This window comes from Agrobacterium sp. 20P9.1.2, from assembly GCF_057799395.1.
Map to the genome: position 1 here is coordinate 288,358 of NZ_JBYOKI010000006.1, position 57,671 is coordinate 346,028.

The window sequence follows — 57,671 nt, forward strand, 5'->3', positions numbered from 1 at the left end:
AGCGCATCACTAACATAGTTTAGCGTCTCTTCAAGCCGTTTCTTGTGACGAGCTCGAACGGGAGCCAATGTTAGAGACGATCCAACCCGCTTTTCTATTTCCGTTTTGATGCGTTCACGCAGCTGTTGAAGCCCTGCGCCAGTTTTCGCGGAGATAGCAAGGTCACGCAGATGGGATGGTTTGCTGGACAAATCAGATTTCGTTGCGACTGTAAAAGCCGTGACACTTAAATCATGAATTTGTTGCGGGTCCGAATCGAAATCAGTTAATAACAAAACTAGATCAGCAGATTTCGCGGTTTGACGCGCGCGGCGTACGCCTTCCTGTTCGACGATATCAGCCGTCTCTCGCAGGCCCGCGGTATCAAAGACCCTCACCAGATAACCATCGATGTTAAGATCAACGCTGATCACATCTCGCGTTGTGCCTGCGATATCGGTCACTATTGCAATGTCGCGACCGCTCAGCGCGTTCAACAAACTCGATTTGCCAACATTCGGCGCACCAACCAATGCGACTTTAAAGCCATCACGGATGATCTCAGAGGACGCGCCAGCGTAAAGATGTTGCTCGATTTCCGCCTTGAGAGTCAAAACATCTCGCCAAACCTGATCGGCAACGGAATCCGGAACGTCGTCTTCATCCGAAAAATCGAGTTCTGCTTCAATCAATGCACGGCAGCGGGTCAGGCGATACGCCCAGCCATCATATAATCCCGAAAGGCGGCCACTGGTCTGTTCAACGGCCAGCCGCCGCTGCATCTCGGTTTCTGCCTTCAGCAGGTCCGCCAGACCTTCGACTTCCAGCAAATCCATTTTGCCGTTGTCATAAGCGCGCTTGGAAAATTCACCAGCCTCAGCAGTGCGGACGCCAGAGATTGTATCGAGTTCAGCAAAAATGGCGTCAACAACGGCGCGACTGCCGTGAATCTGGATTTCTACGCAGTCTTCGCCCGTGAAGGAATGGGGTGCTGGAAACTGAAAGACGAGCCCTTGGTCGATCGCGTCATTGTTTCGGTTTCGAATCGTTCTGAGACCGGCCATGCGAGGAGCTGGGATATTCTCTCCGACGAGTTTCGATAGAGCAGAAACAGCTTGCGATCCACTCAGCCTCAAGACCGCTACGCCAGCGGGCAGGGAGCCGCTTGAGAGAGCGTAGATCGTATCTTTGGAAGGAGACATGGCGACAACTCCTGGAGCGCTCAGCGATTACCGTCTTATGAAATATCGGCAACGACATCTCTATCGGATGTGAATGCATATGCTTTCAAACAATTGGCCGCGTCCTGTTAAGACGCGGCCTGAAACTTTCAAAGATGAATCCGGCTAATTACGTGTTCATCGAATCGAAGAAATCGCCGTTGTTCTTCGTCTGCTTCAGCTTGTCGATCAGGAACTCGATAGCGTCGGTGGTGCCCATTGGCGCGAGAATGCGACGCAGGACGAAGATCTTCTGCAGATCCTGACGCGGAACAAGAAGGTCTTCCTTACGCGTACCAGACTTGAGAATATCCATGGATGGGAAGATGCGCTTGTCGGCGACCTTACGATCCAGAACGATTTCAGAGTTACCCGTGCCCTTGAATTCTTCGAAGATGACTTCGTCCATACGGCTGCCGGTATCGATCAGGGCTGTGGCGATGATGGTTAGCGAGCCGCCTTCTTCGATGTTACGGGCGGCACCGAAGAAACGCTTTGGACGCTGCAGGGCGTTGGCGTCCACACCACCGGTCAATACCTTACCGGAGGAAGGAACAACGGTGTTATAAGCGCGGCCAAGACGGGTGATCGAATCGAGCAGGATGACGACGTCACGACCATGCTCGACCAGGCGCTTTGCCTTTTCGATGACCATTTCGGCGACCTGAACGTGGCGCACGGCTGGCTCGTCGAAGGTAGACGAAACGACTTCGCCCTTCACCGAGCGCTGCATGTCCGTCACTTCTTCCGGGCGTTCATCGATCAAGAGAACGATGAGATAGCATTCCGGATGATTGGCGGTGATCGAATGCGCGATGTTCTGGAGCAGAACGGTTTTACCGGTACGCGGCGGAGCGACGATGAGGCCGCGCTGGCCTTTGCCGAGCGGTGCCACGAGGTCGATAACGCGTGCGGAGAGGTCCTTGGATGTCGGGACATCCAGTTCCATCTTGAAGCGATCATTCGGATAAAGCGGCGTCAGATTGTCGAAATGGACCTTGTGACGAATCTTTTCCGGATCATCGAAATTGATCGTGTTGACCTTGAGCAGCGCGAAATAACGTTCGCCTTCCTTAGGCCCACGGATAGGGCCTTCGACGGTATCGCCGGTTTTCAGCGAGAAACGGCGGATCTGCGATGGCGAGATGTAAATATCATCCGGGCCGGGCAGATAGTTTGCGTTGGCAGAGCGCAGGAAGCCAAATCCATCCTGAAGAACTTCGACGACACCTTCGCCGATGATCTCGATGTCCTGACTTGCCAGAACCTTGAGGATTGCAAACATGAGCTCCTGCTTACGCATCGTGCTCGCATTTTCGACTTCCAGGGATTCGGCAAAAGTCAGCAAATCGGTAGGGGATTTGCTCTTAAGTTCCTGAAGCTTCATTTCAGCCATGAAGAGAAAGACCGTCTTTAAAATATGTGTGGGGAAAGGCGTGATCGCGAATCAGGTACTGGGGAAGGCCCCGCAGACGTCTGAATAATTCACATGCCATTGAGATGAGTAACCGGAAAATAGCGATTCAACCGGAAAGCCGCAAGAGGAAAGCACCAATTCCGAGAAATTTATCGTGATCGCCCGTCAAGCATATGGTTTCACAACCACAAGTAAGACTATCAGGATCATCAGGACGGTCGGAACCTCGTTCATCAACCGCCAGTGACGGGCAGAACGTGTGTTTTCATCCCGTGCAAAACGCCTGACGCTTCTGCTGAAATAGACATGCGTCGCCGTCATGAGAATGACCAGAGCAATTTTCGCATGCAGCCAGCCGCCGGAAAAACCATAAACCGACCAGGCGAGATAAAGGCCCAAAACCCAGGATATCATCATGGCCGGGTTCATGATGACCTTGAGCAGACGCTGTTCCATGATTTTGAAGGTCTCGGACTTGTCTGAACCGGGGACTGCATCCGTGTGGTAGATGAACAGCCGCGGCAGATAAAACAGCCCGGCCATCCAGGATATGACGGCGATGATGTGCAGCGCCTTAATCCAGAGATAGGCATCGGCCGCATCGACATGCAGCACGACCGCGATCAGGGCCACGAAGGCGCTCAGCGCAACCGCCGCCCGAAGACGGGCTTTGCGCCCGGCAGTGGCCGATGTTTGCTTCTCCTCGCTCATAGGCGTGCACCGTGGGAGCGAACGCGCGACACCAGTCTGGTGACATTTTCCGGGTCCGCCTGCGGTGTGATGCCGTGGCCGAGATTGAAGATCAGCGGGCCGTTGCCAAGACAGTCAAGAATGGCATCAATGCCGTCATCCAGGGATTTTCCGCCAGCAACCATGCGCATCGGATCGAGATTGCCCTGGACCGGGCCATCTTTCTGGAGATCGCGGGCGAAAGACAGCGGCACGCTCCAATCGAGACCGATCGCATCTGCCTTGGTTTTTTGGCGATAATCCTTCAGCAGAATGCCGGCACCTTTCGCAAAGGCGATGATCTTGGCATCAGGGCGACGCGCGCGAACAGATTGGATGATACGAGCGACCGGCTTGACCGCGTATTCCTCAAATTCCTTCTCGCCCAAAACACCCGCCCAGGAATCGAATATCTGAACGGCGTCGGCACCAGCGTCTAATTGCTCAACGAGATAATCGGCAGAGGCTTCGGCGAGGAAGGCCAGCAATTGTTCCATCGCCTGCGGTTCCTGATAGCCGAAGAGGCGGGCAGGGGCCTGATCGGGCGTGCCGTGACCAGCAATCATGTAGGTCGCAACCGTCCAAGGCGCACCACAAAAGCCAAGCAATGTAGTCTTGGATGGCAGTTCCTGTCTAAGCTTCGAGACCGCTTCGAAAACCGGCTTGAGGTGAGGCAGAACATTATCCTGCTTCAAAGCAGCAATCCCGGCCACATCGATCGGGTCCATTGCAGGGCCCTTGCCTTCGGTGAAGGAGACATTTCGATCTAGGGCGTCAGGGATGACCAGAATATCCGAGAAGAGAATGGCAGCATCCAGATCGAAACGTCGAATGGGCTGTAGCGTCACTTCCGTTGCAAGCTGCGGATTATAGCAAAGATCGAGGAAACTTCCTGCCGTCTTCCGCGTTTCTCGATATTCCGGAAGGTAACGACCGGCCTGTCTCATAAGCCAGATCGGAGGAGGGGTAAGTGCCTCTCCATTCAGAACCTTCATAACACGGCGTTCGGACATGATGCTCATCTTTTCTAAAAAATAAAATCTAAGAGATTTAAAAGATTTTCTATTTCTTAGAGTCTGTGAGTAGCAAGGATTAAAATCTGTTCGGCGGAAATGCCGCATGAGCGATGATTCATATGTCACACTCGCTTGTTTGGACAGGTTTGGGAAAACAGACGGGATATTTTGAAATAAACGAAATATTTCCGTGGCTTAAAGAAACATCGAATACTATGACGCTTGTGGATAACCCTTGGACGGTTTTTTAACGTCCGCTTTTCTCCTCACAATTCACAGGCAGGCTTTTGCTTGCTACACCGGTTTGCCGATTGTGGACAAAACACAGGTTTTGCGCCGCGCGACCGGGTACCGGGCCAGATGGCGGATGTTATCCGACATTATCAACAGGGGGACGAAAACAGCGTGGAGAACCAAAAAAGCTTCTTCCATCTTCATCTGATTTCTGACTCCACGGGCGAGACTCTGATGTCTGCGGGCAGAGCGGTGTCGGCGCAGTTTCACGCGGCCATGCCGCTGGAACATGTGTATCCGATGATCCGGAACCAGAAACAGCTGCAAAAGGTGATCGACAGCATCGATCAGGAGCCGGGAATTGTTCTCTACACCATTGTGGATGAGCAGCTGGCCGAGTTTCTCGATCTGCAATGTCACGCCATCGGCGTGCCCTGTGTGAATGTGCTGGAACCCGTCATTGGTATTTTCCAGACCTATCTCGGCACAACGTCGCGCCGGCGGGTGGGGGCGCAGCATGCGTTGAATGCGGACTATTTCGCCCGTATCGAAGCCCTGAACTTTGCCATGGATCATGATGACGGCCAGATGCCGGAAAATTATGATGATGCCGATGTCGTCATTATCGGCATTAGCCGCACCTCGAAAACACCCACCAGCATTTATCTGGCCAATCGCGGCATCAAGACCGCCAATATTCCCGTGGTGCCGGATGTGCCATTGCCCGAGAGCCTCTATAAGGCAACGAAACCGCTGATAGTGGGGCTCGTCGCGACGTCTGACCGCATTTCGCAGGTTCGTGAAAACCGCGAGCTGGGCGCGACGGGCGGTTTTGACCGGGGTCAATACATTGATCGCGCAACGATCATGGAAGAGCTGAAATATGCGCGCGCACTCTGCGCCCGCAACAATTGGCCGCTGATCGATGTGACGCGGCGTTCCATCGAAGAGACCGCCGCAGCCATTCTTGCCCTTCGCCAGCGGACGCGCTAATCCCTTCGCACCCCCCTGTTCGGAGACCATGGTTGATGAGACCAAACCTGATCCTTGCTTCTTCCAGCGCATCCCGGCAAATGCTGATGCGCAATGCTGGACTGAGCTTTACCGCTAAACCCGCCGAAATCGATGAGCGTGCCATCGATGCGAAGCTCGAGAGAGATGGTGCGTCGCCGGACAGGATCGCTGTCGAACTTGCCAAGGCAAAAGCGCTGGCCGTCAGTGCGATTTATCCAGATGCTGTCGTTCTGGGCTGCGACCAGACCATGTCGCTTGGCGATAGGATTTATCACAAACCAAAAGATATGGTCGAGGCCCACGCCAACCTCATGTCACTGTCGGGCAAGACTCATCGTTTGAACTGCGGTGCTGTGTTGGCCCAAAACGGCGACATTATCTGGGACGTCGTCACCGTAGCCGATCTCACCGTGCGGGAGTTGGACGCGGAATTTCTCGACAGGCATCTTGAGCGGGTTGGACCGAAAGTGCTGTCCAGCGTCGGCGCCTATCAGCTGGAAGGGGAGGGCATTCAGCTTTTCACCGATATTGAAGGGGATTATTTCACCATTCTGGGACTGCCGCTGCTGCCACTCTTAACGAAACTTCGCGACTTGGGCCTGATCGATGGTTGATTCACGTGAAACATTAACCATCAAAGCCTTCGTCACAGGCTACCCCATCAAGCATTCCCGTTCTCCTTTGATCCATGGTTATTGGCTAAAGACCTTCGGCATTGAAGGCTCCTATCAGGCCGTCGCGGTATCGCCGGACAATTTCGCGCATTTCGTTGCAACGCTGAAATCCGGCGAAAGCGGTTTCGTCGGCGGTAACGTAACAATCCCGCACAAGGAATCCGCCTACCGATTGGCAGACAGGCCTGACGAAATCGTGCAGGAACTGGGAGCCGCGAACACTCTGTGGCTGGAAGATGGCCAGATTTGCGCGACTAATACCGATGGCTACGGGTTCGTGTCCAATCTCGATGCGCGGCATCCTGGTTGGGACAAGACAGACAAGGCAGTGGTTCTGGGCGCTGGTGGTGCGAGCCGGGCCGTCATTCAGGCGCTGCGCAATCGCGGCATTTCTGAAATTCACGTGGTCAACAGAACCGTCGCCCGTGCAAAAGAATTGCGGGACCGCTTTGGAGATCATGTCTTTGCGCATTCCATGGGAGCGCTAGATGAGGTTTCGACAAATGCTGGGCTTTTCGTCAACACGACATCTCTTGGTATGGATGGCACCGAAACGCCGCATATCGATTTCTCCAAGCTGAGCCGCGATGCGGTGGTGACGGATATCGTCTACGTTCCGCTCAAAACACCCATTCTCAAAATGGCAGAGCAACAGGGCTTTCCTGTTGTTGATGGCCTAGGCATGCTCTTGCATCAGGCCAAACCCGGTTTTGAAAAATGGTTTGGCAAATCGCCTGAAGTGGATGAAGAGCTGAGAAACCTCATTATCGCCGATATGGAAAAGCACGGATGATTACCATCGGGCTCACCGGATCTATCGGCATGGGGAAATCCACGACGGCGAAGCTTTTTGAGGACGAAGGCGTTGCCGTTTGTGATTCCGATGCCGTCGTTCATCAGCTTTATGCAGGCGAGGCGGTGGCCCTGATCGAAGAGGCTTTTACCGGTACGACCGAAAACGGCAAGGTCAACCGTCAGAAGCTGGGTGAGGCCTTACGTCAGAATCCGGATAATTTCGAAAAGCTGGAGCACATCGTTCATCCTCTGGTGCGGAAAAAGCAGCAAGCGTTTTTAGATCATGAACGGCAGGCAGGCGCAGAATTCGCCTTGCTGGATATCCCGCTTCTGTTCGAGACCGGCACGGAAAGCCGCGTCGATAAGATCGTGGTTGTCAGCTGTGATGCGGACATCCAGAGGCAAAGGGTTATGTCTCGGCCCGGGATGACGGAAGAAAAATTTCACATGATCCTTGCGCGGCAGATGCCAGACGAGGAAAAGAGACGCAGGGCCGATTTCATCATCGATACGGGCCGGGGAATTGAAGAGGCGCGGATGCAGGTGAAAGCCGTTCTCGCTGCCTTGAGATTCGAGCGAAAAGAAAAGGTTTAACGATGCGCGAAATCATATTCGATACGGAAACCACCGGCCTGGAATCGAAGTTCGACCGCATCATCGAAATTGGCGGCATCGAACTCTTCAATCACTTCCCGACTGGCCGGACCATCCATATTTACATTAATCCTGCCGACCGCAAGGTTCATCCGGATGCGCTGGCCGTGCATGGCATCACGGATGAATTCCTACTGGACAAGCCAAAATTCGAGGAGGTCGTTCAGGAAATCCGCGACTTTTTTGAAGGTGCGCGCTGGGTCGCGCATAATGCGACCTTCGATATGGGTTTCATCAATGCGGAATTTGGGCGTCTTGGCATCGAACCGGTCTCGCCGGAAATGGTGACAGATACGCTGTCCATGGCCCGTCGCAAACATCCGATGGGCCCAAATTCGCTCGATGCGCTCTGCCGCAGATACGGCATAGACAACTCACACCGTACAAAGCACGGCGCGTTGCTCGACTCCGAACTTCTGGCGGAAGTTTATATCGAGATGATCGGCGGTCGCCAGACTGCGCTCGGGTTCGGCTCTGCCGTAAAATCGCAGGTCAATGAGACCGTCGATGATGTTCCCCTGGAAGCTCTGGTGAGATCCCGACCATTGCCACAGCGGCTGGACGCAGAAACAGCAGCAGCCCATGGTAAACTGGTTCTGGCGATGGGCGATAAGGCGATCTGGAATAAATACCAGCACTAGGGCGACAATAACGGAGTTAGGCCGCGCGGATTTTTCTTCGAATAGTGCGGTTGGCATTGCTGAGATAAAATGCTCAACAAATTCCGCCCATAAAAAAACCCGGGCTTTTGACCCGGGTTCTTCATCAAAAAATTTCGGCAGATCAGTTCGGAACGGCCTGAACCTTGGCGCGGGCCTGTTCTTCGGCAACGCGCTGCGCAAACATCTGCGAGAAATCGATCGGGTCGATCATCAATGGCGGGAAGCCGCCGTTGCGGGTGACGTCTGCGATGATTTGGCGTGCGAAGGGGAACAGGAGGCGAGGGCACTCGATGAAGAGAACCGGCAGCATATGTTCCTGCGGGAAACCAGTGATGCGGAAAACGCCGCCATAAACCAGTTCGGCAACGAACAGAACCTTGTCGCCATCCTTGGCTTCTGCATTCAGCGTCAGAACGACGTCGAAGTCGGAACCGGAAATCGGGTTCGCATTGACGTTGACATTGATGTTGATTGCAGGTGCGCCATCGCGTGCCTGCAACGACCGTGGAGCGCCCGGATTTTCAAACGACAAATCCTTGGTGTACTGGGTCAGAATATTGAGGGAGGGGTTTGCACCTTCCTGCGCACCGTTTTCAGTGGTCATAATATGTCCTCGCGGATTGAATTCTTGGAAGCCCGTCTATCATCTCGACAATAGGCTTACAACCCTTTGATATAGAGGGGCAGGTCAGGGTTTTGGCAGGTCGCGGTCATCCCGGTTCTGCGACCAGGGCGAATGTCCCGACCCTTCCCGATGAAAGTCGTCCTCATCCAGATCGACCACCTTGGAAGACGCATCACGCTGCGGGCCTGGACGAAAACCCTTTCCCCTGAAGGAGCTTGCAACCACGATACGTGGGCCTATGGCTGTCCAGATGAGCTTTCTGAAACCCGGGATCAGCAACAGAAGGCCAATCGCATCGGTAATGAAGCCGGGAATGAACAGAAGAATACCGGCGATAACCCGCATGCCGCCATTGATCATCGCTTCCGCAGGCTCTGCACCCGTCCGGCTGGCATTTTGAAGATTGCGCACCATGCCAAGGCCGCCGGATCTCAAAATGACGAGGCCGAGGAAGGATGTGAGCAGGATCAGCGCCAACGTCAGCCACAGTCCAAGAGCCTTGCCAACGACGATGAAGCCGGCAATTTCCAGGATCGGCATCAAAAGAACGATGACGGGTAAGAGTGAGAAACGCATAAGTCCTGCCTTGTGTTGTTGAAGCCCGCTTGCATTCATCCAGATGCTGGCGAGATGCTGAGGGTGACGTTCCAAGCTGTCGAAAATCTGTTCACCGAAGCGGAAATGCAGAAGCGTTTTCCGTGTCATCCGGTGCCTGAATACCCATCATATCGCCAAGCTGGCCATGTTTGGAGACCGGCGATTGAATCTGCCTGTTTGAATGATGAGCAGATGCAGACTATATGATGTGTAGAAAATTGGATTTAAATGGCGGTTTCGGTAAAAGATGGGCTCAAGCGACTTTATAACATTGTTTTTTCTTGTGGCTGCAGTGCTGATTTTTCTTCAGCTGCGCAGTGTCCTTGGCCGTCGTACCGGCAATGAAAAGCCCCCAATCGACCCCTACAGCCCCCGCGATGTCGCCAAATCCGGCGCAGGTGACGATAACAAGGTCGTTACCTTACCGCGTCGTGGTGAGGGCGAAGAAGAAAACCGTTTTGCGGAAATTGATGCCATTTCTCCTGTCGGCTCCGCGCTGAATGATTCGCTGCGTGAACTGACCAAAACCGATCCTTCGTTCCGCCCGAAGGAGTTTTTGAACGGCGCGCGGATGGCTTATGAGATGATTGTCATGGCTTTTGCCGATGGCGACCGCAAGACGCTCAAAAATCTTCTGTCCAAGGAAGTCTATGACGGCTTCAATGCGGCGATCACAGAGCGTGAAAGCCGTGGCGAGGTGGTTAAATCCACATTCGTCGGCACGGAAAAAATCGATATCACCCATGCCAGCATTCGCGATTCCGAAGAGCAGATCACCCTTCGCATCATCAGCCAGCTGATTTCGGCGACCTACGACAAGGAAGGCAAGCTGATCGACGGCGATGCCGAAAATGTCTCCGAGGTCGATGACATCTGGACTTTCTCGCGCGATATCCGTTCTCGCGATCCGAACTGGAAGCTGATTGCGACCGAATCCGAGCAATGACCAGCGCTGGCCGGAATTTCGAACTCAAGGACGTGTCGTTTGCTGAGCTGCCGGGTTGGCAGAAGGACGACCCTTCCGCGTTGCTTCCGGCCATGCAATCCATTCTGGCGCATATGCGCAAAGGCAAGCCTTACCGCACCGGCTCCCTGGGTCTGACCGCCGAAGAACTTGTCGCCTTTTTCGAAAAGGCTGAACAGGCAAATTTCTCCGATGCGGCGACGGCTCGCCGGTTCTTCGAAGACCACTGTCTGCCTTTCAAAATATCTCCTTCATCTGGGAAAACCGGTTTCGTCACCGCGTTTTACGAGCCTGAGTTGGAGGTATCCGCTTCGCCGGATGCCGTCTGGAAATATCCGATCTATCGCCGCCCGGATGATTTGATCGATCTCGATGACGCCAATCGGCCGGAAGAGATCGATCCCTATTATGCCTTCGGTTTGCTGCGGGACGGGAAGATTTCGCATTACCCCGATAGAGGCGAAATCGACCGCGGCTATCTCGAAGGGCGGGGGTTTGAAATCGCCTGGGCCAAATCGAAGGTCGATCTGTTCTTCGTCCATGTGCAGGGTGCTGCACGTCTTCGCTACGCCGATGGCACGATCAAGCGGATTACTTATGCGGCAAAAGCGGGCCATGTGTTTTCGCCTGTGGGACGCCTCTTGCTGGATCGGGGTGAACTCGACCCGGCCACCATCTCCATGCAGACCATCCGCCAGTGGCTGAGGGACCATCCCGAACAGGTGGATGAGGTTCTCTGGCATAACCGGTCTTACATTTTCTTCCGCGAGGCCGATGTGGAAGGCCTTGAACTCGGGCCGATTGCGGCTGCCAAGGTACCGTTGATTGCGGGCAGGTCGCTTGCGGTGGATCGGCTGATCCACACATTTGGCTTCCCTTTCTACATCGCTTCGCAAAGCCTGACCCATCTGGATGATGGTCAACCCTTCGGGCGGCTGTTGCTGGCGCTCGACACGGGATCGGCGATTGTCGGGCCGGCGCGCGGCGATATCTTCACCGGATCGGGTGACGATGCAGGAGAGCTTGCGGGCACCGTGCGCAATGATGCAGATTTTTATATACTGATTCCGCGTGGGGCGGCGGAAAGGTATCGGTAATGAAGGGCGGCCGCAAACTCGGCAAGGACGAGCGTATCTTATGGGGCAAGGTCGCCAGAACGACCCGGCTGATTTCCGGTCGTGTCGAAGACTTGCTTGCCTTCGAAGCATTGGAAGCGGAAGTCGAGCCGGAGCCCGCACCGAAAGCAGCCAAGATCATTCCGCCTTTCCCGCAGATGATCGTTGAGACGGTGTCCCAGCCTCTGGCCACGGATGCGGAAAAGAAGCGCATTCACAGCCCGATGGAAAAGCCGGTCAAACGCAAACTGACCCGTGGGCGACTGCCGCTTGAAGCACGCATCGATCTGCACGGCATGTTCCAGAGTGAGGCCCACGCGGTTTTGCTCGATTTTCTGATTCGTGCCCATGAACGGGGTCTGCGCCACGTTCTCGTCATCACCGGCAAGGGTCGGTCCATGGGCAGTGACGGCGCTCTGAAAAGAGCGGTGCCAATGTGGTTCTCCAAGCCGGAATATCGATATCTCATCTCCTCCTATGAAGATGCATCGATGAACCATGGTGGAGATGGCGCGCTTTACGTGCGCCTGGCGCGAAGACGGGGAGATACGTCATGACGCCCTTTGCGGACGCCGTTCGTGGTCTTCGCGAAAAAAAGGGCGTGTCGCAAAAACAGATGGCGCTCGCCATCGGCGTATCGCCTGCCTATCTTTCGGCGCTGGAACACGGCAAACGCGGCAAGCCCAGCTTTAATCTTCTTCAGCGCATTGCCGGATATTTCAACATCATCTGGGACGAGGCGGATGAATTGTTCTCTCTGGCGGGCGCATCCGACCCGCGCGTGGTGATCGATACGGCGGGTTTGCCGAAGGAATATACGGCTCTGGCAAACGGATTGGCGCGGGATATTCGCAAGCTGGCGCCAAGTGTGATAGATGAATTGGCAGCCGTGCTGCAAAAAAGCCGTTCTTGCGATTGAAACCCTCGCTATCCCCTGCTTTATGCAGGGTTTTGGCGCTTGCGGACTTTGGATATCGAAGCGGAATTTCTATAGTCACACGTCAGATTAAAAGTGATTCGCTGCCGCGCCGTCTCATTTGGACGCGCTGCGACAGATACATTTGGAAAGAGTGCTTATGACTGAAACATCGTCGAGCGAAAACGCCGCCAGTGCAGCCTATGGAGCCGATTCCATCAAGGTCTTGAAAGGCCTCGATGCTGTGCGCAAGCGCCCCGGCATGTATATCGGCGATACCGACGATGGTTCCGGTCTGCACCACATGGTCTACGAAGTCGTGGACAACGCCATCGATGAAGCGCTGGCCGGTCACGCCGATCTGGTAACGGTCACGCTCAATGCCGATGGGTCCGTCACGGTAACCGACAACGGTCGTGGTATCCCGACGGATATCCACACGGGCGAGGGCGTCTCGGCTGCCGAAGTCATCATGACGCAGCTGCATGCGGGCGGTAAGTTCGACCAGAATTCCTACAAGGTGTCCGGTGGTCTGCACGGCGTGGGCGTGTCAGTGGTCAACGCGCTGTCTGTCTGGCTAAAGCTGCGCATTCGCCGCAACGGCAAGGTTCACGAAATCACTTTCACCCACGGCGTGGCCGATGGCCCGTTGAAGATCGTTGGTGATTACGAAGGACGTTCCGGCACGGAAGTGACCTTCCTGGCCAGCTCCGATACTTTCACCATGACCGAATATAATTACGCGACGCTGGAACACCGGCTTCGCGAACTCGCCTTCCTGAACTCCGGCGTGCGCATTCTTCTCACAGACAAGCGCCATTCGGATATCAAGCAGGAAGAGATGACCTATGATGGTGGTCTGGAAGCCTTCGTGCGTTATCTGGACCGCGCCAAGAAGCCGCTGGTCGATAAGCCTGTCGCGATCAGAGGCGAGAAGGACGGGATTACCGTCGAAGTCGCCATGTGGTGGAACGACAGCTACCACGAGAATGTGCTCTGCTTCACCAACAACATTCCGCAGCGCGATGGCGGCACGCATATGGCCGGTTTCCGTGGCGCGCTGACACGTCAGGTGACGTCCTATGCGGATAGTTCCGGTATCACCAAGAAGGAAAAGGTTTCCCTTCAGGGTGAAGACTGCCGTGAAGGCCTGACCGCTGTTTTGTCGGTCAAGGTGCCAGACCCGAAGTTCTCCTCGCAGACCAAGGACAAGCTGGTTTCCTCGGAAGTGCGGCCTGCTGTTGAAAACCTCGTCAACGAAGCGCTCAGCACCTGGTTCGAAGAGCATCCGAGCGAAGCCAAAATCCTCGTCGGCAAAGTCGTGGAAGCTGCGATTGCCCGCGAAGCCGCCAGAAAAGCGCGTGAACTGACCCGCCGTAAGGGCGCACTCGATATTGCCTCTCTGCCCGGCAAGCTGGCTGACTGCTCCGAGCGTGATCCGGCCAAGTCCGAAGTCTTCCTCGTCGAGGGTGACTCCGCTGGTGGTTCTGCCAAGCAGGGACGTTCGCGTGAAACGCAGGCCATTCTGCCGCTGCGCGGTAAAATCCTGAACGTGGAACGCGCCCGTTTCGACAAGATGCTGTCCAGCCAGGAAATCGGCACGCTGATTACCGCACTCGGCACATCCATCGGCAAGGACGAATTTAACGCCGACAAGCTGCGCTACCATAAGATCATCATCATGACTGATGCTGACGTTGACGGTGCACATATTCGCACGCTGCTGCTGACCTTCTTCTTCCGCCAGATGCCTGAGTTGATCGAGCGTGGTCACCTCTACATCGCCCAGCCACCGCTCTATAAGGTTACGCGCGGCAAGTCCGTGCAGTATCTGAAGGACGAGAAGGCGCTGGAAGAATATCTGATTTCCATGGGTATCGAGGAAGCATCGCTGACCCTCGGTTCCGGCGAAGTCCGTGTCGGTGAAGATTTGCGCGAAGTCATTCTCGACGCGGTGCGCATGCGCACGCTGATCGACAGCCTTCATTCCCGCTACAGCCGTTCCATCGTCGAGCAGGCGGCCATTGCTGGCGCGCTGAACCCTGAACTTTCCGCCGATTCCAGCAAGGCTGAATCGACCGTTGCCGAAGTGGCACGTCGTCTTGACATGATTGCCGAGGAAACCGAGCGCGGCTGGGCGGGTGAAGTCCTAAACGATGGCGGCCTGCGTTTCTGGCGCATGGTGCGCGGCGTCAAGGAAGTCTCGACGCTGGATATGGGCCTCATGGGCTCCGCAGACGCACGCCATATCGACCAGCTGGCGACCCGCATGGGTGACGTTTACAAGACGCCGCCGGTGCTGCAGCGCAAGGATGGAACGCTGACGATTTCGGGCCCGCGCTCGCTTCTCGACGCGATCTTTGCAGCAGGCCGCAAGGGCCTGTCGATGCAGCGCTATAAGGGTCTTGGTGAGATGAATGCCGAGCAGCTGTGGGAAACCACGCTCGACGCCAATGTGCGCTCGTTGCTTCAGGTCAAGATTCCAGACGCGACCGACGCCGACAGTCTGTTTGCCCGCCTGATGGGCGATGAGGTGGAGCCACGCCGTGACTTCATTCAGGAAAACGCATTGAGCGTTGCCAACCTCGATATCTAATGTTCGCCTGTGGATCGTCGCAAATGACGATTCACGTGAAACAGACTATTAATAAAAGGCCCGGTGGACAGTCCACCGGGCCTTTTGTCTGTCCTAGACTAGGCGAGTGGCTTTTAGTCGGCCTTGCCTGTAAAGCTGCCCTCGAAGGCAACATCGGCCAGCGGCAGCCGGTTGCTCGGCACTTCACGTTCCGCGAGATTGTCCGGCAAGGTGCTCTTGTCCGTCATCGTGCCAATCGCGACAGCTGCCTCGACCACATAGCCTTCTGGCACATTCAAAGTCTCAACGATTTTTTCCTTGAAAATACCGGCCATGCCGTGAGCGTGATAGCCGAGCATATGGGCCTGCACGGCGAGCGAGAACCACGCCGCACCAGCATCGAAGGAATGGGTTGGTGCTGGCTTCTTCTCACCCTCGCGGGAAAGGCTGTAGCTTCGCGAAATGATGAAGAGCAGAACGGACGCGTTTTTCGCCCAGACCTGATTGCCCTCCATCAACAAGCCAACGAACTTCTCCCAGTCCGCGCTGCCCTTATGGGCGTAAACAAAGCGCCATGGCTGCAGGTTGGACGCAGAAGGTGCCCAATGCGCTGCATCGAGGATTGTCAGCAAATGCTCTTTCGGCATCGACTTGCCATCGAATGCGCGTGGCGACCAGCGATCCAGAAACAGAGGTTCGACAGGATATTCGGACTGGCGGTTGTTGCTGTGGGTCATTTCATCTCCTCGACAGTTTTCAATTCCATATGGATTGGCTCAAAGCGGACTGTGCCACAGTTTTGCATCAACAACGCGCCAAATAGATGTCGCGGGCTCGAACGACACAAAGAAACCTTCCGCCTGTAAAAGCTAGAAGGGGTGACAAGGATAAATAGTTCGTTCATATATGCATAATCTTGTATGATAACCGGGAGAGAGTTCCATGAAATTGATGCGCGTTGGCCAGCCGGGCCAGGAAAAGCCAGCCATTCTGGATGCAGATGGCAATGCTCGTGATCTTTCAGCGCATGTGACGGATATTGGCGGCGAGGCGATTTCGCCTGAAGGCTTGAAGAAGATCGCAGCCATCGATCTCTCAACGCTACCGGTTCTTTCGGATGGCCGCATCGGCGCCTGCGTTGCTGGCACCGGCAAGTTCATCTGCATTGGCCTCAACTATTCGGACCACGCGGCAGAAACCGGCGCGAAAGTGCCGCCTGAGCCGGTCATTTTCATGAAGGCGACATCCGCCATCGTCGGTCCTGACGACAATGTCGTCATTCCACGCGGTTCGGAAAAGACCGACTGGGAAGTCGAACTCGGCGTAGTGATCTGCAAGACCGCGAAATACGTCTCCGAAGCGGACGCTCTGGATTACGTTGCCGGCTATTGTGTTTCCCATGACGTTTCGGAACGCGCCTTCCAGTCGGAGAGGCAAGGCCAGTGGACCAAGGGCAAATCTTGCGACACCTTCGGCCCGATCGGCCCATGGCTCGTGACCAAGGATGAAGTCACCGACCCGCAAAATCTCGGCATGTGGCTGAAGGTCAATGGCGAAACCATGCAGAACGGTTCCAGCAAGACCATGGTCTACGGCGTTGCCAATGTGGTGTCCTATCTCAGCCAGTTCATGTCCCTGCATCCGGGCGATGTCATTTCCACCGGCACCCCGCCCGGCGTCGGCCTTGGCATGAAGCCACCACGCTTCCTGAAAGCGGGTGACGTCGTGGAACTGGGGATCGAGGGTCTCGGCAGCCAGAAGCAGACCTTTGTTGCTGATGTCTAAGTGAATGGGTCAGTGAGAGGTTTTTGACCTCTTCTTTCGATATCAAGCGCCATCGGGAAACCGCTGGCGCTTTCTGCATTTTGTGCAACTGCGAAAAGATGCTATCCTACAAAAAAGACTGCGATCAACGACGGGAGGCGTTCATTCGTGTTTTATCAGCTTTATGAAATGAACCATGCGGCCATGGCACCGCTGCGTGCCAGTGCAGATCTCATGCGTCAGGCCTGTAATAATCCCATGAACCCGCTGTCCAACACCGCCTTCGGGCGCAGTCTGGATGCGAGTTTCGAAGTGTTCGAGCGCCTGACCCGGCGCTATGGAAAGCCGGCCTTCGGGCTGTCCTCCACCATGATCGATGATCAGCTGGTCGCCGTTCAGGAAGAAACAGTCTGGGCGAAACCCTTTTGCAATCTCGTCCATTTCAAGCGGGACTTGCCGTTGGGCCGCAAGGCGGACCCCAAGATCCTGCTGGTCGCCCCCATGTCCGGCCATTACGCGACCTTGCTGCGTGGAACTGTAGAAGCACTGCTGCCGTCTGCCGAAATCTACATCACCGACTGGCTGGATGCGCGCACTGTTCCGATGACGGAAGGTGGCTTTGATCTTGATGATTACATTTCCTACGTCATCGATATGCTGCATCACATGGGCGAGGGCGTGCATATCGTTGCCGTCTGTCAGCCATCTGTTCCGGTTCTGGCCGCGGTGTCTGTCATGGAGGCAGACGGAGATGCGTTTGCACCGGCATCCATGACGCTGATGGGTGGTCCGATCGATACGCGCATCAAACCCACCGCCGTCAACGAACTGGCCAAGGGAAAATCCATCGACTGGTTTCGCGACAATGTAGTGATGCAGGTGCCATGGCCCCAGCCGGGCTTCGGCCGCACGGTGTATCCCGGCTTCCTGCAACTTTCCGGCTTCATGTCGATGAACCTCGACCGGCATATGACCGCGCATAAGGATTTTTACCTGAACCTCGTCAAGAATGACGGCGATTCCGCAGAAAAGCATCGCGAGTTCTATGACGAATATCTGGCCGTGATGGATTTGACCGCCGAATTTTATCTCCAGACTGTGGAGACGGTGTTCATCGAACACGCCCTTCCCAAAGGCGAAATGCTGCATCGGGGCAGGGCGGTCAATCCGGCTGCCATCAAACGGGTCGCGCTGTTTACCGTGGAAGGGGAGAATGACGATATCTCCGGCGTGGGCCAGACCAAGGCCGCCCATGATATCTGCGCGAATATTCCTGCTGACAAACGGGAACATTACATGCAGCCGGATGTCGGACATTACGGTGTTTTCAACGGCTCGCGGTTCCGCCGCGAGATCGTGCCGCGTATGCTGGAGTTCTTCCATAAGCATGAGCGGACCGCCTAGCAGCAGGCAGATAGCTTTTTCCGGCGCGAATCGCTATGAAAGGCGATGTTTTCGCTTCTTCGAAAGTCCCCGAAATCTCCGGCATCCGGCAAAGCCACGCCTTCCCAGCGTATGGTGGACGTCGGTGGGCGCAGCCTGCCCATCACCATCAAGGAAAATCAGCGCGCCACCCGCATCACGCTTCGCATCGAACCGGGTGGCAAAGCGCTGAAGATGACCATTCCCTATGGGCTTCACCACCGCGAAGTGGATGATTTTCTGGAGCGGCACAATGGCTGGCTGAAAGCCAGGCTCTCCAAGTTCTCAGAAGAAGGCAGCATCAAAGATGGCGGTATCATCTCCATCCGGGGCGTGGCGCATCGCATCGAACATACCGGCACATTGCGCGGCGTGACGCAGTTGGCGAAGAATACCGAAGGGGAGGCGGTTCTTCGGGTCAGCGGAGCGCCGGAACATATGGGCCGCCGTATCGCAACTTTTCTCAAGAAGGAAGCGCGTTCCGATCTGGAACGGCTAGTGGCCTTTCATGCCAAGGCAGTCGGCAAGCCGGTACGCTCCATTTCCATGAAAGACACCCGCAGCCGCTGGGGCTCCTGCTCGCATGAGGGCAATCTCAGCTTCTCGTGGCGCATCGTCATGGCGCCGGAAGCTGTCATCGATTATCTGGCGGCGCATGAAGTCGCGCATCTGCGGGAAATGAACCACGGGCCGAAATTCTGGGCGCTGTGCGAGAAACTCTGCCCGCATACCGAAACCTCGAAGGCCTGGTTGAAGCGCAACGGATCACAACTCCACGCAATTGATTTCGAGTAAATCCTTTCAAAATGGTTTGGATTCACGTGAAACATTCGCTCCGTCCCCATGGCTGTTTCGATTTGGCTCGACTCGACGCCTGTTTCATGGCACCTCGCAATTCATGAGGAAGGCCATGACACCGGATATCAAGATTTGCGGATTGAGATCTGCGGACGCTATCGAGCGGGCCGTGAGACGTGGCGCGAGCCATATCGGCTTCATCTTCTTCGAAAAAAGCCCGCGCAATATCGAGCCTGACATTGCAGGCAAGCTGGCCGATGCCGTGCGCGGCAGCGTCAAGATCGTAGCCGTGACCGTCGATGCCGACAATGACGAACTGGACGAGATCATCGATCTCTTGAAGCCGGACATTTTGCAGCTGCATGGCAGCGAAACCCCTGAGCGGGTGCTGAACGTCAAGGCCGTATACGGTTTGCCGGTCATGAAGGCGTTTTCCATACGCGACGCCGATGATCTTGCCAAAATCGATCACTATATAGGGATAGCCGACAAGTTTCTGTTTGATGCCAAACCGCCCGCGGGTTCCGATCTGCCTGGCGGCAATGGCGTATCCTTCGACTGGACCGTGTTGCGCTCTCTTGACGAAGGCGTGGATTACATGCTTTCCGGGGGATTGAACAAAGACAATATCGCTGAAGCCTTGGAAGAAACCGGGGCGAGGGGAATAGATGCATCTTCCGGCGTCGAAAGCGCGCCGGGTGTCAAGAATCTGGCCATGATCGACGCATTTTTCGATGCGGTTCGATCGGCAAGGCCGCAGGGAGTTTGAGAGTGAACGAAACGCTGAAACCCAACTCGTTCCGCGCCGGTCCCGATGAGGACGGACGCTTCGGTATTTACGGAGGCCGCTTTGTTGCCGAGACGTTGATGCCGCTGATTCTCGAGCTGCAGGCGGAATGGGACAAGGCGAAGACCGATCCCGAATTCCAGGCCGAGCTGAAACATCTGGGTGCCCATTATACCGGCCGCCCAAGCCCGTTGTATTTCGCCGAACGGCTGACCGCTGAACTGGGTGGCGCGAAGATTTACTTCAAGCGCGAAGAGCTCAACCACACCGGCTCACACAAGATCAACAACTGCCTCGGCCAGATCCTGCTGGCCAAGCGCATGGGCAAGACCCGCATCATTGCGGAAACCGGTGCCGGTCAGCATGGCGTTGCCTCGGCAACGGTTGCTGCCCGCTTCGGTCTGCCATGCGTGGTCTATATGGGCGCGACCGATGTGGAGCGTCAGGCTCCGAACGTGTTTCGCATGAAGCTTCTGGGCGCGGAAGTCGTGCCTGTCACGGCTGGCCACGGTACGCTGAAGGACGCCATGAACGAGGCGTTGCGCGACTGGGTCACCAATGTCGATGACACCTATTACCTGATCGGCACCGCTGCCGGTCCGCATCCATATCCAGAAATGGTTCGTGATTTCCAGTCCGTCATCGGCGATGAAGCCAAGGTCCAGATGCTGGAGGCCGAAGGCCGCCTGCCGGATCTCGTTATTGCAGCCGTGGGCGGCGGCTCGAATGCCATCGGCATTTTCCATCCCTTCCTGGATGATGAAAGCGTCAAGATCGTCGGCGTCGAAGCGGGCGGCAAGGGCCTGTCCGGCGAAGAACATTGTGCGTCGATCACCGCCGGTTCGCCCGGTGTCCTGCACGGTAACCGCACTTATCTGCTTCAGGATCCGGATGGCCAGATCAAGGAAGGTCACTCCGTGTCTGCCGGTCTCGACTATCCCGGCATCGGCCCTGAACATTCTTGGCTTTCCGATATCGGTCGCGTGGAATATGTGCCGATTATGGACCACGAAGCTTTGGACGCCTTCCAGATGCTGACACGCCTCGAAGGTATTATTCCGGCACTCGAGCCGAGCCATGCTCTGGCCGAAGTTATCAAGCGGGCCCCAACCATGGGTAAGGATGAAATCATCCTGATGAACCTGTCAGGCCGCGGCGACAAGGATATTTTCACCGTCGCTAAGCTTCTGGAAATGGGGGCGTAATCATGACTGCACGTATGGACAAGCGCTTTGCCGATCTGCGCGCTGAAAACCGCCCGGCTCTGATCACTTACTTTATGGGTGGCGATCCGGATTTCGAAACGTCGCTCGGCATTATGAAAGCATTGCCGGAAGCCGGTGCCGATGTCATCGAACTCGGCATGCCGTTTTCCGATCCGATGGCCGATGGCCCCGCCATTCAGATGGCCGGTCAGCGCGCGCTGAAAGCCGGACAGACGCTGAAAACGACGATTGATCTGGCGCGTCAATTCCGCAAGGGCGATGACGCTACCCCAATCGTTTTGATGGGATATTACAATCCGATCTATATTTATGGCGTCGAAAAGTTTCTGGATGAAGCTTTGGCCGCTGGCATCGATGGCCTGATCGTGGTCGATCTTCCGCCTGAGATGGATGACGAGCTTTGCGTTCCGGCGCTTGAGCGCAACATCAATTTCATTCGTCTGGCAACGCCGACGACGGATGACAAACGCTTGCCTGCTGTCCTTAAAAATACCTCAGGTTTCGTGTACTACGTCTCGATGAACGGCATAACCGGTTCGGCCTTGCCCGATCCATCGTTGATCTCCGGTGCTGTCGGGCGTATCAAATCGCATACCGGCCTTCCCGTTTGCGTGGGCTTCGGCGTCAAGACGGCGGATCATGCCCGCGCGATCGGTGCTGTTGCCGATGGTGTGGTGGTGGGTTCCGCCATCGTCAACCAGATCGCCGGAAGCCTGACCAAGGATGGTAAGGCCACCAATGACACTGTTCCCTCCGTGACAACACTGGTAAAGGGACTTTCAACGGGCGTACGTGCATCGCGCCTTGCCGCTGCCGAGTAATTGGTTCAGCGCAGATAGTCAGGAGTATTAAACGTGAACTGGATCACCAACTACGTACGGCCTCGGATCAACTCCATGCTTGGCCGCCGGGATACACCGGAAAACCTCTGGATCAAGTGCCCGGAAACGGGCGAGATGGTTTTTCACAAGGATCTGGAAGAAAACAAGTGGGTCATCCCCGCTTCCGGTTTCCATATGAAGATGCCTGCCAAGGCACGCCTTGAAGACCTTTTCGACGGTGGCGAATACGAAGCCCTGCCGCAGCCGAAGGTGGCTCAGGATCCGCTGAAGTTCCGCGATTCCAAGAAATACACCGACCGTCTGCGTGACAGCCGTACCAAGACCGAGCAGGAAGACACGATCCTTGCCGGCGTCGGCAAGCTCAAGGGCTTAAAGATCGTCGCCATCGTGCACGAGTTCCAGTTCATGGGCGGCTCACTCGGCATCGCCGCAGGTGAGGCCATCGTCAAGGCATTCGAGCGCGCCATTTCGGAGCGTTGCCCGGTCGTCATGTTCCCGGCATCTGGCGGCGCGCGCATGCAGGAAGGTATCCTTTCGCTGATGCAGTTGCCGCGCACCACGGTTGCGGTCAATATGCTGAAAGAAGCGGGCATGCCTTACATCGTCGTGCTGACAAACCCGACAACGGGTGGTGTGACGGCTTCCTACGCGATGCTGGGCGATGTGCATATTGCCGAGCCAGGTGCCGAGATTTGCTTCGCGGGTAAGCGCGTTATCGAACAGACGATCCGCGAAAAGCTGCCTGAAGGCTTCCAGACATCGGAATATCTGCTGGATCACGGCATGGTCGATATGGTCGTGGATCGGCGCGAGATTCCCGACACGTTGGCCAGCCTGTTCAAAATTCTGACCAAGGCACCAGCCAACACAGCGACGGACGTTTTGCCTCTGGCTGCTTCCGCCTGACGCCTGTCACGACTGGCTCCGGAGGGGCTGATGACGGATATGACGACGCCTGCCCACAGCGAGGCAGAACGGATCATCGAACGGCTCTTGGGGCTTCACCCCAAGGGCTTTGATCTTTCGCTGGACCGGATCACCCGGCTTCTGGAAAAACTCGGCAATCCGCATAAGAGATTGCCGCCCGTTATCCATGTGGCTGGCACCAACGGCAAGGGATCGCTAACGGCCTTCAGCCGCGCCATTCTGGAAGCGGCGGGCCTCGGCGTTCACGTCCATACTTCTCCGCATCTGGTCAATTGGTACGAGCGTTACCGTCTGGGTATTCGTGGCGAAAAGGGCCGCTATGTCGAAGACGCGGTTCTGGCAGATGCGCTGGAACGCGTGGCCGCTGCCAATGACGGGCAGATGATTACCGTCTTCGAAATCCTCACAGCCGTTACCTTCGTTCTGTTTGCAGAACATCCAGCCGATGTCGCCATTATCGAGGTTGGCTTGGGCGGGCGCTTCGATGCGACCAATGTCATCAGCAACCCGGCAGTCTCGGTCATTATGCCGATTTCGCTCGACCATCAGGCCTATCTCGGTGATAGCGTTGAACTGATCGCTGCGGAAAAAGCCGGGATCATGAAAACAGGATCACCCGTCGTCATCGGTCATCAGGAATATGATGCCGCTCTCGATGTGCTGGTGAACACAGCCGAGCGCAACAAATGCCCGACAGCGGTTTACGGGCAGGACTATTCCGCCCATGAAGAATTCGGCTGCATGGTCTATCAGGATGAGTTCAGCCTGGTGGATGCACCGCTGCCGCGCCTTCCCGGTCGCCACCAGCTCGCCAACGCCGCCGCCGCCATTCGCGCCGTCAAGGCCGCAGGCTTTGAGGTCACGGATCGGATGATCGAAAAGGCGATGGCCTCGGTCGAGTGGCCGGGCCGTCTGCAACGCATTACAACAGGCAAGATCGTTGACCTCGCACCCCCCGGTGCGGAAATCTGGATCGATGGCGGCCATAATCCCGGTGCCGGTGAAGTGATTGCCGAAGCCATGGCCGGTTTCGAGGAAAAGCAAGCGCGTCCGCTGTTTCTGATTGCGGGTATGATCAACACCAAGGATCAGGTCGGTTATTTCAAGGCCTTTGCGGATATCGCCCAATATGTCTTCACGGTGCCAATTCACGGCACGGATGCCGCCATTGACCCCGTGGTGCTCGCCCATGCCGTTTTCGACGCCGGACTGGTCGCCGCGCCGACATCTTCTATCGAGGAAGCGCTGGAAGAACTGACGAAACGCCTTGCGCCCGGAAAACCCGCGCCACGGATTTTAATCGGCGGGTCGCTTTATCTAGCGGGCAATGCACTGGCGTTGAACGGGACGGTTCCGAAGTAGGCATTCCTCTGTCACGCCTCAGACGCTGCGACTGGATTGCGGCTCAAGGCCTCAATGACTGGCAAATAAAAAAGCCTCGGATCGCTCCGAGGCTTTTCTCATTCTCTATAAGCGCTCAATCAAGCAGCGCTGGAAATCCAGGCCGAAAGCGCGGTCTTTGGCGCTGCGCCGACCTTGATGTCTGCCACTTCACCGCCTTTGAACATGGCAAGCGTCGGGATCGAGCGAACGCCGAACTGGGCTGCCAGTTCTGGGTTTTCATCGATGTTGAGCTTAACGACCTTCACCTTGCCAGCGAGTTCGGTGGAAATTTCTTCGAGGCTCGGGGCAATCATCTTGCACGGGCCGCACCATTCAGCCCAGAAATCAACAACGACGGGTTCGGCGGAATCAAGAACTTCGGACTGGAAGTTGGACGTATCGACTTTCACGGTAGCCATAGATGGCTCTCCTTTCGGTGTCTCTTGGTTGATTAGAATGTGATGCCGATGTCCGGCAATTTCAATGTCCGGTATCTCACTTTGTCTCGATTGCAGCAAGTGCACGCGACAAGGCTTCCTCACTCAAGGTCACGAAGGATGCGTTTTCCGTATAGACCAGAGCGCAGGTAAAGCTCTTGCCGGGGTAGAGCGGTGCCAGAATGCTTTTGTAGATCGCAAGCTGCGCCTTGTGCGCATGGGGGATCTCGGCGTCGCTCGCCGGCGGCACGCGGTTGGTCTTGTAATCCACCAGAATGACGCGGTCACCCTCCACCGCAAGCCGGTCGATGCGGCCTGATACGGCATACTCCCTCGTGCCCAACCGCAACGTGCCCATGATGGAGATTTCCGCACGGCTATTGGCGGAAAAGGCAGGCTGCAGCGCGGGTTCTGAAAGCACAGCGAGTGTTGAGCGGATTAGCTTTTCGCGCTCCTTGTCCGGCCAGAACCGAGCAGCACGCTCCGCATAGCGACGCGCCGCATCTTCGCGCTGATCCGGCGGATAATCCGGCAGGGTCTGAAGCATACGGTGGACAAGCCGACCGCGTTGCAGGACAAGGCCAGACGATACCTCCTGTTTGGCAAACAGCGGGGAGGTGACCAGCAAGTCCTCAGAACCGTCATCGATAATGGTTCCGGCACCGGATGGGCTGAGCGGACGGGGCAGGGCCGGTGGCGGCGGCAGAGGCTGCATCAGCGATGGTGGCAAGACGTCCCGCACTACAGGCGGCGGCGGTTCGGTCTTGGTGATGGCTTTGGTGTCGCGCTGGGTGGACTGCCACAACAGACCGTCCCACTCCTCGCCACCGGCGGAAAATGTCTGGCGTCTGCTGCGGCTCTCATCTGCGGCGAGCGAGCGGGCAATCATGGCGTGCCAGCAATCCGGGTTCTCCCGGGGACCGCGATAGCCGCAGACGATCAGATGATCGGCAGCGCGCGTCATCGCGACGTAGAGAAGGCGGCGATATTCCTGCTCGGCAGAAAGCTTGAGGCGGTCTTCGTCTTTCGATACCAGCGTGTTGTCGAAGCCCTTGCCTGGCAGCCAAATTGGTAGCGAGGTATTCTGGCTTTCGATGAAGCGCAGCTTCGGCAAGTGGCTGTGAATGAAGGCCTTGGAGCCGCCATCCACGAGAAAGACGACCGGCGCTTCCAGACCCTTGGAGGCATGCACCGTCATGATACGGACTTCGCCGCGTTCTTTGTCCTGCTCGCGCTTGATCTCCGGCGCGTCGGTTTCCATGACCGAAATGAAGGATTGCAGGCCGGGCAGGCCGGTCTTTTCATGATCAAGCGCAAAGGACAGGAATTCGTCTAGAACGTCGCTGGCCTCATTGCCCAGCCGACCCAGAAATTTGGCACGGCCTTCATGCAGGGTTAAAACGGCGGCAAAGAAATCATGGATCGTCTGGGTTTTCGACAGCGTGATGAAGTGCAGCAGCTGCGAGACCGAGGCGGCGAATTGGCGTCCTTCCGGATGCGCGGAGATCGCCTGCACATGATGCCAGACGCTGGTATCCGGCGGGCGTTTTGCGGCCACTTCGAAAATGTCTTCTTCCGAGTGGTTGAAGAGCGGACTTTTTAGCAGTGCCGAGAGCGAAAGATCGTCTTCCGGCAACAGCACGAAACGGCCAAGCGCCAGCAAATCCTGAATGGCAATATGGTCCGTCAGACGCAGACGGTCGGCACCGGCGACGGGAATATTCTTGCGCTGCTTCAGCTCGCGGGTCAGCGCATTGACGAAGGCGTGGCGTTTTCGAACCAGCACGAGAATATCACCCGCCTCGATGGTGCGCTCCACGCCTTTTTCGACCACGGTTTCCTTGCCAATCATCTGCGCGATACGCGCGGCGATGCGGCGTGCGACGATGGCGGGCGGTGCGCTTTCGCGCAGCGCATCGAAGGGGGCCGTCCAATCCTCGTCATTGTCCACTGGCTCGGCGGCAATCATACCCCAGAGTTCCACCGTGCCCGCCTGCCCATGGCGGTTGGAGCGGTGTTCGACGGGTTCCTTCTCGGCGCTCAGGCCTTCCGCATGTTCGGGCAGGGAAAAGACCTGATCGACGGCGGCCAGAACATCTGCCGTGGACCGGAACGAAAGAGGCAGGCGCACGGAGTGGAATATTTGGTCCACGGCTTTGACGCGCTGCTGGGTTTCCCGGCTTTCCTGCGAAAACCGTTCCGGTCGTGCGCCCTGAAACGAATAGATCGACTGCTTCTCGTCGCCCACGGCAAAGACCGTGCGCCGACCCTCGCGGGCGGTTTCACCATGGAAGAAATCGGCGGCCAGTGACTGGATGATGGACCATTGCACCGGGCTCGTATCCTGCGCCTCATCCACCAGAATGTGGTCGATGCCCTGATCCAGCTTGTAGTGAACCCAGGCGCCTGCGGTATCGCGGTTGAGGAGGGTGGCGGCGCGTTCGATCAGATCCTCGAAATCCAGCTGGCTGCGCTGCTTCTTCAAATCCTCGAAGTCGCCGATCAACCGCTCCGCAAGCGTCAGCGCATGTCTGGTCGCTTCCAGCATGCGGATGGTGCGGTAGCGATCTCGGCAGGCCACGACATGGGCGCGGGCGGCGGTCAGATCATCCAGCAGGGCAGGGGCGGATGTCTGCATGGCCTTGTTGGTGACGTAAGCGTCGGACTTCGGTGCACCTTGCGATGTTAGAAGTGCGGCCTCGATGAACTCGACACGCTTGAAGACATCCGTGGCGCGCGCGGCTTCGCGAAGTGCGTAAGCGACATCGATAACGCGCGAGCCGCCGATTTCATCCGCCAAGGTGAGATAGGTGTCCATCGACAGGCCGGAAAGACCGGGGAGCGGCCAATAGGCCGCCGCTGCCGTCTCTTCGGTTTCCTGCGGGCCGATACCTGCCTTGGCGCGAAGGGCAGCATCAATACCGCCGCTCTGGCTTGCCTGTTCGAGAAAGCCCCTGATTGCATTGCGGTTGGCAACGATGGCGCTGAGCAGGGCTTCCAGCCCGGTCTCGTCAGCGATATCGAGAACATAGGCAAGCGCCTGCGCCAATGGCTTGTCGTCCTCCATCGAGACGGCGGTCAACAGCGTGCGGCGTGCTTCTGCCAGAAGAGTGCTGGCCGCACGGTCATCCAGTACTGAAAAATGCCCGGCGACATTGGCTTCCAGCGGAAACTGGTGCAACAGCGCCTCGCAAAAGGCGTGGATGGTCTGAATTTTCAGGCCACCGGGCGTTTCCAGCGCTTTGGCAAACAGCCGCCGCGCTTCCTTCAGCTTGATGAGATCAGGAACGCGGCCTTCGATGGCCTCGATACGATCGCTCAAGTCTGCGTTGGAAAGCGTGGCCCAGTCTGCCAGCCTGTCGAACACACGGCTCGACATTTCCGAGGCAGCTGCCTTCGTATAGGTCAGACACAGAATGGCAGACGGGCGGCATCCGGCCAGAAGCAGGCGGATTACCCGCTGCGTCAGAACATGGGTCTTACCGGAACCGGCATTGGCCGACACCCATGCCGAACTGGCGGGGTCCGAGGCGCGGGTCTGCTGCGCGCTTGTCCAGTCGATCCAGCTTTTAGGATCATCCTGCTCAGGGCCATGGTCTATGATCTCACTCAGCATCGCCATCTCCCGGTTCTGCCGTCGACCATTCGGACACGCGGGCAAGGTGGTCATATTCTCCGCCATAAGCTTGCTGCTCCTCGGGGATCAGCCGCGAAACGAAGCCGTTCTTGCCTTCGCGCAGCGAAATCACGAATTTGGCAAGCTGGTCGATGGAATCGGTCGCCAGTTCGACGGCCGATTTCGGCGCGGTTTTGGCTGTTGCCTTGGCATGTTCATTATTGATCGTATCCGTGCCGAAGCGCTCGCCGGGCCGCAGACGCACATATATCAGATCCTCCGGCACCGGAGAGCCGGTATCGCGAAACGCGCCGCGCATCAGGGCCGCGGCTTCCAGCGCCAATTGCGGATCGAGCAGCGAACGCGCCTGTTTGACGGACGGGGAAAGCCCTGTCTTGTAGTCGATGATATCGGCTTTGCCTGATGTCTTGATGTCGATCTTGTCGGCAACGCCGGTCAGGCGAATGCCCGCTTCCGGAATTTCCTGTCCAGCCCGTGCCTCGATGTGGCTGCGCTTGACCAGTGCACGGCGGTCTTTTTCCCAGAGGAGGAATTCGCGGGCCACCGCCTCGAAACGGGGCCGCCAGACGACATCGATATGCGGCGGCAGATTTTCCGCATCGAAACAGGCATGCAGCACACGAAACATGGCCCCCTCGGCAGCGGGCGTGCCTGGCACATGGCCTTCGCGGGAGTAGGTTTCCATGATGCGGTGGTAGAGCGTGCCACGGTCAGCAGCGCCGGGGTCGCGATTGAATTCATCCAGCGGATCGAGTTTCAGGATGCGCCGCGCATAGATGGAATAGGGATCGCGCCGCAGCCTACCCACTTCGCTGAAGGAATAGGATTTCGGCTGTAGCTCGGCTGGCGGTGTCGGGGCGGGGCGCTTGGCGGATTGCTGGCTTTCGCCCTCATCCAGCATGGTAGCCCAATGGCGATAAGCGGTGCCACGTTCCTTCAGTGTCTCGGCAAAAGCTTCCCCACCCAGTGCCAAGAGCCGTTGCAGCCAGCGCGAGGCGACCGCCGGGGTCGAGCCCTGACGAAGGGCGCGGGTGTAGAAAATGTGCCGTGTGCCATTCGCCATCTCGAAATCATGCGCCAGCTGGCCGATGCGCCGTTCCGGCGGCTCCAGCCCGATGGCGGTTTTCATGTTGCGCGACAAAAACGGATTGTTGGCCGTCTGACCCGGCCATATGCCCTCGTTCAACCCGCCGATGATGACGGTATCGCCGCTTTGCAAACGCGCTTCCAATGCACCGAAAATAAAGACGCGCGGATGGCGCATGGCGCGGGGTTTGATCGATTCGCCAGCCACCAAGGCCGCCATGATATCGATCCATTGCGGACCATCTGCTTCCAGCACGCTGCCGCAATCCATCAACTCGGCCAGAAGCCCGGACAGTTTCTCGCCCGCTTCACCCGACCAGAGGCTGGCAAGATCACCACGCTCATCAAGGCAGATGGCCTCGATGACGCGGCCCGTCCGCTCCGCCCAATCCGCCAGGGTGAGGCGCGCGGTCAGGCGTCCGTTGACCGGGTCTTTGCGGATGAAAGCCGCATCCAACGGCTCGATAGCCGACTTGATACGGGCTACCAGATCGGCTGCTGCCGCGTCGCTGCCTTCGGGAAGCGATTTTCGCCATTGCGGCGGATGCCGGTCATCCATGTGGAGGGCAAGCTGCTGCTGAAGCAGAGCTTCCAGCGTATCAAGCGTCGTTTCGGTTCGGCCACCGCGCAGCGCCAGAAGCTCCAAACCGGCGACGGCCTGGCCGACATGTGTTTCGCCAAGACCGAAGCGCGACAGCGGATGTTTCAGCAGGGACATGACCGCAACCGGATCACCGGGCCGCAGGATCGCTTCCAGTGCAAGCATCAACAGCCCCGCCTGCGGGGTGGCAGACAGGGGTGTACCGGCAGAATCATCGGCCTCTATGCCGAAACGGGCGAGTTCCGTCGCCACGCGGCGCGCAAGACCGCGATCCGGGGTGATGAGCGCTGCCTGAGACTGTGCACCTGTGCCGGGCTTTTCAAGTGCCAGGCGAAGGGCGATGGCAATAGCCGTCGCCTCTTCGCGCTCATTAGCTGCTTCTATGATGGAAGCCGATGCAAAGGCCTTATCGAAAAACGAGTCGCTTTTTTCAGCCCGCCACTCGTTCCATTCGCTGGTGGCTTTGGCTGGGGCAAGCGCGGTGGAGAAGATCGCGGCGCGGTTTTTCAGGTCAGCGTCCAGTGTCCCGATCTGCTCGACATCATTGCGCAAGACGCCCAGCTTTTGCAGCAGAATGTAGAGGCCATATTGCGAGTGAGTGCGGCTGGACGGATCGTTCGGGCTTTCATTGATCGACTGCCACTGATCCTCGGGCATTTCGACATCAAGGCCGGGCAAAACGACGGTGCCCTGTGGCAGAGAGGCGACCGATGCAATCAGGTCCGCAGCGGCGGGAATGGAGCCGGTAGAGCCTGCGACGATGATCGGATCATCCGATCCGATCTTGATGAGACGCTCGGCTTCTGCCCGCAAAATCGCATTGCGGTGCCGCCCGGCAGAAGATTTGTTGAGTTCTTCCAGCCGTGCGGGCCAGAAGACGCTGGCAATCTTCAGGAAGTCGGCGGTCAGCTGCCACCATTGCGCATGGTCAGCGCTGTCGAGCTTGGAGAGCGCATCCCAATCCCGATCTTCCGTGTCCATGGCATCGATGACTTCGCCGAGCGACCGCGCCAGCCAGATGGCATCCGCCGGGCTTGCGGGGGCGACGAGCGGCGAATCCGAATGCACGGCGCGGATCGCATCCGGCAGGCTGTTGCGCCAGGCAAGGATCAGACGCGCCAGCTCAACCAGTCTTGCCGTGCTGGAAATGGGGGGTGCGAGATCAATGGTTGCCGGCGTTTCGACATCGAAAAAGCCACTATCGTCATCGGTTTCGCCCAGGGGACGGATGACAGGCAGGATGGCCGATTGCCCGCCCAGCAAATCCACGAATTCGGACCGCAGCACGCGGGCCGAACGGCGGGTCGGAACATAGATGGTGACCTTGGCCAGTGACAGCGGATCGGCTGCATCATAGCGGAAGCTAGCTGTCAGTCTGCCATCGCACAGACTTTCCGCAACCGTTTTGAGAAACGGCGTGCCGGGAGCAATGGTTAGAATACGCTTGGCATGCGCCAATGGGTCATCTCACTTGTCGGTTGCTTTAGAGCGTTGCGATGGTTCGTTCCGCATCTTCTATAGCATCCGGCGTGCCCACGGTAATCCATTGACCTGAAAGTGACAGGCCAAAAAGCCTGTTTCGGGCAATGGCACGGTCGAAATAGATGTTGAGATTGAAGGCATCCGCAGCCGCATCAGCCAGAAGCCGGCTATCCATGGCAATGGCACCAGCGTAGACCACCGGGCGCGGCTCGCCTTCATTGTAGCGCGTTAGCGTACCATCATCGGCAAGGTTGAAATCCTTCTTGCCATTATGTCCCGTCGTGCGGTCCATATCGACACAGAGCAGCGCCATATCCATTTTCTTAGCATCGAAGACACGCGCGAGCTTTTCCAGATTGGTGGTTTCACCAGGTGTTTCGCCGATCCAGAACAGGTCCGCATTCATCACAAGAACCGGGCCGGGTTCCAGCAGCTTCAAGCCCTTGGCCAGACCGCCGCCGGAATTCATCAGCTGCTCGCGCTCGTCCGAGATCAGAATTTCGGCATCCTTGCGCGCGGCAAGATGCGCGACCATCTGGTCGGCGTGGTGGTGGACATTGACGGCGATGGTTTTCACGCCCGCCGCGACCAGCACATCCAGAACGTAATCGATCATCGGGCGTCCGGCGATCTTCACCAGCGGCTTGGGGATCGTGTCGGTAATCGGCCGCATTCTCGTGCCAAGACCCGCTGCCAGCACCATGGCTTGTGTGATCGTCATTGGAAACACTTCACTGTTGGTGGAGATCGACGCCCGCGCTTTCAAACCAATCACGCAGGGGGCCAAGGTCAGGATGCTCGAGTGCTGAGCGCAGATAAGAGAATGTGCGCGGCATATGCTTCATATAATGCGGCTTGCCATCGCGCTTCATCAGCCGAACCCAGATGCCGACAAGCTTGCAATTGCGCTGGGCGGCCATGATGGCAAAGGCTTTTAGGAAGGCCTTTTCATCGAAGGCAGGATTTTTGCGCCTGAGATCGAGATAACGCGCCATCAACCGTGCTTGCAGCTCTGGTGGAATGGTGACGCGTGCATCCTGAATGACCGAGGCGAGATCATAGGCCGTCGGCCCCAACATCGCATCCTGAAAGTCGATGATGCCAACTCTCTGAATACCGGATTTATCCGGCTGCCAGATGATGTTGGGCGAATGGAAATCGCGCAGCAAAAGGCCTTGCTCGGCATCATCCAGCTTTTCGATCAGCTGATCCCAGGCAACAAAGAAGCTCTGCTTTTCGGTCTCGCTAATCTCTTCGCCCCTGACATGTGGCAGATACCAGTCGAGCAGCAGCGAGGTTTCGATCTTCATCGCATCCGCGTCGAAGGGCGATATCTCATAGGTCGCGCCGTCAGCCAGCGTGATGTCGCTGGGGGTAGGGACCTCGTGCAGGGCGGCAAGGCAAGCGACGCTTTCCAGATAGCGCTCCTCGATCGGCGCGCCATCCTCATCAAAAACGCCATCGCGACCGATATCTTCCAGAAGCAAAATGCCGCGGTCCAAATCCTGCGCCAGAATTTGGGGAACGGTAAAACCTTTCTCTACCAGAGACCTTTGGATCGCGACGAAAGGTTTCACCTCGCGCGCAAGGTGCACGATTTCGGCATAGGTCTTGCCGTCCTTGATGACGGGGCCTCTGGGTGGCGGCTGCCAGTCCATCAGCAGCGACTGGCCGTCGGCGTCGTGCACCAGCTCATAGGTGCGATAAGCGGCATCACCGCTGAAGTATCGCCGCGAGGCATTCTTCTTGCCGTTTTCATCAAGGAAGTCGCGGATGGCGAGTACGCGTTCCAGCCGCGCTCGCTGCTTTGGCGGCGCGTCGATGGTTGCCACGCGTCCCTCGTCCTGATGGGTGAGACGCAGCGTGATCGTGCTGTCCTTGGGCAATTCGCTGGCTGCCATCTCTGGCCATTCGATCAGGCAGACGCCGTCGGAGAGCATCTCATCTATGCCAAGCTCGTCCAGCTCGGACACATCCGACAGCCGGTAGAGATCGAGATGGGCGACGGGAAAGCGCAGGGCATAGGACTGGACGATGGTGAAGGTCGGGCTTGGGACTTCGAGTTCGTCCTCATCGGCAATGGCGCGGATCAGCGCGCGGGCCAGCGTCGATTTCCCGGCCCCGAGATCGCCGATCAACGCAATACAATCGCCGGGCTTGACAGTCAGTGCCAGTTCCTCGCCGAGCCGGATGGTCTCGGCTTCATCGGCGAGAAAGATGGAAAGAGGCAGGTGGCTCTGGTTCATTCGGCGGCGATGGAATGCGGATGCGAACCGGATGGAATGCGGCAGCTGACAATGGTGCCTTCACCTGGGCGGCTGTCGATGGTGACATTGCCGCTGTGCAGGCTGACGAAGCTTTCGACGATGGAAAGGCCAAGGCCAGCACCAGTGCGACGTCCGCCATTGCCATGCGTGGAGAAGCGGTCGAACACGGTTTTCAGCATGTCTTCCGGAATGCCGGGCCCCTTATCCGCCACCGAGAAGACGAAATCGCCTTCGCTGCGCTGGCAGGTGAGGGTGATGGCCGATCCTTCCGGCGCGAAATTGGCCGCGTTGGTCAACAGCTTGATGAGGATTTGCTTCAGACGCTGGTGGTCGGCAACGATGGCACCCAGATGCGCGGGCGCAACGATTTCCAGCGACACGCTGCTTTCCTGCAAGCGATCTGTGATCTGAATGGACACATCGTCCAGCAACTCGTTGAGATCATTTTCCGTGTAGTTAAGATGCATGATGCCCGCATCGACGGTCGCCAGATCGAGAATATCGTTGACGATGGTCAGCAGGACCGAAGACGAGGTTGAGATATGATCGAGATATTCCGCCTGACGGTCGCTGAGATCGCCCATGCCCGGTGTCTTCAAGAGATCAGTAAAGCCGATGATGTTGGTCAGCGGTGAGCGAAGTTCGTAGGAAACGTGCTGGACGAAATCGTTCTTCAGCTCATCCGCCTTGCGCAGCGCTTCGTTCTTTTCTTTCAATGCTCGCTCGGCCCGCACGCTGTCCGTCATATTGACGAAGGTCAGCATGGTCTGGGAATCCGGCAAAGGAATAATCGCATAATCCAGCACGAGGCCGGAAAGTAGCTCGAGCGTACCCTGTTTGGACAGCCGCTCGTCATCGAAGCTGGTGATGAACTGGCTGAAAGCTCGCCATCCATCCGGTTTCTCGTAGGATTGCGCACAGGCCTGCTCGATGGAGCGGATGTGCTTGCCAGCTTCCGCTTCCTCGGCAGTAATCGCCCATAGCGCACGGAAAGCAGGGTTCGACAGGCGGATGCGTCCATCTGCTCCAAACACGGCAACACCTTCGGCCAGATGGTCGATGGTTTCACCCTGAACCTTGACCAGCGTATTGTAACGCATTTGCAGATCGACCTGCTCGGTCAGGTTCTCGAACACCCATGTCGCGCCGCCCTGCGGATGTGCAGTGGCGATGACACGCAAGGTCTGTCCGTTGGGCAGGTGCCAGAGGTCGGTCTTCGTATCGAGCGAGCGGTAGACGGAAAGGGCGGTTTCTTTCCAGCTTTTCCAGCTCAATTGTTCCGGCAGTTTGCCGAGGGAACGCAGGCGGTCCAGCAGTTCTGAATTGTCAGGTTTGGATTCCAGCAAAACCAGATCAAGGCCCCAGAGGCTGACGAAAGCCTGATTGTAGAATTGCAGCCGCTGCCGACCGTCGAAGATCGCAACCGGCGTCGCCAGATGATCCAGGGTCTCTGCATGGCTTTTCAGCGTGCGCTTCAACTCTTCGCGCACCGTTTCGGCTTCCGTCGCATCGATGGCGATACCTGCGGAGCCGCCCGGCGTCTTGATATCGACGACATCGAAGAAGGTGCGGTTGCCGGAAACCACGGTGGAGATACGGTCGTGATAGGGCGATTCGGGCGTCGCGCTTGCCCGGATTTTCTGCCGTGTCACGGTGTTGAGCAATTCGCGCTGATCGCTGATCGCCTGTTCCGGATTGCGGGCATCGACACCCTGGGCATAGGCATGGTTGACCCATGTCAGCGCGCCATCGGAATTGCGGCGCCAGACAGGCTGCTCGATGGAATCGAGCAGGTCCTGAAATGTCGAGATCGAAGAGACCAGACGCTCGCGTTCCACCTTCAACTCGGCCAGCTCGGCGCGCAGATTGTTGAGGGCCACGAAACGGGTAAAGGCTTTTCCGCCGGAAACCCGGCCTTGGACTTCAATGACTTCGCCGCGTTGGGTTTCGATGGTCAGATCGAAGCTCTGTGCGTGGCTGCGCAGTTTCTCAATGGCCTTTTCCAGCGGGCCAGCCGATGTCGGGCGAAGCCAGCGGCCGAAAGCCAGAAAATCCTGATCCGCATGCGGTACGCCGGTTTCAGGCGGCAGTTGGCCGATGAATTCGGGGCGCTCGCCAGCGCTTTCCCAGATCACGATCCGGCGCGACTTGTCGGAAATCAGCGCCTCATATTTGGAAATCTTGGCATTGGCTTCGGACAGAGCCGTGCGATATTCGTTGGTCTCAGCCTCGATGTTGCCGCGCTGGCGCACAAGCCAGACGATGGAAAACAAGGTTGCCGAAACGATGCCGATAAACAGCGAATAGGTGATGGTTTCTGAAGACGAGAACAGGCGTTCTCCAGTTTCCAGAACAGTGGTCTGCTGTGCCTGCGCCACGGAAGCAAAACCGCTTAAGACGGTTCCTGCCATCAGGGCGGAAAAGGCCGCAGTCTTATTTCGTACAAAGCTGACAGCGCCTGCCAACGAAACCTGCAAGCGCCTTGGCGCGGGCGCATCCCAGCTGCCCGGCTCAATGTCGTTATGAACTCGCTTTTGCGAGCTTGAATTTTCTACCGTCATCCCCGGTCTGTCTCCGTCCTATGTGCCGCATCTTCGACAAGACATCCCATTTCCGCACGCCATGCCCGCGCACGAATCAAGTCTTGAGACAATACCGCCTTCGGAAACCCCCGGAAAGGTAGGGGCTCAAAAAGAAATCACGGACTTTGTCAAGTCCGTGATTTCCATATCTAGTGCTTTAGGTGTGGATATTAACTATAAAATCAATATCTGTAGTGTTCAGCCTTGAACGGACCGGTCTTCGAGACGCCGATATAATCTGCCTGAACGTCAGAAAGTTCTGTCAGCTTCACGCCCAGCTTCTCCAGATGCAGGCGCGCAACCTTCTCATCCAGGTGCTTTGGCAGAACGTAAACGTCGTTCTTGTACTCGCCCTGCTTGGTGTAGAGCTCGATCTGGCCGAGAACCTGGTTGGTGAAGGACGCAGACATCACAAAGGATGGGTGGCCCGTGGCGTTGCCGAGGTTGAGCAGACGACCTTCCGACAGAAGGATCATACGGTTGCCCTTGGCGAACTCGATCATATCGACCTGCGGCTTGATGTTGGTCCACTTCAGGTTCTTGAGTGCAGCAACCTGAATTTCGTTGTCGAAGTGGCCGATGTTACCAACGATCGCCATATCCTTCATCTCGCGCATATGCTCAATGCGGATGACGTCCTTGTTGCCGGTCGTGGTGATGAAGATGTCGGCGGAAGCAACGACGTCTTCCAGACGAACGACTTCGAAACCATCCATAGCAGCCTGAAGCGCGCAGATCGGGTCGATTTCAGTGACCTTCACGCGGGCGCCAGCGCCCTGCAGCGAGGCAGCAGAACCCTTGCCGACATCGCCGTAACCGCAGACGACGGCAACCTTGCCAGCCATCATGACGTCGGTTGCGCGGCGAATGCCGTCAACCAGCGATTCCTTGCAGCCATACTTGTTGTCGAACTTCGACTTGGTGACGCTGTCGTTGACGTTGATGGCCGGGAAGGGGAGAAGGCCCTTCTTGGACAGGTCATAAAGGCGGTGAACGCCTGTCGTGGTTTCTTCGGTAACACCCTTGATCGCATCGCGCTGCTTGGTGAACCAGCCCGGCGAAGCAGCAAGGCGCTTCTTGATCTGGGCGACGAGGATTTCTTCTTCTTCCGAACCTGGGTTGGACAGAACGTCCTCACCAGCTTCAGCGCGTGCGCCGAGCAGGATGTACATGGTGGCATCGCCGCCATCGTCGAGGATCATGTTGGAAACGCCGCCATCGGCCCACTGGAAGATCTTGTCGGTGTATTCCCAGTATTCGGTCAGGCTTTCACCCTTGACGGCGAAAACCGGAATGCCAGTTGCAGCGATAGCAGCAGCGGCGTGATCCTGCGTGGAGAAAATATTGCAGGATGCCCAGCGAATGTCGGCGCCCAGTTCCTTCAGCGTCTCGATGAGAACAGCCGTCTGGATGGTCATGTGCAGCGAACCGGAGATACGGGCGCCCTTCAAAGGCTTGCTCTGGCCGAATTCGGCACGGCAGGACATCAGGCCCGGCATTTCGGTTTCAGCGATATCCAGTTCCTTGCGACCGTAATCTGCAAGGGTGATGTCGGCGACGATGTAGTCTTTTTCAGCGCTCATAATGTCTCCTGCTCAAAGATGGCAGGGGCCAGCCACTGCCTGAAAGAATAGGCTGCGGTTTAGCAGGCCAGAGACATTCTGGCAATAAGGATATAAAGAAGTCTTTATGTCTTTATATGATTTGGTTATCAGACTTCTTCACCGAAGCGATCTGCAACCAGCGCTTCCAGCGCAGCAAGCGCTTCTGCGGCCTGATTGCCGGACGCTTCGACAAGTACGGTGCAGCCTGGACTGGCCGCCAGCATCATCAAACCCATGATGGATGTGCCACCCACCGTCATGCCATCTTTGGAAACGGTAATCGCCGCGTCGAAGCCATCGACCATCTGCACGAATTTCGCAGAGGCCCGGGCGTGAAGGCCGCGCTTGTTGACGATCAGCAATTCCCGCGACAAAGGCGACATCGGTTGGTCTTCTTTTTATTTGCCGCTGAGAACGCGGCTGGCGACGTTGATATATTTTCTGCCAGCATCCGAGGCCTCCTGCAAGGCCTTCTCCATGTTATCTTCCATGCGAATACCTGCAAGCTTGATCAGCATGGGCAGATTGACGCCTGCAATGACTTCGACGCTGCCGCTGTTCATGACGGAGATGGCCAGATTGGACGGCGTTCCCCCGAACATGTCGGTCAGGATGATGACGCCATTGCCGTCATTGGCGCGGGTCACGGCATCGAGAATATCCTGCCGACGTTGATCCATGTCGTCTTCGGGACCAATACAGACTGTCTCGATCAATTTCTGAGGGCCGACCACATGCTCTACAGCGTGACGAAACTCCTCGGCCAGCTTGCCATGGGTGACAAGCACTAGTCCGATCATGAAATGCTCCCTTGCACACGCACCTGATTGCCGACTATCGCAATGCCGCAATCATGTCCATCGGTGGGGGCACATCTTGATGAGGAAAATACGAAGCGCAAGCCCCAAATTGCTGCATATCCGTTCACATTCCCTTGGTTATGAAAAGATTCTGAGCAAGTGCAGCAAATTTTCCATAGGGCATAATGCTGTCGCGAGGAATGCGCAGCAACGGCAAACGTCCTTCACCCGGTAGTTCCAGCGTCTCGTTTTCAGGCGGCAGGCGAGGTGTTTCTGCCGAAAGAACGGTGGTGATGGCGTAATGCATCGGTGCCGATGCGACGCTTTTCATCGAGATGATACCGCTGCCGCGCAGTTCCAGCAGACCGGCAATCGACTGCGGTCGCTGTGCGATCACCACGCCATCGCGGCATTTCAGAAACACCTGATCGTCCGCGACGAGCGCCGTTTCTAAGCCGCAACGTTCTGCTTCCGTCATGAAACTGAAGGCGAGTTCGCTTTTGCCGCTGCCGGATGGTCCGACGAACAGCAGGCCCGTCTGGCCGATCACGATAGCGGTGCCGTGATAATTGGTGGGCTCAGCGCTCATGGCTGGTTGCAGCGGCAGGAAGCGACAGGCTGAAGCGTGCACCGGAGATGACGCCATATTTGTCGATGATGTTTTCTGCTCTCAGGCTGCCGCCATGGGCTTCGGCAATCTGGCGGCTGATGGACAGGCCAAGACCGGAGTTCTGGCCAAAGCCTTCGCTGGCCGGGCGGTCCGTATAGAACCGTTCGAAGATGCGGTCGATGTCTTCGGCCTGAATGCCGGGACCATTGTCCTCGACACGTACGATGCAGCGGTCTTTCTGGCGTAGCAGATGCACGAAAATCCGCCCGCCATCCTGCGAGACGAAAGAACGTGCATTCTCGATGAGGTTGGTAACGATTTGGCCGATCCGCAGATCATGGCCATTGACGATATAGCTGACCTTGGTGCCGGGCTTGTGATCGACGGCGTAGTCGATCGTGACGCTCTTCTTCTTGGCGCTGATCTGTCGGGAAATTTCGACCAGGTTGCTGAGCAGCACTTCGAGATCGACCGGGGAGGCATCCACACGCGCCAGTTCCGCATCCAGCCGCGAGGCATCCGAGATGTCGCTGATGAGGCGGTCGAGACGGCGCACATCGTGGAAGATGATTTCCGTCAGACGTTGCTTCGATTCCTCGGTTTTGGCGCGCGGCAGGGTTTCCACAGCGCTGCGCAGCGAGGTCAGCGGGTTTTTAAGCTCATGGCTGACATCGGCCGCAAAGCTTTCAATGGCATCGATCCGGTCGTAAAGCGCATTGGTCATTTCACGCAAGGCGATGGACAAATTGCCGATTTCATCCTGACGGGCGGAAAAGTCAGGAATTTCCTCGCGTGCCTTTGCCCCGCGCCGCACGCGGATGGCAGCAGCCGAAAGGCGTCTGAGCGGCGTAGCGATGGTGGAGGATAAGAGAAGCGACAGCACGATATTGACGAGCGTGGCGATGCCGAAGACGCGCATGATGGCGAGACGTTCGGCATGCACGATCTTGTCGATATCACCTGCTTGCGTGGACAGGAGCAGAACGCCGAGAACGGCGCGGAAACGCTGCACCGGCACGGCGACCGATACGATCAGCTCACCCTTTTCCGTCACGCGCACCACGGCACCGCGAACGCCGGTCAGGGCATTCATCACTTCCGGATAGATGGAGCCGTCGCCGCCGGGCGTTTCCTTGTAGAGCGGCAGGCTGCTGGGCTGCAGCATGCGGTTGAAGACACTGGCGAACCAGTCGCCCCATGTCTGGGTTTCCGGCGTCACCGGCGGCAGGTCGTAACGTAGCACTTGACCGCGCGAATAAAGGTGGCGCGAATCGAGCAGCAGATTGGCATCCGCATCGAACAGGCGGGCGCGCGTGCGGGTCGGCGAAATCAGCCGCCGCAGAACAGGCGCCACGCGCTCCGGGTTGATCGGGAAGCTCAGGTCTTCGTCATTGGGAACCGGCGTGATGCTCTGGCCCGCCTGCAATTCCAGCAGCTTTTCAGGATTGATGGTAATGGAATTGGTATCGACCGAGGCAGAGGCGGAGACGGCGCCGGCAATGATCTCGCCCTGTGTCAGCAGGCTTTCGACGCGGGCATCGATCAGCCCTTCACGAAATTGGTTGAGGTAGAGAATACCGCCGACGAGAACCACCGTGGCCGCGACGTTGAAGAACAGAATACGCCGGGTCAGGCTGGAGAAGACGGCATTGCCGAAAATGCGCCGGACAATCGTCAACGGATGAATACGATACCGCCGACCGCTTTCACGGTCGTCGGCATCGGTATGATCCGATACGCTTTCCTGCGCTTTATTCAGCAACGTCGTTCCTCAGCGCCGCTATTGTTGCGGCGTCATCGTGTCTGCGCCTCGTCTCAGGCTGCTTCGCGGAAGCGATATCCTACACCGTAGAGCGTTTCAATCATATCGAAGTCGTTATCGACCAGTTTGAACTTCTTGCGAAGACGCTTGATGTGGCTGTCGATGGTGCGGTCATCGACATAGACCTGCTCGTCATAGGCCGCATCCATCAGCGCATCACGGCTTTTAACGACGCCTGGACGCTGTGCCAGCGAATGAAGAATGAGGAATTCCGTGACCGTCAACGTTACCGGCTCACCCTTCCAGGTGCAGGTGTGACGCTCCTGATCCATGGCAAGCTGACCGCGTTCCAGCGTGCGGGCCTGCTGATCCGCCGTCGGCTTCAGCGGGCTTGCGCCGGGTACGGCGGCATCGCGGCTGCTGGCGCGGCGCAGAATGGCCTTGACGCGCTCGACAAGCAGGCGCTGCGAGAAGGGCTTGGTAATGAAGTCGTCGGCACCCATTTTCAGGCCGAACAGCTCATCGATTTCCTCGTCCTTCGAGGTGAGGAAAATAACCGGCAAATCCGATTTCTGGCGCAGCCGGCGCAGCAGCTCCATGCCGTCCATGCGCGGCATCTTTATATCGAAGATAGCCAGCTGTGGTGGGCGTGCAACGAGCCCATCCAGAGCAGACGCCCCATCCGTGTACGTTTCGACCTTATAACCTTCTGCTTCCAGCGCGATCGAGACCGAAGTCAAAATATTTCGGTCGTCATCCACAAGCGCAATCGTCTGCATAATATTGGTCTCCATCGTCATTCATCAATACTCCCGACATCCACCCCAGCCAAGGTTGCGCGCCGTGAGCCTTTCTCATGAGTATAAAGGTGGAACAAATTGTGGCAAACGGAAATACGCATGGTTACGGGCAGTCCATGGCACGAAATTTTGCGCAAGCGGATATTATCGGTTTCAATCGCCGACTAAACCGATTTAAAATGAAATAAAATCTTTTAAATCGATTAATATATTGAAATTATTGAATTATTTAAAATAACTCACTTGTCTTTTTGGAAAGCACGGATTAATTTCCGTGAAAATTTCAATGGCTTTGTCTTAAGAAAAAGGAATGCGCCCATGAAGGAACCTGGAGTACATAATCCTGAAAATGGAGTGTCGGCACTTGGTCTGGCTGGCGTTTCTGCGGTTCATTACAATCTCATAGAGAGCGAACTGTACGAACATGCGATCCGCAATGGCGAAGCCGACGTTACCGCCGATGGCGCTTTGCGTGCCGTCACGGGTCAGCATACCGGCCGTTCGCCCAAGGATAAATTCGTCGTTCGCGATGCTTCCACCGAAGACAATATCTGGTGGGACAACAACAAGCCGCTGTCGCCAGAGCATTTCGACATCCTCCATAAGGACATGCTCGCGCACGCCGCAGGCAAGACGCTCTATGTGCAGGATTTGATCGGTGGTGCGGATGAAGACAATGCGCTTCCAACCCGCGTCGTGACCGAGCTTGCATGGCACGGCCTGTTCATTCGCAACCTCTTGATCCGGCCGGCTCGCGAAAAGCTTGATACCTTCAAGCAGAAGCTGACCATTATCAACCTGCCAAGCTTCAAGGCCGATCCGGCCCGTCACGGCGTTCGCACCGAAACCGTCATTGCCTGCGACCTGACCAAGGGCCTGGTTCTGATCGGCGGCACGTCTTACGCTGGTGAAAACAAGAAGTCGGTCTTCACCGTTCTCAACTATCTTCTGCCAGCAAAGGGCGTCATGCCCATGCACTGCTCCGCCAATGTCGGCGCGGAGGGTGACGCTGCCGTTTTCTTCGGCCTATCGGGCACCGGCAAGACGACGCTCTCTGCCGATCCTTCGCGCACACTGATCGGCGATGACGAGCATGGCTGGGGCGAAGACGGCATCTTCAACTTCGAAGGCGGCTGCTACGCCAAGGCCATCAAGCTTTCGGCGGAAGCCGAGCCTGAAATCTATGCCGCGACCCGCCGCTTCGGCACGGTTCTTGAAAACGTCGTTCTCGATGAAAACCGCGTTCCGGATTTCAACGATACATCGCTGACGGAAAATACCCGTAGCGCCTATCCGCTGCACTTCATTCCGAATGCATCGGACACCGGCCTTGCCGGTCACCCCAAGACGATCATCATGCTGACGGCGGATGCCTTCGGCGTCCTGCCTCCCATTGCCCGGTTGACGCCGGAACAGGCTATGTACCACTTCCTGTCCGGTTATACGGCCAAGGTGGCTGGCACGGAAAAGGGCGTGACGGAGCCGGAAGCAACCTTCTCCACCTGCTTCGGCGCACCTTTCATGCCGCGCCATCCGGCAGAATACGGTAACCTGCTGCGTGATCTGATCGGCAAGCATGGCGTTGATTGCTGGCTGGTCAACACCGGCTGGACCGGCGGTGCCTACGGTACCGGTAAGCGTATGCCCATCAAGGCAACCCGCGCTCTCCTGAGTGCAGCCCTGACCGGCGAGCTAAAGAATGCCCAGTTCCGCACCGATGCGAATTTCGGCTTCGCCGTACCGACATCGCTCGAAGGCATAGACAGCGGCATTCTCGATCCGCGCTCAACCTGGGCAGACGGTGCCGCTTATGACGCACAGGCCAAGAAGCTTGTCTCCATGTTCGTCACGAACTTCACCAAGTTCGAAGACCATGTGGACAGCAAGGTCCGCGACGCAGCCCCCGGCTTGCTGATTGCCGCCGAATAAAAGATCCAGATTTTGGATTCACGTGAAACCCGGCCTCGTGCCGGGTTTTTCGTTTGGTCCCTGCGGTTTCCATTCGCCATGATCTGTGGCATCACCGCTGCCGGAGAAAGAACATGGCCAGTGCAGCACTTTATATCAGCAACAGAATAACGATTGCCGGATGGGAACTGACGGAGCAATTCGTGCTGGCTGGTGGTCCGGGCGGGCAGAATGTCAACAAAGTCTCGACCGCCGTTCAGCTGTTCTTCGATGCTGCAAATTCCCCGTCACTTTCGGAACGCGTCAAAACCAACCTCATTCGCCTAGGCGGAAGGCGGGTCTCAAAAGACGGCGTGTTGATGATCGAGGCCAACCGGTTTCGTACGCAAGAGCGTAACCGCGAAGATGCGCGGGAACGGCTGAAGGAGCTCGTGCTCAAAGCCGCAGAACCGCCCCCGCCGGTGCGCAGGGCCACCAAGCCTACCAAGGGCTCAGTTGAGCGGCGGCTGAAGGAAAAGTCTGGGCGCTCGGATATCAAGAAAATGCGCGGAAAACCCGAGAAAGACTGAGGGTTTCAGCAGAGGGCTGTTTCGCTGATTGAGACTTTAGAGCTTTCTCAGCGCCACCGTATCGATCAAATGGTTCTGCCCCTTGCGCAAAATCAGGTCCGCGCGCGGACGCGATGGCAGAATGTTCTGCTGCAGGTTTTTGAGATTGATGTTTTGCCAGAGGCCTTCGGCAATCGCCAGCGCTGCTTCTTCCGAAATCGTGGCATAGCGATTGAAATAGGAAGACGGATCGCGAAACGCTGTCTGCCGCAAATTCATGAAGCGGTTGACGTACCAGTTGTGGATCAGGCTTTCGTCGGCATCGATATAGATCGAAAAGTCGAAGAAATCCGACACCATAGGCACGATCCGACCACCCGCTGGCAAATCGCGCGATTGCAGCACGTTGATGCCTTCGAAAATCAGAATATCGGGTCTGTCTATGGTGGTGAACTCATTGGGCACCACGTCATAGGTCAGATGCGAATAACGCGGTGCCTTCACATCCGGCTGGGCCGCCTTGATGGCCGAGAGAAAGCGCAGCAGCGAGCCGATATCGTAGCTTTCCGGAAAGCCCTTGCGGTCCATCATGTTTTCCCGACGCAGAACCTCGTTGGGATAGAGGAAACCATCGGTCGTGATGAGATCGACCTTGGGGCTGGATGGCCAGCGAGCCAGAAGCTCTTTCAGAATACGGGCAGTGGTCGATTTGCCGACTGCAACCGATCCCGCAATACCGATCACGAAAGGCGTCTTGTTGACATCCGCCATGTTGAGGAACTGGTTGCGCTGCTGAAACAGCAACTGCGACGCCTCGACATGGGTGGAAAGAAGGCGCGACAGCGACAGATAAATGCGCCGGACTTCATCCAGATCGATGGGGTCATCGAGCGAGCGCAGGCGTTTGACCTCGTCGCCAGCCAGCGTCATCGGCGTATCAGCGCGGAACTTTGACCACTCTTCCGAGCTGAAGAAGTGATAGGGCGAATATTCGTCGGGGCGGAAATGATCGAGCGTGTTTGGCATGCCTTGTCCTCCCATGCGTGCCACGGTCGTCATGTATTGGGCCTCGATTCCTTTTCCTGGAGGCCGGATTGGCCGGTGCGGCGCTCAAGTTCCGCGTAGACATCCGCCAAAGGAATATCGGCGATCTTCAGCACCACCAGCAAGTGGTAAAGCAGATCGGCTGCCTCATCGGTGAGGTTCCTGCGATCGTTGGAAATCGCGGCAATCACGGTTTCCACCGCTTCCTCGCCAAGCTTCTTGGCGGCGCGAGATTGACCTGCGGCAACAAGCTTCGCCGTCCAGGATTGGTCCGGCGAGGCGCCTGCGCGTTCCGCCACGATGCGCTCCAGATCGGAAAGGGAAAAATCACTCATCTCTCAATACCTTAAGCGAGATCAATCGAGGCGCATGGCAATGCCGTGATCGGCCATATAGGCCTTGGCTTCACCAATGGAATAGGTGCCGAAATGGAAAATGGATGCGGCAAGCACAGCCGTCGCATGGCCATCCTTCACGCCCGCGACCAGATCATCCAGCGTACCGACACCGCCGGAGGCGATGACAGGCACGCGAACCTGATCTGCAATCGTGCGGGTCAGTGCGATGTCATAACCGCTCTTGGTGCCGTCACGATCCATTGAGGTGATGAGCAACTCGCCCGCACCGCGCTCCACCATCTTGATGGCGAAGTCAACGGCGTCGATGCCGGTCGGCTGGCGACCGCCATGGGTAAAGATTTCCCAGCGATCCGTCTCACCTGCGGCTGACACCTTCTTGGCATCGATGGAAACGACGATGCACTGGTTGCCGAATTTATCCGCCGCCTGCGCCACGAAATCCGGGTCTTTCACCGCAGCGGAATTGATCGACACCTTGTCTGCACCACATAGGAGCAGCTTGCGAATATCGGAAACGGCGCGAACGCCACCACCCACCGTTACCGGCATGAAGCAGTGATCGGCGGTGCGGGACACCACGTCGAAAATCGTATCGCGATTGTCGGATGAGGCAGTAATATCGAGGAAGCAAAGCTCATCGGCACCGGCTGCGTCATAGGCCTTGGCGGCTTCCACCGGATCACCGGCATCGATCAGATCGACGAAATTGACGCCCTTGACGACACGGCCGTCTTTGACATCGAGACAGGGAATAATGCGGGCTTTCAGTGTCATGCGCGTGCCTCTCCGTTTTGAGCGGCTTTGATCAGCGCCAGTGCCTCGACCGGGTCGATGCGGCCATCATAAAGCGCTCGACCGGAAATCGCACCTTCAAGTTTGGCCGCATCCGGCTCCAGCATGCGCTTGATGTCATCGATGGAGGCGAGGCCGCCTGAGGCGATGACGGGGATGGAGACGGCATTTGCCAGCTCCAGCGTCGATGCCCAGTTGATTCCGGCTAAAATGCCATCGCGGTCGATATCGGTGTAGATGATGGCGGCAACGCCGGCACCTTCGAAACGCTTGGCAAGCTCGATCACGCCAAGCTCGGACGCTTCCGCCCAGCCTTCCACTGCCACCTTGCCGCCCTTGGCGTCGATGCCGACGGCGACCTGTCCGGGAAAGCGCTTGCAGGCTTCAATTACGAGAACCGGATCGCGCACGGCAACGGTGCCCAGAATGACACGGGCAAGACCACGGCTCAGCCATGCCTCGATATGGTCGAGTGTGCGGATACCACCGCCCAGCTGGACCGGGTTCTTAGTCGACTTCAGAATAGCGTCAACAGCATCGCCATTCACGGTCTGGCCTGCGAAGGCACCGTTAAGGTCCACCACATGCAGCCATTCAAAGCCCTGATCTTCAAAGGCTTTGGCCTGAGCGCCGGGGTCTTCGTTGTAGACGGTGGCCTGCTCCATATCGCCAAGTTTGAGGCGAACGCACTGGCCATCTTTGAGGTCGATTGCGGGAAATAGGATCATGTCAGGGCTTCCAGCGCAGGAAATTCGAAATCAGGGCAAGGCCGAGTGTCTGGCTTTTTTCCGGGTGGAACTGCGCGCCGACCTTGTTGTCGCGACCGACGAAGGCCGTCATCGCGCCACCATAACTGGTGGTGGCGATCACGTCTTCGGCGTGCTTTGCCGCAAGATGATAGGAATGGACGAAATAGGCGTGCAGCCCGTCCGTGCCGGTCTTGATGCCATCGAAAAGCGGGTGAGGGCGATGCAGTTCCAGCGTGTTCCAGCCGATCTGCGGGATTTTCAAGCTGGGATCGGACGGCGTCATCTCCACCACGTCGCCCTCGATCCAGCCTAAGCCTTCACTCGTCGTCTTTTCCAGACCGCGCGAGGACATGAGCTGCATGCCGACACAGATGCCGATGAAGGGGCGCGCCTTGTTTTCGACGGCTTCGATCAACGCCTCGTGCATGCCTGAGACGGCATCGAGGCCCGCCCGGCAATCCGCATAGGCACCCACTCCCGGCAGAACGATGCGGTCTGCAGAGGCGACGTTCTCCGGCCTGTCGGTCAGATCGATGGTCGCATCGATACCGGCTTCTCGCGCAGCGCGCTCGAATGCCTTGGTTGCGGAGCGAAGATTGCCCGAGCCGTAATCGATAATTGCCACACGCATACTCAGCGCCTTCCATTCAAATCGAACTGAAACGAACCTGCGGGGTCGTTCAGGTGATAACCGCTGTTCTTGCGGTCCTGTTTCCAGTCCGGCTGCGGAATTGTGTTGGCCTGCGCGATGTCATCATCCGGCAGGTTGGAAAAATACATGTCTTCGGCGGTCGCCAGATCAGGTGCTGTGACGACATCCTTCAGCGCCCATCCTTTTGCGACAAGATGTCGAACAACGATGTTGCGGCCTTCGAATCCGGCTATCAGACCAGCAGCAAGCGCAAACAGCGCGCCGGTCACCGCAAAGCCGTCGAGTCCCGAAACCTGACTGGCCGCCACCTGGAAGATCACGATGCCGATGGCGACCCACCACAGGCGCTGAACGGCAAACCACACCCAGGGAAACAGAAGCGCAAGCCAGGAAAAGCGATCAGCGATAAACCGCGTCGAGCGATGATCGCGATCCGGACCGCCGGGTGCTTCCAGAACCAGATAAGATGTCATCGGCTTTCCTGACAATGGTCACGGCGACGGTTATGAGGGCAATCGCCTCGACACCACCATGACGATTTCATCTAGCTCAGGCCAGCATGCCCTTTGTCGAGGGAACGCGATCTGCCTGACGTGGATCGATCTCGGTTGCCGTGCGCAGAACGCGGGCAACCGCCTTGAAGCAGGTTTCGGCAATATGGTGGTTGTTGGCACCATAATGGTTCAGAATATGCAGGGTAATGCCGGCATTCTGAGACAGGGCCTGAAAGAATTCGCGCACCAGTTCGGTGTCGAAAGTGCCGATCTTGGGTGCGGAGAACGCAACATTCCAGACCAGAAACGGACGACCGGAAATATCGACGGCGGCCTTGGTCATGGTTTCGTCCATGGCAAGGTCGAGCGAGGCATAACGCGTGATACCGCGACGGTCGCCCAGCGCCTTGGATATCGCCTGACCGATGGCAATGCCGGTATCTTCAACGGTGTGGTGGTCATCGATATGCAGGTCACCCTTCACATCGATTTCCATGTCGATCAGCGAATGGCGGCTGAGCTGGTCCAGCATATGATCGAAGAAGCCCACGCCGGTGGAAATCTTCGACTTGCCTGTCCCATCGATGTTCACGCGCACGGAAACGTCTGTTTCATTCGTTTTGCGGGAAATCTCAGCTCTACGCTCTGCCATCTGGCTGCTCCGTATCAATATTGGCGTTCCTTATCAGCACAGCCGCCAAATATCCAGCCATTACATTGCCTTGCCGCATCGCACCCCGGTGCAGAGGCGCTCGCGGATTTGCAATCGCAAAAACGGGACTTACATAGACTTCGAACAGGATCGCAGGGGCGGTCCGCGTAACGCCCTCCCAAGGGCAAACAGGTGTTTGATGACAACGATTATTACTGTGAGAAAGGGCGGCAAGGTCGTCATGGCCGGTGACGGTCAGGTCAGCCTCGGCCAGACGGTGATGAAGGGCAACGCCCGCAAGGTGCGCCGCATCGGCAAAGGCGAAGTGATCGCCGGTTTTGCCGGTGCCACGGCTGACGCTTTTACGCTGCTCGACCGTCTCGAAAAGAAGCTGGAGCAATATCCCGGTCAGCTGATGCGCGCAGCCGTCGAGCTCGCCAAGGATTGGCGCACCGACAAATATCTGCGCAATCTCGAAGCCATGATGCTGGTGGCCGACAAGTCGATTACGCTGGCCATTACCGGCAATGGTGACGTTCTGGAGCCCGAACATGGCGCCATCGCCATCGGCTCTGGCGGCAACTATGCGTTCGCCGCAGCCCGCGCGCTGATGGATTCGGAAAAGTCTGCGGAAGAGGTCGCGCGTCAGGCGCTCGATATCGCTGCCGATATCTGCGTCTATACCAACCATAATCTCGTGATTGAAACGCTCGACGCAGAGTAAGCTGCGCCTTTGAAACTGATGGGTTCCGTGGGCCGGGCCAAGGCGGCTGGCCGAAACGGAAACGCCGAAAGGAATGAAATGACGACTTTTTCTCCCCGCGAGATTGTCTCGGAACTGGACCGTCACATCATCGGCCAGCATGATGCCAAGCGTGCCGTGGCGATTGCGCTGCGCAACCGCTGGCGTCGCCAGCAGCTGGATGACAGCCTGCGTGACGAGGTCATGCCGAAAAACATCCTGATGATCGGGCCGACCGGTGTCGGCAAGACAGAAATTTCCCGTCGTCTGGCGAAGCTCGCCGGTGCGCCTTTCATCAAGGTCGAAGCCACCAAGTTTACCGAAGTCGGTTATGTCGGTCGCGATGTCGAACAGATCATCCGTGACCTCGTGGAAATCGGCATCGGCCTCATCCGCGAAAAGAAGCGTGTGGAAGTGCAGGCAAAGGCGCATGCCAGCGCGGAAGAGCGCGTGCTGGACGCACTTGTCGGCCCCACGTCTTCCCCAGCGACCCGCGACAGCTTTCGCAAGAAGCTGCGGGATGGTGAGCTGGACAAGAAGGAAATCGATATCGAGGTTGCCGATACGGGCTCCGGCATGCCCGGCTTTGAAATTCCCGGCATGCCTGGGGCCAATATCGGCGTTCTCAATCTTTCCGACATGTTCGGCAAGGCCATGGGCGGGCGCACCAAGAAGGTCCGCACATCCGTCGAGAAATCCTATGCTGACCTGATTCGCGACGAATCCGACAAGCTGCTGGACAATGAACTCATCCAGCGCGAAGCGGTGAAGTCGGTTGAAAATGACGGCATCGTCTTTCTGGACGAAATCGACAAGATCGCTGCGCGTGATGGCGGTATGGGTGCCGGTGTGTCGCGCGAAGGCGTGCAGCGCGATTTGCTGCCGCTGGTGGAAGGCACGACGGTTTCGACCAAATATGGGCCGGTCAAAACCGACCATATTCTCTTCATCGCGTCCGGCGCGTTCCATGTGTCCAAGCCATCGGATCTCTTGCCGGAACTTCAGGGCCGTCTGCCCATCCGCGTGGAATTGAAGCCACTGACCAAAGAAGATTTCCGCCGCATTCTGACGGAAACCGAAGCGAGCCTCATCCGCCAGTATATCGCGCTGATGGCAACGGAAGAGTTGAACCTCGAATTCACCGATGACGCCATCGACGCTCTGGCCGATGTCGCGGTGCATCTCAACTCATCCGTCGAAAATATCGGCGCGCGTCGTTTGCAGACCGTGATGGAGCGGGTGCTGGACGAAATCTCCTTCAATGCGCCTGACCGCAGCGGTACGGCGGTGAAGATCGATCGGGACTACGTCAAGCAACATGTTGGCGATATCGCTGCCGATACGGACCTGTCGCGTTACATTCTCTAAAATATTCTGGAGTGCGGCAAATCTTGCCGCACTCTTATTTTACTTGCCTTCTCTCGACATCTGGCCACGCTTTTCGCTAATGAAAGCGTTAACGGCTCTTGAAAGAAATGGTCCGGTGACCGCACCGGCCGAGAAAAAGGCATCCGCTCGTGCGTAAAACTCTTCTGGCATTGGCCGCTATCATGGTCTTTGGCGCGGTCTCGCAATCTTTTGCGGACGCTGCAACGGTGGTGCCGCCCGGCAACCGCAATGCCGAACAGCCGGGCGTTCCGGGATCTTCGGCGCGGCGCACCAAAGGGTCCAACTCCACCTTCGACCGGAAATACCAGAAAGTTTTCGATCTGCTGTCCAGCGACAAGCAGCTGATTGCCAAGATCAAATCCACGGCAAGCCGATATGGCATCGATCCGATCCACATGGTCGGCGCCATCGTCGGCGAGCACACCTATAATGTGGATGCCTATGACCGGCTGCAATCCTATTACGTCAAAGCCGCATCCTATGCCGGAAACAGTTTCCGTTTCGGCTACAAGGACGAAAGCATTGCCCAGTTTCTGACCCATTCCCAATTTGCCAAATGCGAGGCCAAGCGCGATTCCGCCAGCCTCTGGACCTGCCGGGAAGATGTCTGGGACGATAGTTTCCGCGGCAAGAAGGTCGATGGCGTCAGCTACCCAGACAATCGCTTCAGTGCCGTGTTCTTCCAGCCCTTTTATGCGGGCCAGACCTTTGGCCTCGGCCAGATCAACCCGCTGACGGCGCTGATGCTGTCGGACATGGTCGCCCGCGTCTCCGGTTACGAGAAGCTGGATGAGAACGATGCAGCAGCAGTTTATACGGCCATCATGGACCCGGATCGTTCGCTGGCCTATATGGCGGCGGCCATCCGCAAATCCATCGATGATTACAAATCGATTGCCGATATGGATATTTCGAAAAACCCGGGCCTGACCTCGACGCTCTACAATCTCGGTGGATCGCAGCAGCGCGCCGCGGTTCTCGCCCAGAAGAACCGTCAGAGCGGTGGCTCACCCGTGTGGCCGGAAGAGAATTATTACGGCTGGCTGGTCAATGAGAAGCTACCAGAGCTTCAGAAGCTCCTCTGATCTTTGGAACAGGTCTTTTCGATTGTTTCCAAAAAAGAAAAAATCTTTGGCAGTCGCTTGTGATTGACGAGACGGGCTTTGAACGTCCACTCTTGCGGTTAAGATAATCGACAAGGGAGTTACCAAGGTGAGCCGCATTGAACAGCACGGTCTTTCGATTGATGAAACGCTTTATCATTTTCTGAAAGACGAGGTTCTGCCGGAAACCGGTGTTGAGGCCGAGGCGTTCTTCGCGGGCTTTTCTCAGATCGTTCACGCACTTGCGCCGAAAAACCGGGAACTGCTGCAAAAACGCGATGGTTTTCAGGAAAAGCTGGACGCGTGGTATCGCGACAATGGCGCACCGGTTGATATTGCCGTCTATGAGACCTTCCTGCGTGATATCGGCTATCTCCTGCCGGAAGGCGATGCCTTCAAGGTCAATACGGCAAATGTCGATCCGGAGATTGCCCGCCTCGCAGGCCCGCAGCTTGTCGTGCCGGTCATGAATGCGCGTTATGCGCTGAACGCCGCCAATGCCCGCTGGGGTTCGCTCTATGACGCGCTCTACGGCACCGATGCGATTTCGGAAGAGGATGGTGCCGAGAAGGGCAAGGGCTACAATCCCAAGCGTGGCGCAAAGGTTATCGCCTGGGCGCGGGAGTTTCTCGATCGCTCCACACCGCTGGCGAATGGAAGCTGGGCCGATGTCTCCGGTTTCAATATCCTTGATGGCTTGCTGGAAGTCGGTTCGGGCCGCCTGGCCGATCCCGCCCAGTTCGCCGGCTACGAAGGCGAGGCATCCGCACCGTCCTCCATCCTTCTGACCAAGAACGGCCTCCACGTCGAAATCGTCATCGATAGATCGACCGATATCGGCGCAGGCGATGCGGCAGGCATTTCCGATGTCATCCTCGAATCGGCACTGACGACGATCATGGATTGCGAGGATTCCGTCGCGGCTGTCGACGCTGACGATAAGGTCGTTGCTTACCGCAACTGGCTCGGCCTGATGCGCGGCGATCTGACGGAGGAGGTTGCCAAGGGCGGGAAAACCTTCACCCGCCGTCTGAATGCCGACCGCAATTATACCGCCCCGGATGGTTCGGCGCTCACGCTTCCGGGTCGCTCGTTGATGCTGGTCCGCAATGTCGGCCACCTCATGACCAATCCGGCGATCCTCGACCGCGATGGGCGGGAAATCCCCGAAGGCATCATGGATGCGGTCGTGACAGGCCTGATCGCGCTTTACGATGTCGGCCCCAATGGTCGCCGCCAGAATTCGCGCGCCGGTTCTATGTATGTAGTGAAGCCGAAGATGCATGGGCCTGAAGAAGTGGCCTTCGCCTCGGAGATTTTCAGTCGCGTCGAAAAGCTGATCGGCATGGCACCCAATACGATCAAGATGGGCATCATGGACGAGGAGCGTCGCACGACCATCAACCTTAAGGAATGCATTCGCGCCGCCAAGGATCGTGTGGTCTTCATCAATACCGGCTTCCTTGATCGCACTGGCGATGAAATCCACACATCGATGGAAGCAGGCCCGATGATTCGCAAGGGCGACATGAAGCAGGCTGCATGGATCGCGGCTTATGAAAACTGGAATGTCGATATCGGTCTGGAATGCGGCCTGTCCGGCCATGCCCAGATCGGCAAGGGCATGTGGGCCATGCCAGACCTGATGGCGGCGATGCTGGAGCAGAAGATCGCCCACCCGAAAGCCGGTGCCAACACCGCCTGGGTTCCGTCACCAACGGCGGCGACGCTTCACGCCACGCATTACCACAGCGTTGATGTCGCATCGGTTCAGAGCGGGCTGAAGACACGCGAACGCGCCAAACTCTCGGATATCCTCTCCGTACCGGTCGCCGTTCGCCCCAACTGGAGTGCCGAGGACATCCAGCGCGAGTTGGACAACAATGCACAGGGCATTCTGGGCTACGTCGTACGCTGGGTCGATCAGGGCGTCGGCTGCTCGAAGGTGCCTGACATCAACAATATCGGCCTGATGGAAGACCGCGCAACGTTGCGCATCTCCGCCCAGCATATGGCGAACTGGCTGCGCCACGGTGTGGTGTCAAGAGAGCAGATTATCGAGACGATGAGGCGCATGGCAGCCGTCGTGGATGGCCAGAATGCAGGCGACGCCGCCTACACGCCCATGGCCGGAAACTTCGAAAACTCCATCGCCTTCCAGGCCGCCGTCGAACTGGTGCTTGAGGGCAGGGCGCAGCCCAACGGTTACACCGAACCGGTCTTGCACCGCCGCCGTCTGGAGTTGAAGGCAAAGCAGGCGTCGTAAGGAATTAGACCTCCGTCATCCTGCATCACGTGCGGGATGACGGTTCCGAGACATTTGCAAACAAAAAAGCCGCCGGGAAAGTCCACGGCGGCTTTTCATTTGATGGATGGGTGATCTTACTGGATCACGATGACCTTGGAGCTGCGGCCTGGACGGATGCGGCTGTAGAGGTCGATAACGTCCTGGTTGATCATGCGGATGCAGCCAGACGAAGCGGCGGTGCCGATGGAGGCCCATTCCGGCGAACCGTGAATACGGAAGAGGGTATCCTGACCTTTTTCGTTGAAGAGATACATGGCGCGCGCACCAAGCGGGTTGGTGAGGCCTGGACCCATGCCGTTCTCGACGTAACGGGCGACATCAGGCTTGCGCTCAGCCATTTCTTTTGGCGGGTGCCACATGGGCCATTCCTGCTTCCAGGCCACATAGGCTTCACCAGCCCATGCAAAGCCCTGCTTGCCGACGCCGATGCCATAACGCACGGCCTTGCCGCCTGGCAGGATGTAATAAAGGAAGCGCTCGCGCGTGTTGACGATGACGGTGCCTGGCTTTTCCGGCGTCTCGTAGCTCACGATCTGGCGGTGGAAACGCTTGTCCACGCGGTTGATCGGGATAGCTGGCAGGGCGTAACCCGCATCGGTCGTTGCGCCATAGACTTCGTCGCCGAAGATCTGAGTCGTTTCAACATAGGCAGGGGCAGCGGCGGTAGCAGGCGTAGTCGGGGTCGATGTCGAGGCGCAACCGCCCAAAGCAAGTACCGACGACAGACCGAAGGCAGTCAAAAAAGTGCGAAGGCGCATAGTGTTCTCGCGGGAAATATCGCCATTTCAGGCGATGCATGATGCTCTATTGAATAGATGGGTTATTTTCGATTAATCTTGAATTGGCAAGCCGTTGCACCGCAGCAAGAGAATATGACGCGCGAAATTGCGGCTTGATGGCCTTTTTGCAACATGAGAAGGGACCGTTCCCCCGGATTTATCCATGACTATTCTTTCAATCGTCAACAACAATCCGTTAATCGACGGACGCCAATCTGAAAACGCGATGCTGGTACGCCGCGGCGTGCAGATATTGCTGAATGAAATGCGTCATTCGGTGCTGCCGGAACTACCGCTTTCCAGCGGCAGACGGGCAGACTTGATCAGCCTGTCGGTCAAGGGCGAGATATGGATCATCGAAATCAAATCTTCCATTGAGGACTTTCGCGTGGATCGCAAATGGCCGGATTATCGCCAGCATTGCGACCGCCTGTTCTTCGCCACCCATAATGGCGTGCCGCTCGATATCTTTCCGGAGGATTGTGGACTGTTCGTGTCCGATGGCTACGGCGCGCATATGCTGCGCGAAGCACCGGAGCATAAATTGCCACCAGCGACCCGCAAATCGCTGATGCTCGATTTCTCCCGGACCGCCGCCCGGCGTCTGTTGATGGCCGAATGGTCTACGGGCAAGGATTATTCCGACTGACGATTACTTCGGCGCGCGCTTCGCCAAGATGCGCTGCAAGGTGCGCCGGTGCATGTTGAGGCGACGGGCCGTCTCGGAAACATTGCGCTCGCACATTTCATACACGCGCTGAATATGCTCCCACCGCACCCGGTCTGCCGACATCGGGTTTTCCGGGAGGTCCATCTTGTCGCCTTCGCGCTGGGTGAGGGCGTTGAACACGTCATCCGCGTCGGCAGGCTTGGCCAGATAATCCAGCGCACCCAGCTTCACCGCCGTCACAGCCGTTGCGATATTGCCGTAACCGGTCAGCACCACGATCTGCGTATCGTCACGATGCTGACGGATGGCTTCAATGACTTCCAGGCCGTTGCCGTCTCCCAGCCGCAGATCCACCACGGCATATTTGGGTGGCGCCAGCTTGGATTTCGCGATGCCTTCGCTGACAGACTCGGCGGTATCGACCGTAAAGCCACGGGTTTCCATGGCGCGCGCAAGGCGGCGCAGAAACGGGCCATCATCATCGACAATGAGAAGCGACGTGTCCGGCCCGATTGGGTCGACACCCTCTGGTGCCACAGCCTCGGCTCTGTCTTCCTGTTTGTCGTCACTCATCCCAGCGGTCTCCGGCAGTCTTTATTCGATGTAGACCTTATTACGCCTGCCAGCGTCACAAAGTCACTGGCCCATCTTATCGTCCATAATCGCGCGTGGCCAGACAACCGTCACTCTTGCCCCTGCGGCATCTGGTCCACGGTTCTCGAAGGTCAGCGATGCGCCGGAGCGTTCCAGCAGCGTTTTGGCGATGAAAAGCCCCAGACCCAGTCCGCCCGCGCGGGTTTCATTCTGGCGTTTTGTGACATAGGGCTCGCCGATCCGCGCCAGAATATCCGGCGCATAGCCCTGGCCATCGTCTTCGATCACGACCTTCACCTGCTGGGCGTCATAGGCTGAGGTCACGGTGACTGACTCTCGGGCATAATCGACAGCGTTTTCGAGAAGATTGCCAAGGCCGTAGATGATCCCGGCATTGCGTGCACCCACAGGCTCTCCGCTACGGCTGCTTTTTTCGACCAGACGAAGCTTGATGCCGAATTCACGATGCGGGGCCATGACCTCTTCAATGAGGGACGATAGCGGAAGCCTGCGCAAATGCTCTTCGCCATCGGCAGAGAGGGAGGTCAGCCGGCGAAGAATATCGCGGCAACGTTCGCTCTGGCTACGCAACAGCGCCACGTCTTCGCCGAAACGCTCGTCCTTGCCAAGTTCCCGCTCCATTTCCTTCGCCACAACGCTGATGGTGGCCAGCGGTGTGCCGAGTTCATGCGCCGCTGCCGCCGCAAGTCCGTCGAGCTGCGACAGATGTTTTTCGCGTTCCAGCACCAGTTCGGTTGCCGCCAGAGCATCCGCCAACTGGTTTGCCTCATGCGAAACGCGATAAGCATAAAAGGCGGCAAACAGCATCATGGCGACGATAGAGCACCAGATGCCGACATGGATGATGAGCTGGATAGGCAATGT

Annotated in this window: 54 protein-coding genes (2 of these 54 only partly in view); 25 read left to right on the top strand and 29 right to left on the bottom strand. The window is 57.2% G+C overall.

What is annotated here, in order from left to right:
• The 4 genes from mnmE to hemE form a co-directional block, all read right to left on the bottom strand.
• Positions 1-1,181 carry the 5' portion of a tRNA uridine-5-carboxymethylaminomethyl(34) synthesis GTPase MnmE gene (mnmE, locus tag AC27VJ_RS18140; protein ID WP_488685194.1) on the bottom strand. Its footprint begins 139 nt before the window's first position, so only the first 1,181 of its 1,320 coding nucleotides appear in the window; its start codon is at positions 1,179-1,181; its stop codon lies off the left edge, out of view.
• A 148-nt stretch (positions 1,182-1,329) separates the two neighbouring features.
• The gene (gene rho / locus AC27VJ_RS18145; protein WP_112964404.1) at positions 1,330-2,595 is read right to left on the bottom strand and encodes a transcription termination factor Rho; all 1,266 of its coding nucleotides are present in this window, start codon (positions 2,593-2,595) and stop codon (positions 1,330-1,332) included.
• Positions 2,596-2,781: 186 nt separating this feature from the next.
• Positions 2,782-3,327 (bottom strand): protoporphyrinogen oxidase HemJ, encoded by a 546-nt coding sequence (gene hemJ / locus AC27VJ_RS18150; protein ID WP_488685195.1) that lies wholly within the window; start codon positions 3,325-3,327, stop codon positions 2,782-2,784.
• A complete protein-coding gene (hemE, locus tag AC27VJ_RS18155; protein WP_488685196.1) occupies positions 3,324-4,358 on the bottom strand; it encodes a uroporphyrinogen decarboxylase in 1,035 nt (344 codons plus the stop codon). Before hemE ends, hemJ begins: the two co-directional genes overlap by 4 nt.
• A 408-nt stretch (positions 4,359-4,766) precedes the next feature.
• Here hemE and AC27VJ_RS18160 point away from each other — a divergent pair, with 408 nt between their 5' ends.
• The 5 genes from AC27VJ_RS18160 to dnaQ are packed head-to-tail and all read left to right on the top strand — an operon-like array spanning position 4,767 to position 8,373.
• Positions 4,767-5,588 carry a pyruvate, water dikinase regulatory protein gene (locus AC27VJ_RS18160; protein WP_488685197.1) on the top strand — a complete coding sequence of 274 codons (822 nt, stop codon included), beginning with the start codon at positions 4,767-4,769 and terminating at the stop codon, positions 5,586-5,588.
• 35 nt (positions 5,589-5,623) lie between these two features.
• Complete coding sequence (locus AC27VJ_RS18165; protein WP_488685198.1) at positions 5,624-6,223, top strand: Maf-like protein; 600 nt, start codon at positions 5,624-5,626, stop codon at positions 6,221-6,223.
• Positions 6,216-7,076 carry a shikimate dehydrogenase gene (locus tag AC27VJ_RS18170; RefSeq protein ID WP_488685199.1) on the top strand — a complete coding sequence of 287 codons (861 nt, stop codon included), beginning with the start codon at positions 6,216-6,218 and terminating at the stop codon, positions 7,074-7,076. The genes AC27VJ_RS18165 and AC27VJ_RS18170 overlap by 8 nt, the downstream gene beginning before the upstream one ends.
• Positions 7,073-7,672, top strand: coding sequence for a dephospho-CoA kinase (gene coaE / locus AC27VJ_RS18175; protein WP_488685200.1), 600 nt, complete (start codon positions 7,073-7,075; stop codon positions 7,670-7,672). Before AC27VJ_RS18170 ends, coaE begins: the two co-directional genes overlap by 4 nt.
• Positions 7,673-7,674: 2 nt before the next feature.
• On the top strand, positions 7,675-8,373 hold the full coding sequence (gene dnaQ, locus AC27VJ_RS18180) for a DNA polymerase III subunit epsilon (RefSeq protein WP_488685201.1): 699 nt from the start codon (positions 7,675-7,677) through the stop codon (positions 8,371-8,373).
• Positions 8,374-8,515: 142 nt separating this feature from the next.
• Here the strand turns inward: dnaQ and secB are convergent, their stop codons facing one another.
• Positions 8,516-8,998 (bottom strand): protein-export chaperone SecB, encoded by a 483-nt coding sequence (secB, locus tag AC27VJ_RS18185; RefSeq protein ID WP_111841287.1) that lies wholly within the window; start codon positions 8,996-8,998, stop codon positions 8,516-8,518.
• A gap of 84 nt (positions 8,999-9,082) precedes the next feature.
• Positions 9,083-9,595 (bottom strand): FxsA family protein, encoded by a 513-nt coding sequence (locus AC27VJ_RS18190; RefSeq protein ID WP_488685242.1) that lies wholly within the window; start codon positions 9,593-9,595, stop codon positions 9,083-9,085.
• A gap of 268 nt (positions 9,596-9,863) precedes the next feature.
• Here AC27VJ_RS18190 and AC27VJ_RS18195 point away from each other — a divergent pair, with 268 nt between their 5' ends.
• From AC27VJ_RS18195 to AC27VJ_RS18215, 5 genes are all read left to right on the top strand, one after another.
• Complete coding sequence (locus tag AC27VJ_RS18195; RefSeq protein WP_488685202.1) at positions 9,864-10,562, top strand: Tim44/TimA family putative adaptor protein; 699 nt, start codon at positions 9,864-9,866, stop codon at positions 10,560-10,562.
• On the top strand, positions 10,559-11,677 hold the full coding sequence (gene mltA, locus AC27VJ_RS18200; RefSeq protein WP_488685203.1) for a murein transglycosylase A: 1,119 nt from the start codon (positions 10,559-10,561) through the stop codon (positions 11,675-11,677). The genes AC27VJ_RS18195 and mltA overlap by 4 nt, the downstream gene beginning before the upstream one ends.
• On the top strand, positions 11,677-12,252 hold the full coding sequence (locus AC27VJ_RS18205; RefSeq protein WP_488685204.1) for a Smr/MutS family protein: 576 nt from the start codon (positions 11,677-11,679) through the stop codon (positions 12,250-12,252). The genes mltA and AC27VJ_RS18205 overlap by 1 nt, the downstream gene beginning before the upstream one ends.
• Entirely contained in the window at positions 12,249-12,614 is a 366-nt protein-coding gene (locus AC27VJ_RS18210; RefSeq protein ID WP_488685205.1) for a helix-turn-helix domain-containing protein, read from the top strand. Before AC27VJ_RS18205 ends, AC27VJ_RS18210 begins: the two co-directional genes overlap by 4 nt.
• A gap of 157 nt (positions 12,615-12,771) precedes the next feature.
• Complete coding sequence (locus AC27VJ_RS18215; RefSeq protein WP_353579196.1) at positions 12,772-15,207, top strand: DNA gyrase subunit B; 2,436 nt, start codon at positions 12,772-12,774, stop codon at positions 15,205-15,207.
• 113 nt (positions 15,208-15,320) lie between these two features.
• Here AC27VJ_RS18215 and AC27VJ_RS18220 read toward each other — a convergent pair whose 3' ends face one another.
• Positions 15,321-15,923 carry a nitroreductase family protein gene (locus AC27VJ_RS18220; protein ID WP_488685206.1) on the bottom strand — a complete coding sequence of 201 codons (603 nt, stop codon included), beginning with the start codon at positions 15,921-15,923 and terminating at the stop codon, positions 15,321-15,323.
• Between the two features lie 205 nt (positions 15,924-16,128).
• Between AC27VJ_RS18220 and AC27VJ_RS18225 the strand changes: the two genes are divergently transcribed.
• The 8 genes from AC27VJ_RS18225 (at position 16,129) to AC27VJ_RS18260 (ending at position 24,314) form a co-directional block, all read left to right on the top strand.
• Positions 16,129-16,971 carry a fumarylacetoacetate hydrolase family protein gene (locus tag AC27VJ_RS18225; RefSeq protein ID WP_488685207.1) on the top strand — a complete coding sequence of 281 codons (843 nt, stop codon included), beginning with the start codon at positions 16,129-16,131 and terminating at the stop codon, positions 16,969-16,971.
• Between the two features lie 147 nt (positions 16,972-17,118).
• On the top strand, positions 17,119-18,354 hold the full coding sequence (locus tag AC27VJ_RS18230; RefSeq protein WP_488685208.1) for a polyhydroxyalkanoate depolymerase: 1,236 nt from the start codon (positions 17,119-17,121) through the stop codon (positions 18,352-18,354).
• Positions 18,355-18,399: 45 nt separating this feature from the next.
• Positions 18,400-19,167, top strand: coding sequence for a M48 family metallopeptidase (locus AC27VJ_RS18235; RefSeq protein WP_488685209.1), 768 nt, complete (start codon positions 18,400-18,402; stop codon positions 19,165-19,167).
• Between the two features lie 115 nt (positions 19,168-19,282).
• Positions 19,283-19,939: a phosphoribosylanthranilate isomerase gene (locus tag AC27VJ_RS18240; RefSeq protein WP_488685210.1), complete on the top strand. Its 657-nt coding sequence runs from the start codon at positions 19,283-19,285 to the stop codon at positions 19,937-19,939.
• A 2-nt stretch (positions 19,940-19,941) separates the two neighbouring features.
• Positions 19,942-21,162: a tryptophan synthase subunit beta gene (trpB, locus tag AC27VJ_RS18245; RefSeq protein ID WP_488685211.1), complete on the top strand. Its 1,221-nt coding sequence runs from the start codon at positions 19,942-19,944 to the stop codon at positions 21,160-21,162.
• 2 nt (positions 21,163-21,164) lie between these two features.
• The gene (trpA, locus tag AC27VJ_RS18250) at positions 21,165-22,004 is read left to right on the top strand and encodes a tryptophan synthase subunit alpha (protein WP_113087361.1); all 840 of its coding nucleotides are present in this window, start codon (positions 21,165-21,167) and stop codon (positions 22,002-22,004) included.
• Positions 22,005-22,037: 33 nt separating this feature from the next.
• Positions 22,038-22,931, top strand: coding sequence for an acetyl-CoA carboxylase, carboxyltransferase subunit beta (accD, locus tag AC27VJ_RS18255; RefSeq protein ID WP_353579188.1), 894 nt, complete (start codon positions 22,038-22,040; stop codon positions 22,929-22,931).
• 39 nt (positions 22,932-22,970) lie between these two features.
• A complete protein-coding gene (locus AC27VJ_RS18260; protein WP_488685243.1) occupies positions 22,971-24,314 on the top strand; it encodes a bifunctional folylpolyglutamate synthase/dihydrofolate synthase in 1,344 nt (447 codons plus the stop codon).
• Between the two features lie 119 nt (positions 24,315-24,433).
• On the opposite strand, the gene trxA is transcribed toward AC27VJ_RS18260, so the two are convergent.
• From trxA to chvI, 12 genes are all read right to left on the bottom strand, one after another.
• Complete coding sequence (gene trxA / locus AC27VJ_RS18265) at positions 24,434-24,754, bottom strand: thioredoxin (RefSeq protein WP_062453095.1); 321 nt, start codon at positions 24,752-24,754, stop codon at positions 24,434-24,436.
• A 76-nt stretch (positions 24,755-24,830) separates the two neighbouring features.
• Positions 24,831-28,388: a double-strand break repair helicase AddA gene (gene addA / locus AC27VJ_RS18270; RefSeq protein ID WP_488685212.1), complete on the bottom strand. Its 3,558-nt coding sequence runs from the start codon at positions 28,386-28,388 to the stop codon at positions 24,831-24,833.
• Complete coding sequence (gene addB / locus AC27VJ_RS18275; RefSeq protein WP_488685213.1) at positions 28,378-31,554, bottom strand: double-strand break repair protein AddB; 3,177 nt, start codon at positions 31,552-31,554, stop codon at positions 28,378-28,380. Before addB ends, addA begins: the two co-directional genes overlap by 11 nt.
• Positions 31,555-31,579: 25 nt before the next feature.
• Positions 31,580-32,299, bottom strand: coding sequence for a nucleotidyltransferase family protein (locus AC27VJ_RS18280; protein ID WP_488685214.1), 720 nt, complete (start codon positions 32,297-32,299; stop codon positions 31,580-31,582).
• Between the two features lie 10 nt (positions 32,300-32,309).
• Positions 32,310-33,824 carry a tRNA (adenosine(37)-N6)-threonylcarbamoyltransferase complex ATPase subunit type 1 TsaE gene (tsaE, locus tag AC27VJ_RS18285; RefSeq protein ID WP_488685215.1) on the bottom strand — a complete coding sequence of 505 codons (1,515 nt, stop codon included), beginning with the start codon at positions 33,822-33,824 and terminating at the stop codon, positions 32,310-32,312.
• Positions 33,821-36,406, bottom strand: a complete 2,586-nt coding sequence (locus tag AC27VJ_RS18290; RefSeq protein WP_488685216.1) for a sensor histidine kinase — start codon at positions 36,404-36,406, stop codon at positions 33,821-33,823. The genes tsaE and AC27VJ_RS18290 overlap by 4 nt, the downstream gene beginning before the upstream one ends.
• A gap of 203 nt (positions 36,407-36,609) precedes the next feature.
• Positions 36,610-38,010: an adenosylhomocysteinase gene (ahcY, locus tag AC27VJ_RS18295; protein WP_488685217.1), complete on the bottom strand. Its 1,401-nt coding sequence runs from the start codon at positions 38,008-38,010 to the stop codon at positions 36,610-36,612.
• A 128-nt stretch (positions 38,011-38,138) separates the two neighbouring features.
• Positions 38,139-38,414, bottom strand: coding sequence for an HPr family phosphocarrier protein (locus AC27VJ_RS18300; protein ID WP_113087354.1), 276 nt, complete (start codon positions 38,412-38,414; stop codon positions 38,139-38,141).
• A 15-nt stretch (positions 38,415-38,429) separates the two neighbouring features.
• Positions 38,430-38,831, bottom strand: a complete 402-nt coding sequence (locus AC27VJ_RS18305) for a PTS sugar transporter subunit IIA (protein WP_062589283.1) — start codon at positions 38,829-38,831, stop codon at positions 38,430-38,432.
• A gap of 124 nt (positions 38,832-38,955) precedes the next feature.
• Positions 38,956-39,420: an HPr kinase/phosphorylase gene (locus tag AC27VJ_RS18310; RefSeq protein ID WP_488685218.1), complete on the bottom strand. Its 465-nt coding sequence runs from the start codon at positions 39,418-39,420 to the stop codon at positions 38,956-38,958.
• On the bottom strand, positions 39,410-41,203 hold the full coding sequence (locus tag AC27VJ_RS18315) for a stimulus-sensing domain-containing protein (RefSeq protein WP_353579264.1): 1,794 nt from the start codon (positions 41,201-41,203) through the stop codon (positions 39,410-39,412). The genes AC27VJ_RS18310 and AC27VJ_RS18315 overlap by 11 nt, the downstream gene beginning before the upstream one ends.
• A 53-nt stretch (positions 41,204-41,256) precedes the next feature.
• Positions 41,257-41,982, bottom strand: coding sequence for a two-component system response regulator ChvI (gene chvI, locus AC27VJ_RS18320; RefSeq protein WP_103587306.1), 726 nt, complete (start codon positions 41,980-41,982; stop codon positions 41,257-41,259).
• Positions 41,983-42,321: 339 nt separating this feature from the next.
• Here chvI and AC27VJ_RS18325 point away from each other — a divergent pair, with 339 nt between their 5' ends.
• Both AC27VJ_RS18325 and arfB read left to right on the top strand, forming a co-directional pair.
• A complete protein-coding gene (locus AC27VJ_RS18325; RefSeq protein ID WP_488685219.1) occupies positions 42,322-43,932 on the top strand; it encodes a phosphoenolpyruvate carboxykinase in 1,611 nt (536 codons plus the stop codon).
• A 113-nt stretch (positions 43,933-44,045) separates the two neighbouring features.
• Positions 44,046-44,480, top strand: a complete 435-nt coding sequence (gene arfB / locus AC27VJ_RS18330) for an alternative ribosome rescue aminoacyl-tRNA hydrolase ArfB (protein ID WP_113087350.1) — start codon at positions 44,046-44,048, stop codon at positions 44,478-44,480.
• 36 nt (positions 44,481-44,516) lie between these two features.
• On the opposite strand, the gene coaA is transcribed toward arfB, so the two are convergent.
• The 7 genes from coaA to hisB form a co-directional block, all read right to left on the bottom strand.
• A complete protein-coding gene (coaA, locus tag AC27VJ_RS18335) occupies positions 44,517-45,500 on the bottom strand; it encodes a type I pantothenate kinase (RefSeq protein WP_353579278.1) in 984 nt (327 codons plus the stop codon).
• 14 nt (positions 45,501-45,514) lie between these two features.
• Positions 45,515-45,838 carry a phosphoribosyl-ATP diphosphatase gene (locus AC27VJ_RS18340; protein ID WP_488685220.1) on the bottom strand — a complete coding sequence of 108 codons (324 nt, stop codon included), beginning with the start codon at positions 45,836-45,838 and terminating at the stop codon, positions 45,515-45,517.
• Between the two features lie 21 nt (positions 45,839-45,859).
• The gene (gene hisF / locus AC27VJ_RS18345; protein WP_488685221.1) at positions 45,860-46,636 is read right to left on the bottom strand and encodes an imidazole glycerol phosphate synthase subunit HisF; all 777 of its coding nucleotides are present in this window, start codon (positions 46,634-46,636) and stop codon (positions 45,860-45,862) included.
• A complete protein-coding gene (hisA, locus tag AC27VJ_RS18350) occupies positions 46,633-47,382 on the bottom strand; it encodes a 1-(5-phosphoribosyl)-5-[(5-phosphoribosylamino)methylideneamino]imidazole-4-carboxamide isomerase (protein ID WP_488685222.1) in 750 nt (249 codons plus the stop codon). Before hisA ends, hisF begins: the two co-directional genes overlap by 4 nt.
• A gap of 1 nt (position 47,383) precedes the next feature.
• On the bottom strand, positions 47,384-48,034 hold the full coding sequence (gene hisH / locus AC27VJ_RS18355; protein ID WP_488685223.1) for an imidazole glycerol phosphate synthase subunit HisH: 651 nt from the start codon (positions 48,032-48,034) through the stop codon (positions 47,384-47,386).
• A gap of 2 nt (positions 48,035-48,036) precedes the next feature.
• On the bottom strand, positions 48,037-48,528 hold the full coding sequence (locus tag AC27VJ_RS18360) for a DUF2628 domain-containing protein (RefSeq protein ID WP_488685224.1): 492 nt from the start codon (positions 48,526-48,528) through the stop codon (positions 48,037-48,039).
• A 76-nt stretch (positions 48,529-48,604) separates the two neighbouring features.
• The gene (hisB, locus tag AC27VJ_RS18365; protein ID WP_113087344.1) at positions 48,605-49,201 is read right to left on the bottom strand and encodes an imidazoleglycerol-phosphate dehydratase HisB; all 597 of its coding nucleotides are present in this window, start codon (positions 49,199-49,201) and stop codon (positions 48,605-48,607) included.
• Positions 49,202-49,400: 199 nt separating this feature from the next.
• On the opposite strand from hisB, the gene hslV reads away from it, so the two are divergent.
• From hslV to AC27VJ_RS18385, 4 genes are all read left to right on the top strand, one after another.
• Entirely contained in the window at positions 49,401-49,925 is a 525-nt protein-coding gene (gene hslV / locus AC27VJ_RS18370; protein WP_113087343.1) for an ATP-dependent protease subunit HslV, read from the top strand.
• A gap of 78 nt (positions 49,926-50,003) precedes the next feature.
• Complete coding sequence (gene hslU / locus AC27VJ_RS18375) at positions 50,004-51,311, top strand: ATP-dependent protease ATPase subunit HslU (protein ID WP_488685225.1); 1,308 nt, start codon at positions 50,004-50,006, stop codon at positions 51,309-51,311.
• A gap of 149 nt (positions 51,312-51,460) precedes the next feature.
• Complete coding sequence (locus AC27VJ_RS18380) at positions 51,461-52,417, top strand: DUF1402 family protein (protein WP_488685227.1); 957 nt, start codon at positions 51,461-51,463, stop codon at positions 52,415-52,417.
• Between the two features lie 127 nt (positions 52,418-52,544).
• A complete protein-coding gene (locus AC27VJ_RS18385) occupies positions 52,545-54,701 on the top strand; it encodes a malate synthase G (protein ID WP_488685228.1) in 2,157 nt (718 codons plus the stop codon).
• Positions 54,702-54,817: 116 nt separating this feature from the next.
• Here AC27VJ_RS18385 and AC27VJ_RS18390 read toward each other — a convergent pair whose 3' ends face one another.
• Positions 54,818-55,501, bottom strand: a complete 684-nt coding sequence (locus AC27VJ_RS18390; protein ID WP_488685229.1) for a L,D-transpeptidase — start codon at positions 55,499-55,501, stop codon at positions 54,818-54,820.
• Positions 55,502-55,685: 184 nt separating this feature from the next.
• Between AC27VJ_RS18390 and AC27VJ_RS18395 the strand changes: the two genes are divergently transcribed.
• A complete protein-coding gene (locus tag AC27VJ_RS18395) occupies positions 55,686-56,171 on the top strand; it encodes an MmcB family DNA repair protein (protein WP_113087340.1) in 486 nt (161 codons plus the stop codon).
• A gap of 3 nt (positions 56,172-56,174) precedes the next feature.
• Here AC27VJ_RS18395 and AC27VJ_RS18400 read toward each other — a convergent pair whose 3' ends face one another.
• Positions 56,175-56,765 (bottom strand): ActR/PrrA/RegA family redox response regulator transcription factor, encoded by a 591-nt coding sequence (locus AC27VJ_RS18400; protein ID WP_488685230.1) that lies wholly within the window; start codon positions 56,763-56,765, stop codon positions 56,175-56,177.
• A gap of 63 nt (positions 56,766-56,828) precedes the next feature.
• Positions 56,829-57,671 carry the 3' portion of an ActS/PrrB/RegB family redox-sensitive histidine kinase gene (locus AC27VJ_RS18405; protein ID WP_488685231.1) on the bottom strand. The gene runs 465 nt beyond the window's last position, so only the last 843 of its 1,308 coding nucleotides appear in the window; the start codon falls outside the window, past its right edge — the gene reads right to left on this strand; the stop codon is at positions 56,829-56,831.

Coding starts and splice junctions, on each gene's coding strand:
- AC27VJ_RS18280 (WP_488685214.1), bottom strand. CDS start 32,299: ATGACGATCACACAAGCCATGGTGCTGGCAGCGGGTCTTGGCACGAGA.
- ahcY (WP_488685217.1), bottom strand. CDS start 38,010: ATGAGCGCTGAAAAAGACTACATCGTCGCCGACATCACCCTTGCAGAT.
- AC27VJ_RS18240 (WP_488685210.1), top strand. CDS start 19,283: ATGACACCGGATATCAAGATTTGCGGATTGAGATCTGCGGACGCTATC.
- hslU (WP_488685225.1), top strand. CDS start 50,004: ATGACGACTTTTTCTCCCCGCGAGATTGTCTCGGAACTGGACCGTCAC.
- hisH (WP_488685223.1), bottom strand. CDS start 48,034: ATGCGTGTGGCAATTATCGATTACGGCTCGGGCAATCTTCGCTCCGCA.
- rho (WP_112964404.1), bottom strand. CDS start 2,595: ATGGCTGAAATGAAGCTTCAGGAACTTAAGAGCAAATCCCCTACCGAT.
- AC27VJ_RS18190 (WP_488685242.1), bottom strand. CDS start 9,595: ATGCGTTTCTCACTCTTACCCGTCATCGTTCTTTTGATGCCGATCCTG.
- trpA (WP_113087361.1), top strand. CDS start 21,165: ATGACTGCACGTATGGACAAGCGCTTTGCCGATCTGCGCGCTGAAAAC.
- AC27VJ_RS18205 (WP_488685204.1), top strand. CDS start 11,677: ATGAAGGGCGGCCGCAAACTCGGCAAGGACGAGCGTATCTTATGGGGC.
- AC27VJ_RS18170 (WP_488685199.1), top strand. CDS start 6,216: ATGGTTGATTCACGTGAAACATTAACCATCAAAGCCTTCGTCACAGGC.
- secB (WP_111841287.1), bottom strand. CDS start 8,998: ATGACCACTGAAAACGGTGCGCAGGAAGGTGCAAACCCCTCCCTCAAT.
- hslV (WP_113087343.1), top strand. CDS start 49,401: ATGACAACGATTATTACTGTGAGAAAGGGCGGCAAGGTCGTCATGGCC.
- AC27VJ_RS18300 (WP_113087354.1), bottom strand. CDS start 38,414: ATGTCGCCTTTGTCGCGGGAATTGCTGATCGTCAACAAGCGCGGCCTT.
- chvI (WP_103587306.1), bottom strand. CDS start 41,982: ATGCAGACGATTGCGCTTGTGGATGACGACCGAAATATTTTGACTTCG.
- trxA (WP_062453095.1), bottom strand. CDS start 24,754: ATGGCTACCGTGAAAGTCGATACGTCCAACTTCCAGTCCGAAGTTCTT.
- AC27VJ_RS18340 (WP_488685220.1), bottom strand. CDS start 45,838: ATGAGTGATTTTTCCCTTTCCGATCTGGAGCGCATCGTGGCGGAACGC.
- AC27VJ_RS18195 (WP_488685202.1), top strand. CDS start 9,864: ATGGGCTCAAGCGACTTTATAACATTGTTTTTTCTTGTGGCTGCAGTG.
- coaA (WP_353579278.1), bottom strand. CDS start 45,500: ATGGGAGGACAAGGCATGCCAAACACGCTCGATCATTTCCGCCCCGAC.
- hisF (WP_488685221.1), bottom strand. CDS start 46,636: ATGACACTGAAAGCCCGCATTATTCCCTGTCTCGATGTCAAAGACGGC.
- AC27VJ_RS18220 (WP_488685206.1), bottom strand. CDS start 15,923: ATGACCCACAGCAACAACCGCCAGTCCGAATATCCTGTCGAACCTCTG.
- dnaQ (WP_488685201.1), top strand. CDS start 7,675: ATGCGCGAAATCATATTCGATACGGAAACCACCGGCCTGGAATCGAAG.
- arfB (WP_113087350.1), top strand. CDS start 44,046: ATGGCCAGTGCAGCACTTTATATCAGCAACAGAATAACGATTGCCGGA.
- AC27VJ_RS18225 (WP_488685207.1), top strand. CDS start 16,129: ATGAAATTGATGCGCGTTGGCCAGCCGGGCCAGGAAAAGCCAGCCATT.
- coaE (WP_488685200.1), top strand. CDS start 7,073: ATGATTACCATCGGGCTCACCGGATCTATCGGCATGGGGAAATCCACG.
- AC27VJ_RS18215 (WP_353579196.1), top strand. CDS start 12,772: ATGACTGAAACATCGTCGAGCGAAAACGCCGCCAGTGCAGCCTATGGA.
- AC27VJ_RS18360 (WP_488685224.1), bottom strand. CDS start 48,528: ATGACATCTTATCTGGTTCTGGAAGCACCCGGCGGTCCGGATCGCGAT.
- AC27VJ_RS18310 (WP_488685218.1), bottom strand. CDS start 39,420: ATGAGCGCTGAGCCCACCAATTATCACGGCACCGCTATCGTGATCGGC.
- hisA (WP_488685222.1), bottom strand. CDS start 47,382: ATGATCCTATTTCCCGCAATCGACCTCAAAGATGGCCAGTGCGTTCGC.
- addA (WP_488685212.1), bottom strand. CDS start 28,388: ATGCTGAGTGAGATCATAGACCATGGCCCTGAGCAGGATGATCCTAAA.
- AC27VJ_RS18325 (WP_488685219.1), top strand. CDS start 42,322: ATGAAGGAACCTGGAGTACATAATCCTGAAAATGGAGTGTCGGCACTT.
- hemJ (WP_488685195.1), bottom strand. CDS start 3,327: ATGAGCGAGGAGAAGCAAACATCGGCCACTGCCGGGCGCAAAGCCCGT.
- hisB (WP_113087344.1), bottom strand. CDS start 49,201: ATGGCAGAGCGTAGAGCTGAGATTTCCCGCAAAACGAATGAAACAGAC.
- AC27VJ_RS18400 (WP_488685230.1), bottom strand. CDS start 56,765: ATGAGTGACGACAAACAGGAAGACAGAGCCGAGGCTGTGGCACCAGAG.
- AC27VJ_RS18305 (WP_062589283.1), bottom strand. CDS start 38,831: ATGATCGGACTAGTGCTTGTCACCCATGGCAAGCTGGCCGAGGAGTTT.
- AC27VJ_RS18260 (WP_488685243.1), top strand. CDS start 22,971: ATGACGACGCCTGCCCACAGCGAGGCAGAACGGATCATCGAACGGCTC.
- hemE (WP_488685196.1), bottom strand. CDS start 4,358: ATGTCCGAACGCCGTGTTATGAAGGTTCTGAATGGAGAGGCACTTACC.
- AC27VJ_RS18395 (WP_113087340.1), top strand. CDS start 55,686: ATGACTATTCTTTCAATCGTCAACAACAATCCGTTAATCGACGGACGC.
- AC27VJ_RS18165 (WP_488685198.1), top strand. CDS start 5,624: ATGAGACCAAACCTGATCCTTGCTTCTTCCAGCGCATCCCGGCAAATG.
- mltA (WP_488685203.1), top strand. CDS start 10,559: ATGACCAGCGCTGGCCGGAATTTCGAACTCAAGGACGTGTCGTTTGCT.
- AC27VJ_RS18235 (WP_488685209.1), top strand. CDS start 18,400: ATGTTTTCGCTTCTTCGAAAGTCCCCGAAATCTCCGGCATCCGGCAAA.
- AC27VJ_RS18290 (WP_488685216.1), bottom strand. CDS start 36,406: ATGACGGTAGAAAATTCAAGCTCGCAAAAGCGAGTTCATAACGACATT.
- AC27VJ_RS18390 (WP_488685229.1), bottom strand. CDS start 55,501: ATGCGCCTTCGCACTTTTTTGACTGCCTTCGGTCTGTCGTCGGTACTT.
- tsaE (WP_488685215.1), bottom strand. CDS start 33,824: ATGAACCAGAGCCACCTGCCTCTTTCCATCTTTCTCGCCGATGAAGCC.
- AC27VJ_RS18210 (WP_488685205.1), top strand. CDS start 12,249: ATGACGCCCTTTGCGGACGCCGTTCGTGGTCTTCGCGAAAAAAAGGGC.